Origin of the sequence: Flavobacterium sp. YO64 (genome assembly GCF_004119505.1) — a bacterium.
Lineage (GTDB): Bacteria > Bacteroidota > Bacteroidia > Flavobacteriales > Flavobacteriaceae > Flavobacterium > Flavobacterium oncorhynchi.
Map to the genome: position 1 here is coordinate 115,344 of NZ_NRQV01000002.1, position 57,671 is coordinate 173,014.

50 protein-coding genes (2 of these 50 cut by a window edge) are annotated in these 57,671 nt (G+C 33.2%); 20 read left to right on the forward strand and 30 right to left on the reverse strand.

From position 1 onward, the window contains the following. A protein-coding gene (locus tag BOW57_RS01850; protein WP_129052845.1) for a peptidase domain-containing ABC transporter crosses the window boundary here: on the forward strand, positions 1 to 1,670 show its 3' portion. 523 nt of this gene lie to the left of the window's left edge; the window shows 1,670 of its 2,193 coding nt (coding positions 524–2,193); its start codon lies beyond the left edge, outside the window; its stop codon occupies positions 1,668 to 1,670. A gap of 2 nt (positions 1,671 to 1,672) precedes the next feature. Next, complete coding sequence (locus BOW57_RS01855) at positions 1,673 to 2,968, forward strand: HlyD family secretion protein (protein ID WP_129052846.1); 1,296 nt, start codon at positions 1,673 to 1,675, stop codon at positions 2,966 to 2,968. Here the strand turns inward: BOW57_RS01855 and BOW57_RS01860 are convergent. The 3 genes from BOW57_RS01860 to BOW57_RS01870 all read right to left on the reverse strand — a co-directional run bounded on the left by BOW57_RS01860 (position 2,965) and on the right by BOW57_RS01870 (position 4,856). After that, on the reverse strand, positions 2,965 to 3,672 hold the full coding sequence (locus BOW57_RS01860; RefSeq protein WP_129052847.1) for a tRNA1(Val) (adenine(37)-N6)-methyltransferase: 708 nt from the start codon (positions 3,670 to 3,672) through the stop codon (positions 2,965 to 2,967). The two genes, BOW57_RS01855 and BOW57_RS01860, sit on opposite strands and share 4 nt — an antisense overlap. Before the next feature lie 80 nt (positions 3,673 to 3,752). Next, positions 3,753 to 4,277 (reverse strand): ribosome maturation factor RimM, encoded by a 525-nt coding sequence (gene rimM / locus BOW57_RS01865; protein ID WP_129052848.1) that lies wholly within the window; start codon positions 4,275 to 4,277, stop codon positions 3,753 to 3,755. A 15-nt stretch (positions 4,278 to 4,292) separates the two neighbouring features. Continuing rightward, on the reverse strand, positions 4,293 to 4,856 hold the full coding sequence (locus BOW57_RS01870; RefSeq protein WP_089053745.1) for a 30S ribosomal protein S16: 564 nt from the start codon (positions 4,854 to 4,856) through the stop codon (positions 4,293 to 4,295). Positions 4,857 to 5,054: 198 nt separating this feature from the next. On the opposite strand from BOW57_RS01870, the gene BOW57_RS01875 reads away from it, so the two are divergent. Both BOW57_RS01875 and BOW57_RS01880 read left to right on the forward strand, forming a co-directional pair. Continuing rightward, positions 5,055 to 5,546 (forward strand): DUF6252 family protein, encoded by a 492-nt coding sequence (locus tag BOW57_RS01875; RefSeq protein ID WP_129052849.1) that lies wholly within the window; start codon positions 5,055 to 5,057, stop codon positions 5,544 to 5,546. A gap of 127 nt (positions 5,547 to 5,673) precedes the next feature. Then, positions 5,674 to 6,024, forward strand: coding sequence for an RNA-binding protein (locus BOW57_RS01880; protein WP_089053747.1), 351 nt, complete (start codon positions 5,674 to 5,676; stop codon positions 6,022 to 6,024). A gap of 125 nt (positions 6,025 to 6,149) precedes the next feature. On the opposite strand, the gene leuB is transcribed toward BOW57_RS01880, so the two are convergent. The 5 genes from leuB to leuC all read right to left on the reverse strand — a co-directional run bounded on the left by leuB (position 6,150) and on the right by leuC (position 11,784). Continuing rightward, complete coding sequence (gene leuB / locus BOW57_RS01885) at positions 6,150 to 7,205, reverse strand: 3-isopropylmalate dehydrogenase (RefSeq protein WP_129052850.1); 1,056 nt, start codon at positions 7,203 to 7,205, stop codon at positions 6,150 to 6,152. A 157-nt stretch (positions 7,206 to 7,362) separates the two neighbouring features. After that, complete coding sequence (locus BOW57_RS01890) at positions 7,363 to 8,883, reverse strand: alpha-isopropylmalate synthase regulatory domain-containing protein (RefSeq protein ID WP_129052851.1); 1,521 nt, start codon at positions 8,881 to 8,883, stop codon at positions 7,363 to 7,365. A 44-nt stretch (positions 8,884 to 8,927) separates the two neighbouring features. Continuing rightward, positions 8,928 to 9,500: an O-methyltransferase gene (locus BOW57_RS01895; RefSeq protein ID WP_129052852.1), complete on the reverse strand. Its 573-nt coding sequence runs from the start codon at positions 9,498 to 9,500 to the stop codon at positions 8,928 to 8,930. A gap of 122 nt (positions 9,501 to 9,622) precedes the next feature. Continuing rightward, positions 9,623 to 10,219: a 3-isopropylmalate dehydratase small subunit gene (gene leuD / locus BOW57_RS01900; RefSeq protein ID WP_129052853.1), complete on the reverse strand. Its 597-nt coding sequence runs from the start codon at positions 10,217 to 10,219 to the stop codon at positions 9,623 to 9,625. 170 nt (positions 10,220 to 10,389) lie between these two features. Further along, complete coding sequence (gene leuC, locus BOW57_RS01905; protein ID WP_129022587.1) at positions 10,390 to 11,784, reverse strand: 3-isopropylmalate dehydratase large subunit; 1,395 nt, start codon at positions 11,782 to 11,784, stop codon at positions 10,390 to 10,392. A 602-nt stretch (positions 11,785 to 12,386) separates the two neighbouring features. Between leuC and BOW57_RS01910 the strand changes: the two genes are divergently transcribed. From BOW57_RS01910 to BOW57_RS01920, 3 genes are all read left to right on the forward strand, one after another. Then, positions 12,387 to 12,806 carry a DUF417 family protein gene (locus BOW57_RS01910; RefSeq protein WP_129052854.1) on the forward strand — a complete coding sequence of 140 codons (420 nt, stop codon included), beginning with the start codon at positions 12,387 to 12,389 and terminating at the stop codon, positions 12,804 to 12,806. 165 nt (positions 12,807 to 12,971) lie between these two features. After that, positions 12,972 to 17,501: a DNA polymerase III subunit alpha gene (gene dnaE / locus BOW57_RS01915; protein WP_129052855.1), complete on the forward strand. Its 4,530-nt coding sequence runs from the start codon at positions 12,972 to 12,974 to the stop codon at positions 17,499 to 17,501. A 177-nt stretch (positions 17,502 to 17,678) separates the two neighbouring features. Beyond that, positions 17,679 to 18,608, forward strand: coding sequence for an outer membrane beta-barrel protein (locus BOW57_RS01920; RefSeq protein ID WP_089053755.1), 930 nt, complete (start codon positions 17,679 to 17,681; stop codon positions 18,606 to 18,608). Between the two features lie 209 nt (positions 18,609 to 18,817). Here the strand turns inward: BOW57_RS01920 and BOW57_RS01925 are convergent, their stop codons facing one another. The 4 genes from BOW57_RS01925 to BOW57_RS01940 all read right to left on the reverse strand — a co-directional run bounded on the left by BOW57_RS01925 (position 18,818) and on the right by BOW57_RS01940 (position 25,075). Next, complete coding sequence (locus BOW57_RS01925) at positions 18,818 to 19,813, reverse strand: Gfo/Idh/MocA family protein (protein WP_129052856.1); 996 nt, start codon at positions 19,811 to 19,813, stop codon at positions 18,818 to 18,820. A gap of 286 nt (positions 19,814 to 20,099) precedes the next feature. After that, positions 20,100 to 22,208, reverse strand: a complete 2,109-nt coding sequence (locus tag BOW57_RS01930; RefSeq protein WP_129052857.1) for a prolyl oligopeptidase family protein — start codon at positions 22,206 to 22,208, stop codon at positions 20,100 to 20,102. A gap of 146 nt (positions 22,209 to 22,354) precedes the next feature. Beyond that, the gene (locus BOW57_RS01935; RefSeq protein WP_129052858.1) at positions 22,355 to 24,562 is read right to left on the reverse strand and encodes a TonB-dependent receptor; all 2,208 of its coding nucleotides are present in this window, start codon (positions 24,560 to 24,562) and stop codon (positions 22,355 to 22,357) included. A gap of 159 nt (positions 24,563 to 24,721) precedes the next feature. Further along, positions 24,722 to 25,075 (reverse strand): hypothetical protein, encoded by a 354-nt coding sequence (locus BOW57_RS01940; RefSeq protein WP_164973657.1) that lies wholly within the window; start codon positions 25,073 to 25,075, stop codon positions 24,722 to 24,724. A gap of 221 nt (positions 25,076 to 25,296) precedes the next feature. Between BOW57_RS01940 and BOW57_RS01945 the strand changes: the two genes are divergently transcribed. Next, positions 25,297 to 26,001 carry a porin family protein gene (locus BOW57_RS01945; protein ID WP_129052860.1) on the forward strand — a complete coding sequence of 235 codons (705 nt, stop codon included), beginning with the start codon at positions 25,297 to 25,299 and terminating at the stop codon, positions 25,999 to 26,001. On the opposite strand, the gene BOW57_RS01950 is transcribed toward BOW57_RS01945, so the two are convergent. Then, positions 25,996 to 26,601: a hypothetical protein gene (locus BOW57_RS01950; protein WP_241687362.1), complete on the reverse strand. Its 606-nt coding sequence runs from the start codon at positions 26,599 to 26,601 to the stop codon at positions 25,996 to 25,998. The genes BOW57_RS01945 and BOW57_RS01950 overlap by 6 nt on opposite strands. Before the next feature lie 294 nt (positions 26,602 to 26,895). Between BOW57_RS01950 and BOW57_RS01955 the strand changes: the two genes are divergently transcribed. The 4 genes from BOW57_RS01955 to BOW57_RS01970 all read left to right on the forward strand — a co-directional run bounded on the left by BOW57_RS01955 (position 26,896) and on the right by BOW57_RS01970 (position 31,633). Further along, positions 26,896 to 29,367 carry a bifunctional UDP-N-acetylmuramoyl-tripeptide:D-alanyl-D-alanine ligase/alanine racemase gene (locus tag BOW57_RS01955; protein WP_129052861.1) on the forward strand — a complete coding sequence of 824 codons (2,472 nt, stop codon included), beginning with the start codon at positions 26,896 to 26,898 and terminating at the stop codon, positions 29,365 to 29,367. Positions 29,368 to 29,423: 56 nt separating this feature from the next. Further along, entirely contained in the window at positions 29,424 to 29,837 is a 414-nt protein-coding gene (gene mscL, locus BOW57_RS01960) for a large conductance mechanosensitive channel protein MscL (protein ID WP_089053808.1), read from the forward strand. A gap of 166 nt (positions 29,838 to 30,003) precedes the next feature. After that, positions 30,004 to 30,993, forward strand: a complete 990-nt coding sequence (locus tag BOW57_RS01965) for an aspartate-semialdehyde dehydrogenase (protein WP_089053761.1) — start codon at positions 30,004 to 30,006, stop codon at positions 30,991 to 30,993. Between the two features lie 133 nt (positions 30,994 to 31,126). Further along, positions 31,127 to 31,633 carry an SMI1/KNR4 family protein gene (locus BOW57_RS01970; RefSeq protein ID WP_129052862.1) on the forward strand — a complete coding sequence of 169 codons (507 nt, stop codon included), beginning with the start codon at positions 31,127 to 31,129 and terminating at the stop codon, positions 31,631 to 31,633. Positions 31,634 to 31,703: 70 nt separating this feature from the next. On the opposite strand, the gene BOW57_RS01975 is transcribed toward BOW57_RS01970, so the two are convergent. The 4 genes from BOW57_RS01975 to BOW57_RS01990 all read right to left on the reverse strand — a co-directional run bounded on the left by BOW57_RS01975 (position 31,704) and on the right by BOW57_RS01990 (position 34,243). Beyond that, positions 31,704 to 32,021 carry a 2Fe-2S iron-sulfur cluster-binding protein gene (locus BOW57_RS01975; protein ID WP_026982672.1) on the reverse strand — a complete coding sequence of 106 codons (318 nt, stop codon included), beginning with the start codon at positions 32,019 to 32,021 and terminating at the stop codon, positions 31,704 to 31,706. Positions 32,022 to 32,080: 59 nt separating this feature from the next. Then, complete coding sequence (locus tag BOW57_RS01980) at positions 32,081 to 32,560, reverse strand: hypothetical protein (protein ID WP_129022597.1); 480 nt, start codon at positions 32,558 to 32,560, stop codon at positions 32,081 to 32,083. Positions 32,561 to 32,774: 214 nt separating this feature from the next. Continuing rightward, a complete protein-coding gene (locus BOW57_RS01985; RefSeq protein ID WP_053469915.1) occupies positions 32,775 to 33,014 on the reverse strand; it encodes a NifU family protein in 240 nt (79 codons plus the stop codon). A gap of 98 nt (positions 33,015 to 33,112) precedes the next feature. Continuing rightward, positions 33,113 to 34,243, reverse strand: a complete 1,131-nt coding sequence (locus BOW57_RS01990; protein WP_089059495.1) for an Mrp/NBP35 family ATP-binding protein — start codon at positions 34,241 to 34,243, stop codon at positions 33,113 to 33,115. Positions 34,244 to 34,647: 404 nt separating this feature from the next. Here BOW57_RS01990 and BOW57_RS01995 point away from each other — a divergent pair, with 404 nt between their 5' ends. Next, complete coding sequence (locus BOW57_RS01995) at positions 34,648 to 36,267, forward strand: murein L,D-transpeptidase (protein ID WP_129052863.1); 1,620 nt, start codon at positions 34,648 to 34,650, stop codon at positions 36,265 to 36,267. Between the two features lie 83 nt (positions 36,268 to 36,350). On the opposite strand, the gene BOW57_RS02000 is transcribed toward BOW57_RS01995, so the two are convergent. The 3 genes from BOW57_RS02000 to BOW57_RS02010 all read right to left on the reverse strand — a co-directional run bounded on the left by BOW57_RS02000 (position 36,351) and on the right by BOW57_RS02010 (position 40,972). Then, the gene (locus BOW57_RS02000; RefSeq protein ID WP_129052864.1) at positions 36,351 to 38,777 is read right to left on the reverse strand and encodes an ABC transporter permease; all 2,427 of its coding nucleotides are present in this window, start codon (positions 38,775 to 38,777) and stop codon (positions 36,351 to 36,353) included. A gap of 135 nt (positions 38,778 to 38,912) precedes the next feature. Continuing rightward, complete coding sequence (locus tag BOW57_RS02005) at positions 38,913 to 39,620, reverse strand: ABC transporter ATP-binding protein (protein ID WP_089053767.1); 708 nt, start codon at positions 39,618 to 39,620, stop codon at positions 38,913 to 38,915. A 107-nt stretch (positions 39,621 to 39,727) separates the two neighbouring features. Further along, positions 39,728 to 40,972 carry an efflux RND transporter periplasmic adaptor subunit gene (locus BOW57_RS02010; protein ID WP_129052865.1) on the reverse strand — a complete coding sequence of 415 codons (1,245 nt, stop codon included), beginning with the start codon at positions 40,970 to 40,972 and terminating at the stop codon, positions 39,728 to 39,730. 158 nt (positions 40,973 to 41,130) lie between these two features. Between BOW57_RS02010 and BOW57_RS02015 the strand changes: the two genes are divergently transcribed. Continuing rightward, entirely contained in the window at positions 41,131 to 42,474 is a 1,344-nt protein-coding gene (locus tag BOW57_RS02015; RefSeq protein ID WP_129052866.1) for a sigma-54 dependent transcriptional regulator, read from the forward strand. Between the two features lie 154 nt (positions 42,475 to 42,628). After that, on the forward strand, positions 42,629 to 43,954 hold the full coding sequence (locus BOW57_RS02020; RefSeq protein ID WP_129052867.1) for a PAS domain-containing sensor histidine kinase: 1,326 nt from the start codon (positions 42,629 to 42,631) through the stop codon (positions 43,952 to 43,954). 122 nt (positions 43,955 to 44,076) lie between these two features. Here BOW57_RS02020 and BOW57_RS02025 read toward each other — a convergent pair whose 3' ends face one another. The 5 genes from BOW57_RS02025 to BOW57_RS02045 form a co-directional block, all read right to left on the reverse strand. Next, on the reverse strand, positions 44,077 to 44,406 hold the full coding sequence (locus tag BOW57_RS02025; RefSeq protein ID WP_089053771.1) for an MGMT family protein: 330 nt from the start codon (positions 44,404 to 44,406) through the stop codon (positions 44,077 to 44,079). Between the two features lie 132 nt (positions 44,407 to 44,538). Further along, the gene (locus BOW57_RS02030; RefSeq protein WP_129052868.1) at positions 44,539 to 45,177 is read right to left on the reverse strand and encodes a LysE family transporter; all 639 of its coding nucleotides are present in this window, start codon (positions 45,175 to 45,177) and stop codon (positions 44,539 to 44,541) included. 42 nt (positions 45,178 to 45,219) lie between these two features. Then, positions 45,220 to 45,897 (reverse strand): tRNA (guanosine(46)-N7)-methyltransferase TrmB, encoded by a 678-nt coding sequence (gene trmB / locus BOW57_RS02035; protein ID WP_089053773.1) that lies wholly within the window; start codon positions 45,895 to 45,897, stop codon positions 45,220 to 45,222. A gap of 148 nt (positions 45,898 to 46,045) precedes the next feature. Beyond that, complete coding sequence (locus tag BOW57_RS02040; protein ID WP_129052869.1) at positions 46,046 to 47,428, reverse strand: ammonium transporter; 1,383 nt, start codon at positions 47,426 to 47,428, stop codon at positions 46,046 to 46,048. Between the two features lie 261 nt (positions 47,429 to 47,689). Continuing rightward, positions 47,690 to 48,181, reverse strand: a complete 492-nt coding sequence (locus BOW57_RS02045; RefSeq protein WP_129052870.1) for a nuclear transport factor 2 family protein — start codon at positions 48,179 to 48,181, stop codon at positions 47,690 to 47,692. A 193-nt stretch (positions 48,182 to 48,374) separates the two neighbouring features. Between BOW57_RS02045 and BOW57_RS02050 the strand changes: the two genes are divergently transcribed. Continuing rightward, positions 48,375 to 49,043, forward strand: a complete 669-nt coding sequence (locus BOW57_RS02050; RefSeq protein WP_129052871.1) for a hypothetical protein — start codon at positions 48,375 to 48,377, stop codon at positions 49,041 to 49,043. A gap of 49 nt (positions 49,044 to 49,092) precedes the next feature. Here the strand turns inward: BOW57_RS02050 and wrbA are convergent, their stop codons facing one another. Beyond that, complete coding sequence (gene wrbA / locus BOW57_RS02055; RefSeq protein ID WP_129052872.1) at positions 49,093 to 50,253, reverse strand: NAD(P)H:quinone oxidoreductase; 1,161 nt, start codon at positions 50,251 to 50,253, stop codon at positions 49,093 to 49,095. 194 nt (positions 50,254 to 50,447) lie between these two features. Between wrbA and BOW57_RS02060 the strand changes: the two genes are divergently transcribed. Then, positions 50,448 to 51,101, forward strand: a complete 654-nt coding sequence (locus tag BOW57_RS02060) for an oxidoreductase (RefSeq protein ID WP_129052873.1) — start codon at positions 50,448 to 50,450, stop codon at positions 51,099 to 51,101. Positions 51,102 to 51,346: 245 nt separating this feature from the next. On the opposite strand, the gene BOW57_RS02065 is transcribed toward BOW57_RS02060, so the two are convergent. Then, positions 51,347 to 51,661, reverse strand: coding sequence for an HPF/RaiA family ribosome-associated protein (locus BOW57_RS02065; protein WP_089053778.1), 315 nt, complete (start codon positions 51,659 to 51,661; stop codon positions 51,347 to 51,349). Between the two features lie 212 nt (positions 51,662 to 51,873). On the opposite strand from BOW57_RS02065, the gene BOW57_RS02070 reads away from it, so the two are divergent. Further along, a complete protein-coding gene (locus BOW57_RS02070) occupies positions 51,874 to 52,605 on the forward strand; it encodes a PmeII family type II restriction endonuclease (protein ID WP_129052874.1) in 732 nt (243 codons plus the stop codon). On the opposite strand, the gene dcm is transcribed toward BOW57_RS02070, so the two are convergent. The 3 genes from dcm to BOW57_RS20815 form a co-directional block, all read right to left on the reverse strand. Beyond that, positions 52,578 to 53,825: a DNA (cytosine-5-)-methyltransferase gene (gene dcm, locus BOW57_RS02075; protein WP_206734729.1), complete on the reverse strand. Its 1,248-nt coding sequence runs from the start codon at positions 53,823 to 53,825 to the stop codon at positions 52,578 to 52,580. The two genes, BOW57_RS02070 and dcm, sit on opposite strands and share 28 nt — an antisense overlap. A 184-nt stretch (positions 53,826 to 54,009) precedes the next feature. After that, entirely contained in the window at positions 54,010 to 55,746 is a 1,737-nt protein-coding gene (locus tag BOW57_RS02080) for an AsmA-like C-terminal region-containing protein (RefSeq protein WP_241687364.1), read from the reverse strand. A gap of 173 nt (positions 55,747 to 55,919) precedes the next feature. Further along, positions 55,920 to 56,468 carry an AsmA family protein gene (locus tag BOW57_RS20815; protein WP_241687365.1) on the reverse strand — a complete coding sequence of 183 codons (549 nt, stop codon included), beginning with the start codon at positions 56,466 to 56,468 and terminating at the stop codon, positions 55,920 to 55,922. 246 nt (positions 56,469 to 56,714) lie between these two features. Here BOW57_RS20815 and trxA point away from each other — a divergent pair, with 246 nt between their 5' ends. Together trxA and BOW57_RS02090 are read left to right on the forward strand one after the other, a co-directional pair. Then, positions 56,715 to 57,032 carry a thioredoxin gene (trxA, locus tag BOW57_RS02085; protein WP_012023423.1) on the forward strand — a complete coding sequence of 106 codons (318 nt, stop codon included), beginning with the start codon at positions 56,715 to 56,717 and terminating at the stop codon, positions 57,030 to 57,032. 270 nt (positions 57,033 to 57,302) lie between these two features. Further along, positions 57,303 to 57,671 carry the 5' portion of a M1 family aminopeptidase gene (locus BOW57_RS02090; RefSeq protein WP_129052876.1) on the forward strand. It continues 2,205 nt past the right edge of the window, so the window shows 369 of its 2,574 coding nt (coding positions 1–369); the start codon lies at positions 57,303 to 57,305; its stop codon lies off the right edge, out of view.

Here is a 57,671-nt window from a genome sequence, read left to right on the forward strand (position 1 = left end):
AATTGTCTATAGGTTTATTAGCAAGCAGTTTGCTGCAGCTTATTTTTCCATTCCTAACGCAAAGTATTGTAGATATTGGAATACAGAATCAGAATATTCATTTCGTTTATCTAATTCTTTTTGCGCAGTTATTTCTATTTGCGGGAAGAACAGGTTTAGAGCTTATCAGGAGTTGGATTTTACTGCATCTTTCAACCCGCATCAATATTTCACTCATTTCGGATTTTTTTATTAAACTAATGAATCTGCCCATTTCATTTTTTGATGTGCGAATGACGGGCGATATTATGCAGCGTATAAATGACCATCGCCGAATTGAGAAAATCCTAACCACATCATCATTAAACGTTCTGTTTTCTATAATAAATATGTTTGTGATGGGAGCCGTTTTAGCCTATTTCAATTTAAAGATATTTTTAGTCTTTTTTGTCGGAAGCCTTCTTTACTTTGGATGGATAACATTGTTTTTAAAACGAAGAGAAGTTTTAGATTATAAACGCTTTGCCGAAGTCTCGCAGGAGCAGAGTAAAGTGATGGAGCTTATAAACGGAATGCAGGAAATCAAACTCCACAATGCCGAAAAACAAAAACGCTGGAGCTGGGAATATGTACAGGCCAGATTGTTTAGAGTTTCAATAAAAGGGTTAGTTTTAGAACAAACACAAACAATTGGTTCTTCGGTCATCAACGAATTAAAAAATATCTTCATCATATTTCTATCGGCAAAATTAGTCATCGACGGTTCAATTACATTGGGTATGATGCTGGCCATCAGTTCGATTGTAGGCAGTTTAAATGGGCCGGTAACACAGCTTATTGAATTTGTAAGAGAACTGCAGGATGCCAAAATATCATTGGCGAGATTGTCTGAAATTCATGAGAAAGAAGATGAAACTCAACAAGAAGTTCATCAAACAAATGATGTTCCTTTTGATGCTCCAATCGAAATCAAGAATATTTCATATCGCTATTTGGGCTCTGATATTCCGGTTTTGGATAATTTAAGTCTTGTAATTCCTCCAAATAAAATAACTGCGATAGTGGGCGTCAGCGGAAGCGGTAAAACTACTTTGATGAAGTTGCTGCTTAAGTTTTATGAGCCTGAAAAAGGAGAGATAGCTATTGGAAATTCGCAGCTAAAAAATATTTCTCAAAAAGCATGGCGTTCTAATATTGGTGCAGTGATGCAGGAAGGCTTTATTTTTAGTGATACCATTGCTAATAATATTGCTTTTGGAGTTGATATTATTAATAAAGAACGTTTAGTTTATGCAGCTGATGTGGCCAATATTAAAGAGTATATCAGTGAGCTTCCTCTTGGTTATAATACAAAAATTGGAGCAGAAGGTGTAGGAATGAGTACTGGACAGAAACAAAGATTATTAATTGCAAGAGCTGTTTATAAAGACCCCGAAATTTTATTTTTTGATGAAGCAACATCAGCTTTGGATGCCAATAATGAAAAGGAAATAATGAGAAAACTAGGTCTGTTTTTTGAAAATAAAACAGTAGTCGTAATTGCTCATCGATTAAGTACGGTTATGAATGCAGATCAGATTGTAGTTTTAGATAAAGGAAAAATTATAGAAATAGGATCTCATACTTCTTTGGTAGAACAAAAAGGAAATTATTTTGAATTGGTTAAAAATCAATTGCAGTTAGGAAATTAATTATGGCAGAAGAACATAACACTTTCGAATTAAGAAGCGAAGAAGTTCAAGACATTCTCACCAAAGTACCGCATTGGATGATTCGATGGGGAACGGTTTTGATATTTGTAATTATAGTGCTTCTTTTTTTTGTTTCCTGGTTTATAAAATATCCAGATGTTGTAAATACCGAAATTGTAATTACAACCAATATTCCGCCAGAAAAAATAGTTTCAAAGTCCTCAGGAAGGATTGAAGCTATTTTGGTAAAAGATAAAACAATCGTTTCTAAGAATACAACGCTTGCCATAATTGAAAACACAGCCAATTATAAAGATGTTTTTTTACTAAAAAGCATAATGGACAGCTATAATATTAATGATCCTAAAAAAGAATTTCCATTTACACAATTAAAAAACACACAACTAGGTGAAATTGAAAGTGCTTACGCAGTTTTTCAAAAAGATTATCAAGCTCAGGAATTAAATCATGATTTGCAGCCATTTGCAATTGAAAACAGAGCGCAAGTTTCTGAGAAAATTCAAATAAAAGAACGATTAGATATTCTTCAGCAGCAAAAATTGATTAACGAAAGCGAACTTCAGCTTCAAAAAAATGAAGTTGCCCGTTTCGAAGTCCTTTTTGCAAAAGGTATTATTTCTGCCCAAGAAATGGAAGCAAAGAAATTGAGTTTCCTGCAAGCACAGAAGAGTTATCGAAGCCTTTTAGCTTCGATTTCGCAATTAAAGTCCTCTTTGATTGATAATACAAAATCAAGTCAGAATTCGCAGATAAATAGCACAAAAGAAGAAGTGAATTTAGGACGAAATATGGCGCAGTCATTTTACCAGCTTAAGAAAGTGATTAAGGACTGGGAACTGACTTATACACTAAAATCGTCGATTAGTGGAACGGTTACTTTTTTACAGGTTTGGACAGAAAATCAAACGATAAATGCGGGAGACAATGTTTTTTCGATTATTCCGGATGCTAAAAACGGCTTTATTGGAAAAGTAAAAGCACCGGCATTAAATTCGGGAAAGATAAAAGTTGGACAAAAAGTAAATATACGTTTAGCTAATTTCCCAGATAGAGAATTTGGTGTTCTAAAAGGTAAAATTCGTAATATTTCGTTGGTGCCTGATAAAGATGGAAATATATTGTTAGACGTTGAACTGCCAAACGGATTAGAAACATCCTATAAAAAGCAAATTGTATTTCAGCAGGAAATGAAAGGAAGTGCCGAAATTGTAACCGAAGATCTTCGATTGATAGAAAGGATTTTATATCAGTTCAAAAGTATATTTGAGCAGGTCTAGAATTTCAAATAGAAATCTTTAGTTAATTCAATATATTCTGGAGTATAAACGTGACGATCAATTTCAATTGTTAGTTCATCGATTTCGATTTCTGACATTTCATTTCGGCTAAAAGCTAATAAACTGCGTTTGATTTCAGATTTTGGAGTTCCTTTTACACGCGTTATTTTTAACGGATATAATTCAGATTCTTTGGCTAAGGCGATAAATTTTTCTTCTTCTTTAAAAGGAAGGATTAAAGCAAATATCCCGTTTTCAGATAATAATAAATCGGCTGCTTCAACAAGTTCTTCAAAAGGCATTGCATCTTGAAAACGTGCTAAATCGCGTTGTTCATTTTCGGTTTTATAATCTTCGGCAAAAAAAGGCGGATTTGAAACAATTAAATCATATTCGTCTTCTGGTTCTTCTATAAATTCATCTAAACCAGCATGAAAACAAAATAAACGATCACCCCAAGGAGAATTTTCGAAATTTTCTACCGCTTGTTCATAAGCATCTTCATCAATTTCAAGTGCATCAATTTGTTCCGCATTTGTTCTCTGCGCAATCATTAAAGCAATAATTCCAGTTCCTGCACCAACGTCTAAAACACTAGACGGATTGTGATTTATTGGAGCCCATGCACCAAGTAAAACACCATCTGTGCCAACTTTCATTGCACAACGATCTTGATTAATAGAGAATTGCTTGAACTGAAACATTTTAATTTTTGATTGAAGATTAACGATTTTTGATTTCAGATAGAAAACTGAACACTAAAAACTGTAAACTGAATACTTTTTTAAAGGTACATTTCCACCAATCCTTCTGGAAGGTTCATGATTACTTTTTTATTCTCACGATCAATTTTTACCAAGAAATGATCAATCATTGGAACTAAAATTTCTACATTGCCATTTAAAACTTCAAAAAGCGGCTGTGCAGAAGAATCATTAATAGAAGTAATTTTTCCAAAAACACCTAAACGTTGGTCTTCGATTTCAAAACCAATTACTTCGTGAAAATAGAATTTGTTGCCAGAAAGTTTAGGCAGCATAGTTAATGGAAGATAGACAGCATTGCTAACTAAAGCATCTGCATTTTCTTCGGTATTTACATCTTCAAAACGAACTCTAAGAAAGTCGTTTTTGTGTAAAGAACTTGTTTCAATAAAAAAAGGAACCAAGTGTTTGTTATGTTCAACAAACACTGATTCCAGATTTTCGTATAACTCAGGTTCGTCTGTGTCTAAATAGATCAGAACTTCACCTTTGAAACTAAATTTTTTAGCGATTTTACCTAAATAAAAACATTCTTCTTTACGCATTATCGCTAGGTAAAATTATGCTTCAGTTGTTTCGTTATTCTCTTCAGCAGCAGGAGCTTCTTCAGTAGATGCTTCTACTTCAGCAACTTCTTCAACTGCAGGAGTTGCAGCAGCGATAGCGTCAGCTTCAGCCTGAGCCGCAGCAGCTAAACGTTTAGCGTTAACTTCTTTTTCAGCTTTTAAAGCTTTAGCTTTAACATCAGCTTGAGCTTTTGTTAAACCGTCTTTTTTAGCATCAACTTTTCCAGCTTTAGCCTCTAACCAAGCAGCTAATTTAGCATCAGCTTGTTCTTGAGTTAAAGCACCTTTACGAATACCTCCATCAAGGTGGTGTTTCAATAAAGCACCTTTGTAAGAAAGAATTGCTCTAGCAGTATCAGTTGGTTGTGCACCATTGTGTAACCATTTAACTGCACTATCAAGGTTTAAGTCGATAGTTGCTGGGTTAGTGTTTGGATTGTAAGTACCGATTTTCTCTAAGTATTTACCATCTCTTTTTGAGCGTGCATCTGCAGCTACAACCCAGTAAAAAGGTTTTCCTTTTTTACCGTGTCTTTGTAATCTAATTTTTACTGACATAATCTTATTGATTAAATTTTGAGGTACTCGACCTCTGTTAATTAAGGGCGCAAAGATATAATTTTTTTATCAATAATACGTTTCAAAAAGTATTAAATGCATTTCCAATCCAATTTTATTGATTTTTTGCCTTTTTCGATCTTATTATTGAGGCAATTATCTCTTAATGCGGTATTTTTGCACCAAATTGACTTAGATATGAAAAAATACTTTTATTTTTTATCGCTTTTTTTTATTGTCGCAGCTTGTACAGAAGATGTAAAATTTAATAATCCTGCTTTTCAAAGCTTAAAAGAAAATGTTTTTTGGAGAGCTCAAAGTTATAAGGCACATTTAGGTGAAAACGGCAGTATAGTGGTAGAAGGTTCTTTAGGGTATGAAAAGGTTATTTTGCAAATGGCTTCGACTGCAGAGCAAACTTTTACTTTAGGTAATGATGAACTTTCTAAGGCATCATACGAAAACAAACTGTCGACAGAATTGTCAGCATTTTCAACAGGTACGGATAAAGGCAGCGGACAAATTGTTATTACTGATTATGATAATGTGAACCATACGATTTCTGGAACGTTTAAATTTACTGCAGAAAACAATGATGAAACTAATACTGAAAAGCCTAAGATTAACTTTAAAGAGGGAGTCTTTTATAAAGTGCCAATTGAAGTGAGTGCTATAGAAAATAAGTTGTAGTTTTTTTCTCAGACATAGATTCTATAGAGGAATTATTAAAATCAAAATAAAAACATAAATAAACTAATATATAGTAGATTACAGAAAAATAAGACTACATTTGCTACATTATTATAAATAAGTACATATGAACATTTTTGTTGGAAGCCTTCCATTCAGTATTGAGGAAGCAGATTTAAGAGAGTCTTTCGAGGCTTACGGAGCAGTAGATTCAGTTAAAATTATCACTGATAAATTTACTGGAAGAAGCAAAGGTTTTGGTTTTGTTGAGATGCCAAACGATGCTGAAGCTCAAAAAGCAATTGATGAGTTGAACGGAGCTACTGTTCAAGGTCGTACAATTGTTGTAAATAAATCTGAACCAAAACCTGAAGGTGAAAGAAGAAGCTTCAATAACAACCGTGGAGGTGATTCTCGCGGAGGTTACGGAAACAACCGTGGTGGAAATGACCGTGGTGGTAACAGAGGAGGATATTAATATTTTTTTCTAAATATATAAAAGGGATCAACGAAAGTTGATCCCTTTTTTTGTGTTTAAAAATTGTTTCAAGTGTCAGGTTTCAAGTTTCAGCAACGTGAAACCTGAAACCAAAAATTAACTAATTATACATTCGCGGCTAACCAGTCACCAACTTCTTTAGTGCCGTATGCTTTGCCTCCATCAGCTAAATCTTCAGTAACTATTCCTGCTTCTAAAGCTTTGTTTACAGCATCTCTCATTGCTTTTCCTTCTTCCATCAATCCGAAGTTTTCGAACATCATAGCAGCAGATAAAATAGTTGCCATTGGGTTAGCGATGTTCAATCCAGTTGCTTGCGGATAAGACCCGTGAATTGGTTCAAACAAAGATACTTCAGCTCCCATAGAAGCAGAAGGCATTAATCCCATTGAACCAGAAATTACAGAAGCTTCGTCTGTTAAGATATCTCCAAATAAGTTTTCTGTAATTAATACGTCGTAAGAGTTTGGCCATTGTACCAAACGCATAGCTACAGCATCAACAAATTCGTAGCTAACTTCAACTTCTGGATACTCTTTTTCCATTGCCTGAACTGTTTCTCTCCATAAGCGTGAAGTTTCTAAAACGTTTGCTTTGTCAACGCAGCATAATTTTTTAGAACGTGTCATTGCTAATTCGAAACCTTTTTTAGCTAAACGTTGTACTTCCGCTCTTGTGTAAACACAATTGTCGTAAGCAGTATCTCCATTGTCTTTTCTTCCTTTTTCTCCAAAATAGATTCCACCAGTTAATTCTCTTAAGAAAACTAAGTCAGTTCCTTCGATTCTTTCTCTTTTTAATGGAGATTTATCCAATAATGAAGGGAACGTAAAAGTAGGTCTTACATTTGCAAACAAACCTAATGCTTTACGCATTTTTAGTAAACCTTGTTCTGGGCGTACTGGTGCAGAAGGATCGTTATCGTATTTAGGGTGGCCAATCGCTCCAAAAAGAACGGCATCAGCATTTTTACAAACTTCGTGTGTTGAATCTGGATAAGGTTCGCCTACTGCATCAATTGCAGCTGCGCCAGTTAAAGCTGGTTTCCAAGTTATTTCGTGATTGAATTTTTTTGCAATAGCATCAGATACTTTTACAGCTTCATTTATTACTTCTGGTCCGATTCCGTCTCCGGCTAAAAGGGCTATGTTTAATTTCATTTTTATTTTTTAAAAAGGTTCTAAGATTCTAAGTTGCTAAGGTTCTAAGTTTTTCTTCTTAGTGGCTTAATTTTGTTTTTTTAAGATTCTGAGTTACTAAGATTTTAAGTTCAAAGAAAAAAATCTTAGTAACTTAGAATCTTAGCATCTTAGAACCTTAGGCTATTACATTTAACATTTTCTGTGTTGCAATAATCGCTGCAACGGTTTGATCTGAGTCTAATCCGCGGGTTTTAAATTCTTTTTCGTTGTTTGTCCAAGTAATAATGGTTTCGCACAACGCATCAGAACTACTTCCTGGCGGGATTCTAACTGCGTAATCAATTAATTTTGGAAGCGTTAATTTTTTGCTTTTGTAAATTTTTGAAAGTGCATTCATAAAAGCATCAAACTGACCGTCGCCTTGTGCATTTTCTTCGATGATTTCATCGCCAAATTTCAGACACAAAGTTGTAGACGGACGCATTCCTTTTGAGTGTACTAATATATAGGACTCAATTTTTATTTTTTCTTCGTAAGTATGACTGTCCAAAACATCTGAAATAATGTATGGAAGATCTTCTTTGGTAACGGTTTCTTTTTTGTCGCCCAATTCGATAATTCTTTGAGTAACCAATTTCAAATCTTCGTTGTTTAGTTTTAAACCTAATTCCTGAAGATTTTTTTCGATATTGGCTTTTCCTGAAGTTTTTCCGAGAGCATATTTTCTTTTTCTTCCAAAACGTTCCGGAAGCAAATCATTAAAATATAAATTGTTTTTGTTGTCACCATCAGCATGGATTCCTGCAGTTTGTGTAAAAACATTATCTCCAACAATTGGCTTGTTGGCAGGAATTCTATATCCGGTAAAAGTTTCCACCAATTTGCTTACAGAATACAAAGATGTTTCTTTGATGTTGATGCTAACTTCTGGAAGATAATCATTTATAACAGCCACAGTACTTTCAAGCGGAGCATTTCCGGCGCGTTCTCCCATTCCGTTTACCGTTACGTGAAGTCCGTTTATGCCGGCTTTTATAGCTTCCATAACATTCGCAACGCTTAAATCGTAGTCGTTGTGTGCATGGAAATCAAAATGTATATTTGGATATTTTGCTCTAATTTTTGAGATGAATTCAAAAGTTAAAGACGGAATTAAAACGCCTAAAGTATCAGGAAGTAAAATTCTTTTAACGGGTTGCGTAGATAAGAAATCTAAAAACTGAAAAACATATTCAGGAGAATTTCGCATTCCGTTGCTCCAGTCTTCGAGATAAACATTAGTTTCAATATTATTTTCTTTTGCTAAAGCGATAATTTGTGCAATTTCAGAAAAATGCTGTTCCGGAGTTTTTTTTAATTGATGAGTTAAGTGATTCATGGAGCCTTTAGTCAATAAATTTTGCACTTTGGCACCAGCTTTTTTCATCCATTCTATTGAAACTCCTCCGTCAACAAATGTCAGAACTTCGATTCTGTCAATATAGCCGCGTTCTTCGGCCCATGTGGTAATGCCTTTTACGGCTTGAAATTCTCCTTCGCTCACGCGTGCTGAAGCAATTTCGATTCTATCAATATTTAATTCCTCCAACAATAATTGCGCAATGGTTAGTTTTTCTGCAGCAGAAAAAGATACTCCTGAGGTTTGTTCACCATCACGGAGTGTTGTATCCATTATTTCAATTTTTCTTTTTTCCATTATTATATTGTTAGCTTTTTAATGATAAGCTGATAGGTTGTGTTTTATTTTTTTGTTATCAGAATTAAACCTGTTGACCAGCACATTTTTGTAAGTTGAATGTCATTTCTTTTTTCTAAATCCCGAATAAGAATTTCAACATTTTTATTATGATTTTTTGGCCAGTTTTTTTGTGGTAACATATCATCAATTAAATAAATTCCTCCCGGTTTCAATAGTTGTAAAGTTTCTTCTAGAACTACATATTTGCCGGGCCAGGCATCAGCAAAAATTAAATCAAACTTTTCTCCGTTATAATTTAAAATCCATTTTTCGGCGTCATCGCAAACAAATGAAACATTTGGTTTTTGAAAATACTTTTTGGCAACATTTTGATATTCGGCTAAATTGTCAATGGAAATCAAGTTTGAATTCTCGTTCATTCCTTCAACCATCCACGCAAGTGATAATCCGGTTCCTGTTCCTAATTCTAAAAAATGACCATCTGTTTTTGTTGCGATTAATGTTCTTAGAAAACTCCCTGTTTGTAGATCGGATGGCATTGAAAACGAAATTTTTTCAGAATCAATTTTGATTTCCGAGTATGATTTTGGTAATACAATACTATTGTCGTTCATTTTTAGAAAGTTATAAATTAGGTTACATATCGCTATTTAATATCAGTTTTAAAATATAAAGCAGTTACGAAACTCAACTATAAAGTTGAAGTTTACGTAACTGCATTTTTATAGGTTGATGGTTAGTAAGGAAGTTTATCAGCAAAAGCCTGAATATCTTCTTTAATATTTTGCAAATAATCAATGTCATCAAAACCATTGATCATATTGTTCTTTTTGTATCCGTTAATCGCAAAAGATTCTGATTGGCCAGTTGCCAATAGAGTAATCGTTTGGTTTGGTAAGTTGATTTCTAATTCTGTTTTTGGATCAGCTTCAATGGCGCTGAAAATAGTTTCAGCAAATTCAGGGCTGACCTGAACAGGTAAAACACCAATATTTAAACAGTTTCCTTTAAAGATATCTGCAAAGAAACTAGAAACTACAGCTCTGAAACCGTAATCATAAACTGCCCACGCAGCGTGCTCTCTTGAAGATCCAGAACCGAAGTTTTTTCCTCCAACTAAGATTTTTCCAGAATAAGTTGAATCGTTTAAAACGAAATCAGCTTTTGGAGAATCATCTCCGTTGTATCTCCAGTCTCTAAAAAGATTGTCTCCAAAACCTTCACGCTTTGTAGCTTTTAAGAAACGAGCCGGAATGATTTGATCTGTATCTACGTTCTCAATTGGCAGCGGCACTGCACTGCTGGTAAGTATATTAAATTTATCGTATGCCATTTTGATTTTTGATTTTAGATTAACGATTTCTGATTTTAGATTTGTTGTTGTATCTTAAAATTGTAATCGTTAATGTTTTTTGTAAAATGTAAATTGAAATTTTAGAAGATTTTTTAATGAAGCGTATCGAAATCTGAAATCAAAAATCGTTAACCTTCATTTCTAAATCTTTAAAAAAGCTCTCTCGGATCTGTTAGTTTTCCTGTAACAGCAGCTGCGGCAGCCATAATTGGACTTGCTAAAAGCGTTCTTGAACCAGGACCTTGACGACCTTCAAAGTTTCTGTTTGAAGTACTTACCGCATATTTCCCTGCAGGAACTTTATCGTCGTTCATGGCTAAACAAGCAGAACAACCCGGCTGACGTAATACGAAACCAGCTTCAGTCAAAATATCTAAGATACCTTCTTCTTTAATCTGAGCTTCAACAACATGAGAACCCGGAACTAACCAAGCGGTAACATTATCAGCTTTTTTTCTTCCTTTTACAATTTCGGCGAAAGCTCTAAAATCTTCAATACGTCCGTTTGTACAACTTCCTAAGAAAACATAATCAATAGGTTTTCCAATCATCACATCGTCTTCGTGGAAGCCCATATAAGCTAAAGATTTTTTGTAAGTTTCCTCGCCGCCTTCAACTTCTTTTGCACTTGGGATATGTTTTGAGATACCAATTCCCATTCCTGGATTAGTACCGTAAGTAATCATTGGTTCAATGTCTGAAGCCTTGATGTTTAATTCAGCATCAAAAACGGCATCAGCATCAGTTTTTAAAGTTTTCCAATATTCAACAGCTTTTGTCCAAGCTTCTCCTTTTGGAGCGTATAATCTTCCCTCAAGGAAATCGAAAGTAGTTTGATCAGGAGCGATCATTCCTCCACGAGCACCCATTTCGATACTTAAATTACAAACTGTCATACGACCTTCCATAGTCATGTTTTCAAAAACATCACCAGCATATTCAACAAAATATCCTGTACCTCCAGAAGTAGTTAATTGCGCAATAATATAAAGTGCAACGTCTTTTGGACCAACACCTTTGCTTAATTGACCGTTTACGTTAATACGCATTTTCTTTGGTTTAGGCTGCATAATACATTGTGTAGAAAGCACCATCTCCACCTCAGATGTTCCAATACCAAAAGCGATAGCTCCAAAAGCACCGTGAGTAGACGTATGCGAATCTCCACATACAATAGTAGCACCTGGCAAAGTAATTCCGTTTTCAGGACCAACTACGTGTACAATTCCATTTTTTTGGTGACCTAATCCCCAGTGCGAAATTCCGTATTCGTTTGCATTGTCTTCAAGAGCTTGAAGCTGGTTTGCAGATAAAGGATCTTGAACTGGTAAATGTTGGTTTATGGTTGGTGTATTGTGATCTGCAGTTGCAAAAGTACGTTGTGGGTATAAAACGTTAACGCCTCTTGATTTTAATCCTAAAAAAGCAACAGGACTCGTAACTTCATGAATGAAATGGCGGTCAATAAAAAACACATCTGGTCCATCTTCAATTTTACGCACTACATGTGAATCCCATACTTTGTCAAATAATGTCTTACTCATTTTTATTTTTTTTAAATGTAATTTCTATAACTACAGCATTTTCCTGTTCATTATAATAGCAAAACAAAAGTAAAAAAAGATACAAAGGCGTCAATTTCAATATTTCATTATATACGATACCCAAACTAAAATACAAATTGCGAAATGGCTTTTTTTGTCTTCAATTTTTGTATAAAAATGAATAAGGAATTGATTTTATTTTTCTTTTTTTGCTTAAATCCTGCTTAATTGTTTTTTGTTTTGATAGTTTGCAAATTTATTTCAAAATAGCTGTAAAAAAGAGCGTTTTGTTTGAAAATATGTAACAAATTGAGTAAAAATAGTAATAATTAGTAGTTTTGGTTTCTTTTTTTTGTTTTTGAAATCAGGCGTTTACGCACTTTTAAAAGCATTTAGAATTAGATTTTAGAAACATTTTTCATGTCTTTTTTTAGATAAAATAATACGACATCCAAGAAGTGTATTTTTTTGTTTTTTAGAATGAAATTAAATGAAAACTAAAATATCATACTTGGTAAATTGATTGATTATGACAACTAGCTGACAATTACTTTTAAAAAGAACTTCTAATATTGAAACCTCTAATTTTAAATAAATATACCATGAATTTAAATCAATTCGCTTACAGATTGGGAGTTTTAGGAACAGTAATTATTTTAATCTGGGTAGGTCTTTTCAAATTTACTATCGTCGAAGCCGAAGCAATAAAAGGCTTGGTCGAGAATCATTTTGCAATGAGCTGGATGTATAAAGTTATGTCAGTACAGCAGGTTTCTAATTTTATCGGAATTTTTGAAGTTCTTACTGGGCTGGGATTGCTTGCTTCTTTATTTCTTAAGAGAATCGGTCTTTATGCTGGCTGCGCTTCTGCTATTATATTTGTTACAACATTAAGTTTTTTAATCACAACTCCAGGTGTTTTTAAAAGTGTAGAAGGTTTTCCCGTAACTGATTTTTTTATTTTAAAGGATATTCCATATTTGGCAATTTCGTTAATGGTTTGTGTAAAAGGGAAGGAATAAAATAAGTGCTTTTCTTAACAAATTCACTAGCTGAATTGTTTAAAAAAAGACTAAATTTGAATTTCCTCTATTCTATAGTTTACTATTTTGTACAGCGCATTAAATCAGTGTTTTATGTGTTGTAAAATTTGGATTTTGGAACTTTAATTTTGCCTTTTTAAACTTATGTATTTAATATTCGATACCGAAACTACTGGATTACCAAAACGCTGGGATGCTCCAATAACTGATTCTGATAACTGGCCTCGCTGTATTCAGATCGCATGGCAGCTTCATGACGAAATGGGACAGCTTATTGAACATCAGGATTATTTGGTAAAACCAGATGGATTTAATATTCCGTATGATGCAGAACGTATTCACGGTATTTCGACTGAATTAGCAGAAGCGGATGGAATCTCGCTGGCAGAAGTTTTAGAGAAATTCAATATTGCTTTAAGTAAAACTAAATTTATTGTCGGTCAGAATTTAGGTTTCGATGTTAATATTATGGGAGCTGAATTCCATAGAATGGGTGTAGATTCGCCAATGAGCACAATGCCTGTTCTGGATACCTGTACAGAAGTTACGGCTTCGTTATTACAGCTTCCAGGAGGTCGTGGAGGAAGATTTAAATTGCCGACACTAACAGAGTTACACAGTTATTTATTTGATAAACCTTTTGCAGAAGCGCACAACGCAACTGCCGACGTTGAGGCAACGACTCGTTGTTTCTTGGAGTTAATTAGAAGAGAGGTTTTTACCAAAGAAGAACTTGATGTTCCGAAAGAGTATTTTAAAGAATTTCAGGCAAGAAATCCGCAGGAATTTCCTTTAATTGGTTTAAAACACATCAATTTAAAAGCGGCTTCTGATAAAATCAGAGAGCAGCTAAAAGCTTTAGAATCTGTTGGTAAAGAACCTGCAGTTTCGCATTCTGACAGAGAAGATTTTAAAGCAGCAAAATATTCGCATTTACACAATCATACACAGTTTTCGGTTCTTCAATCGACGATCGGAATTGGGAATATTGTTGCAGCTACTGCTAAAAACGGAATGCCTGCTGTTGCCATGACCGATACCGGAAACATGATGGGAGCATTTCACTTTGTGAGCGCCGTTATGAATCACAATAAAGCGGCTTCCGGAAAAAATAAAGCTTTGGTAGAAGCTGGTGAAGAACCAACAGAAACCGAAATAAAACCAATTGTCGGCTGCGAATTTAATGTTTGTGAAAACCATTTAGATAAAAGTAAAAAAGACAACGGAAACCAGATTGTATTGTTAGCCAAAAACAAAAATGGATATCACAATTTGGCTAAAATGTCTTCCATCGCTTTTACCAACGGATTTTACTATGTTCCTAGAATTGATCGTGCGATTATCGAAAAATACAAGGAAGATATTATGGTTTTGTCTGGAAATTTATATGGAGAAATTCCGAGTAAGATTCTGAACATTGGTGAAAACCAAGCCGAAGAAGCGTTAATTTGGTGGAAGGAACAATTTGGTGATGATTTTTACCTAGAATTGATGCGCCATAATCAGGAAGATGAAAATCGCGTAAACAAAACTCTGATTGAATTTTCGCAAAAGCATAATGTAAAGCTAATTGCAACCAATAATACCTATTATTTAAATAAAGAAGATGCCAATGCGCACGATATTTTACTTTGTGTAAAAGACGGTGAGAAGCAGGCAACGCCAATTGGTCGTGGTCGTGGTTATCGCTACGGACTTCCAAATCAGGAATATTATTACAAGTCCGAAGAAGAGATGAAAAAACTCTTTGCTGATTTGCCGGAAGCCATTATTAATATTCAGGAAATTGTCGATAAAGTAGAAGGATATTCACTTTATAGAGATGTATTGCTTCCTAAATTTGATATCCCGCAAGAATTTGTTGTTGAAGAAGATGAAGCTGATGGAGGTGTTCGTGGTGAAAATAAATACCTGCGACACCTTACAATGGAAGGAGCTAAAAGGAGATACGGAGAAATTACAGAATCAATTCAAGAACGTCTCGATTTTGAGTTGTTAACGATTTCGAATTCAGGATATCCGGGTTATTTCTTAATTGTACAGGATTTTATTGCCGAAGCTAGAAACATGGACGTTTCGGTTGGGCCTGGTCGTGGATCTGCAGCGGGTTCTGCCGTTGCTTACTGCCTCGGGATTACTAATATTGACCCAATTAAATACGATTTGCTTTTTGAGCGTTTCCTAAATCCTGACCGTGTATCGATGCCCGATATTGATATAGACTTTGATGATGAGGGTCGTGGACGTGTAATGGAATATGTAATCAACAAATACGGTCAAAAACAGGTTGCGCAAATTATTACTTATGGTAAAATGGCAACCAAATCGGCTATTCGTGATACGGCTCGTGTACTGGATTTACCATTATTTGAAGCCGATAGAATTGCAAAACTGATTCCGGGAATGATGCCGTCAAAATGGAATTTGGCGCGTTTTATTTCGGAGAGTGAAGAAGAGGTTAAAAAAGCACTTCGTTCAGACGAATTTGATAATGTAAAAGAATTAATCGCGATTGCCAATGAAGATGATTTGGCAGGAGAAACCATTCAGCAGGCAAAAATCCTTGAAGGATCGATGCGAAATACGGGAATTCACGCGTGTGGAGTTATCATTACACCGTCAGATATTACGAATTATGTTCCTGTAACGACAGCAAAAGATTCTGATTTATACGTAACACAGTTTGATAACTCGGTTGCAGAAAGTGCGGGATTGTTGAAAATGGACTTCTTGGGTCTGAAGACCCTTACGCTGATAAAAGATACAGTAAAACTGGTAAAATATAGAACAGGAATTGAATTGGATCCAGATACCTTTCCAATCGATGACGAAGAAACGTATGCGCTTTTCCAAAGAGGTGAAACTGTTGGAATCTTCCAATATGAGTCACCCGGAATGCAGAAATACATGAAAGATCTAAAGCCGACGGTTTTTGGAGATTTAATTGCCATGAATGCACTTTATCGTCCAGGACCTTTGGAATATATTCCATCTTTCGTTCGAAGAAAAAACGGCGATGAGGAAATCAAATACGATTTAGATGCCTGTGCGGAATATTTGTCTGAAACCTATGGAATTACAGTTTACCAAGAGCAGGTAATGCTTTTGTCTCAGTCTTTGGCAGGATTTACAAAGGGTGAGGCCGACGTTTTGCGTAAAGCGATGGGTAAGAAGCAAAAGGATGTACTAGATAAAATGAAGCCAAAGTTTGTGGAACAAGCGGCGCAAAAAGGTCACGATGCTAAAGTTTTGGAGAAAATTTGGAAAGACTGGGAAGCTTTTGCGAGTTACGCCTTCAACAAATCGCACTCGACTTGTTATGCTTGGATTGCCTATCAAACGGCTTATTTGAAAGCGCATTATCCTGCGGAATATATGGCAGCGGTGCTTTCGAATAACATGAATGATATTAAACAGGTTTCCTTTTTCATGGAAGAATGTAAACGTATGGGATTACAAGTTTTGGGGCCAGACGTAAATGAATCGTATTATAAATTTACAGTAAATGATGATTACGCAGTTCGTTTCGGAATGGGAGCGATTAAGGGTGTTGGTTCTGGAGCGGTTGAAACGATTGTAGAAAACAGAAAAGACGGAAGATATAAATCGATTTTTGATTTGGCGCAGCGAATAGATTTGCGTGCAGCCAATAAAAAAGCGATTGAAAACTTAGTACTTGCTGGTGGTTTCGACTCTTTTGAAGGAACAACCAGAGCACAATATTTTCATGATGATGGCGATGGAATTACATTTTATGAAAAAGCAATTCGGTATGGATCAAAGTTTCAAGAAAATGAAAATTCATCACAAGTAAGTTTGTTTGGAGAAGCAAGCGAAGTGCAGATTGCAGAGCCAATTATTCCTGCATGTGAAGATTGGAGTACAATGGAAAAACTGGCCAAAGAAAAAGAAGTTGTCGGGATTTATATTTCCGGACATCCGCTTGATGATTTTAGATTTGAAATGAAGTATTTCTGTAATTCTCGACTAGAATCATTGAAAAGCATGAATGAATTTGTGGGTAAAAATTTAAACTTTGCCGGAATTATTAATAATGTACAGCACCGTGTGGCAAAAAACGGAAAAGGCTGGGCAGTGTTTAACTTAGAAGGGTATGATGAAAGTTATGAGTTTAAGATTTTTGGAGAAGAATATCTTAAATTCCGACATTTCCTGATACAGAATAATTTTGCCTTTCTAAAAATACTAATAAAAGATGGTTGGGTAAACCATGATACGGGTAAGAAATCAGATCCAAGAATGCAGTTTGTCGAAATCAGACAATTGCAGGATATTATGGAGGCTTTTGCTAAAAAATTGATTGTTTTACTAAACATTCAAGATCTTCAAACCGAATTTATTCATAGATTAAGTCATTTATTTAATGAAAATAAAGGCGAAAATTCGGTGACTTTTGAGATTATGGAATTGGAAAAAATTAAACGACTTGTTGAGGTAGAAACTCCTACTGATTTTGAAGAAAGTGATGATGCTGTTTTTGAAGATGAAAATGAAGATGCGGCGCAAGAAACCAAAATTCAAGAAGTAAACGAAATTGAAGAAATAAAAGTTGTTACCAAATTAACAATGCCAAGCCGAAGATTAAAGATTAGGATTTCTGCTGAGCTGCTTCAGGAATTAGAGAAATTACAGGTAAATTTTAAGCTGAACTAAATTTTAACAGTTAAAATTTAGAATAATGCATTTTTTTAGTGTTAAAATTATGCATGCATAATAGTTTTTTAGTAATATTGCTCCAAATTACAACGATTTCGTTCCAAGTCTAACAATGCAAACGATAAGGATATGTTAAAAAATTCTATGTTTGTATAAATTAATTAAATCAGAATTATGAAAAAGAACCTATTTTTATTAGGATTATTAGTTTGTTCTATGGCCACAATTGCGCAAACTGAAAAAGCAGACAAACCAGAAAGCTGGTATTTCAAATTGGGTGGATCATATTTCAACCAAACTGCTTCAACTGAGTTTCCAACAGTTGGAGGACATGATGCAATGAATAGAACTTATGTAGGAGGAAAATTAGTTTCTGAAAAAAGTATTACAGGTTCTTTTGGTCAAGGATTTAGAACTGGTATTACTGCTGGATATAGATTTAATACTCGTTTAGGAGTTGAGTTAGGGGCAAATTATTACACTAGTAATGATAAAACAATGGCGCAAACTACATCAGATATGCCAATTACACCAAGCGGTGTATATAACTTTAAATCAGTAGGTCAAATTACTGCATTTGATATTGCTCCAGCTTTAGTGTTGTTTTTAGGAGAGCACAAAGGATTTGAGCCGTATACTAAAGTAGGTGTTTTAGTTCCAGTTCATGGAGATTTAGAAATTACTACAGATGCACGTGCTCCAATCGCTTTTAATCCAACTACAGGAGCTCCAGTTGCTTTTGGAGATGTTCATAGTGTTGATAAAGTAAAACCAAATCCAACTATTGGATTTACAGCAGCTTTAGGAACTTCATACAAATTAGGAAAACATATTTCTGCTTTTGCTGAATTAGAATATAGAAACTTTACTGTACACGGTAAAACAAAAGAAACAACTGAATTTACAGTGAATGGTAATGATGCTTTAGCTACTAGATCAACAGCTCAAATTCATACAAATTATAGAGATGGTTTAGATGTTAATTCTAACAATGCTGCAACAAATCCAAACGGAGTTAATAAAGATAAACCAATGGATGAGTTAAGCTCTTATGTTGGAATCTCAGGTTTAGGTTTGACTTTAGGTCTTAAATACAGCCTATAATTTATAGAAGTTTTTAGTTTTTAGAAAAAAGGATATTCGTTATGAATATCCTTTTTTTTGGTTTTTTTTTCTAAAGTTGCCTCCTGCTAAAGCAGGAGGTATTGATGATTTGATAGGAAAAAGGCTTTAGCCGAACTACTAGTTTGGCTAAAGCCTTATTTTTTTGAAATTATTCCTCCAGCTAAAGCAGGAGGCAATTTAATTAAGTACTATTTTGAAGCTTCTCTAAACTCTCTCAAAACTTCATCAATAACCCAAGTCGTTCTCGATGCCGAAATTCCTTTTGATGGCGAAGATCCTTCTTTACCTAAAAGTTCAGCAATTACTGTTTCTATAAGCGGCTGTTGAATATGAAGCGGATTTTCGATTGTAATACTTTCTTTTTCTCCATTTGCATATTGAATATGAATTGGGTCATTTCCAAAAGTCGAAAACGAGATTTTTCCTTTATCACCAACAATTTCGGTATTATCGTAACGTTCAAAACTGGCAAAATTCCATAAACCCGTTCCGTGAATACCATTTTCAAATAAAAATGACATCGAAACAGAGTCTTCTGCTGGATATGCTTTTAATTGTGAAGACGCATGTCCGCGAACTGATTTTATAGGACCTAAAACATAATCTAGAAAATCTAAAGTATGACAAGCTAAATCAACAAAAATTCCTCCGCCAGAAATATGAGGTAAAACCGTCCACGGAAGATTGATTTCATCATCATAACGTGCTTCAAAAGGATGATATAAAACACAGTTTACATGTCTTATAGTTCCTATTTTTCCTTTGTCAATTAATTCTTTTATTTTTAAAAATCGAGGTAAACTTCTTCTGTAATAAGCAACAAACAAAGGCACGTTATGTTCTTTGCAAACGCTGATCATTTCATTACACTCTTCAAAAGTCAAAGCCATAGGTTTTTCAACATAGACAGGTTTTCCAGCTTTGGCGCATAAAATAGTATATTCTTTATGAGATGATGGAGGAGTGGCAATATAAACCGCATCAACTTCGGGATCATTTATTAAATCGGCAGCATTCGAGTACCATTTTGGTACATTATGGCGTTTGGCATAATCTTCTGCAAGTGCAGCGTCTCTTCGCATTACGGCAACTAAAGCAGAATTTGGAGCTTTCTGAAAAGCGGGACCGCTTTTTACTTCTGTTACATTACCGCAGCCTATAATTCCCCATTTTATAATTTTCATCTTTGGATATTTTGGTTTCTCAAATTTAAAAAAGGTTTGCCACGAATTGCACGAATTTCCTCGAATTATTTCTTTTTTATTTGCCACAGATTAAAAAGATTTTCACAGATTAAAAGTAAATACATTTGTAAAAAAATCATTTTAATCCTTTTAATCTGTGGCTAAAACAACTAGGATGTAATTTTTCAACAATTTAAATTAGTGGAATTAGCGGCAAAAAAATAAAGCCACAAATTCACAAAATTAATTCGTGAATTCGTGGCTAAAAAATTAAGTTTTTAAAGTCTTACTTCTTAGGCAAAGCTTTAAAGCCCATATTATAAAGTGTGAAAGCCTGGATATCTACATTCTCTTGAATTGTAGCCGCAACAGATTTTCCTGCTCCGTGTCCTGCTTTTACATCAATTCTAATTAAAACTGGATTGTTTCCTGTTTGTTTGTCTTGCAGTTCAGCAGCAAATTTAAAACTGTGAGCAGGAACCACACGGTCATCATGATCACCTGTTGTTACCATAGTTGCAGGATATTGAACTCCTTTTTTAACGCTTTGAACTGGAGAATATCCTTTAAGGTATTCAAACATTTCTTTACTGTCTTGAGCTGTTCCATAATCATATGCCCAACCTGCTCCAGCAGTAAAAGTATGGTAACGTAACATATCCATTACACCAACTGCAGGTAAAGCTACTTTCATTAAATCAGGACGTTGAGTCATAGTTGCTCCAACTAATAATCCACCATTAGATCCTCCGCGAATAGCTAAATAATCTGATGAAGTATATTTTTGAGCAATTAGATATTCAGCAGCAGCGATAAAATCATCAAATACATTTTGCTTTTGAAGTTTAGTTCCTGCATCGTGCCATTTTTTACCATATTCGCCTCCTCCTCTTAAGTTAGCCACTGCATAAACACCTCCGTTTTCCATCCAAACAGCATTTGCAATACTGAAACTTGGAGTTAAACTAATGTTGAATCCGCCGTAACCATAAAGAATTGTTGGGTTTTTACCGTCTAATTTTGTTCCCTTTTTATACGTAATAATCATCGGGATTTTTGTACCGTCTTTTGAAGTATAAAATACTTGTTTAGACTCATAATCTTCACTTTTGAAATCAACTTTTGGTTTTTGATAAATTTCTGATTTACCAGATTTTGGTTCAAAAGAAAAAATACTTCCTGGAGTTGTATAATTTGTAAAGCTGTAGTATAAAATTTTCTCTTCCTTTTTTGCGCCAAATCCGCCGGCAGTTCCAACCGCAGGAAGTTTGATTTCGCGAATTAATTTACCATTGTAATCGTATTGTAAAACTAACGAAACGGCATCTTTTGTATAATTAGCAAAAAAGTATCCGCCTCCTGTAGATGGCGATAAAACATTTTCTGTTTCTTTGATAAAGTCTTTCCAGTTTTCAGGTTTTGGATTACTAAAATCTACAGTAACAACACGTCCGTTTGGAGCTTTAAAATCAGTGTGAATAAATAATTTACTTCCTTCATTTTCGATAATATTATTATCAGTGTTGAAGTTGTCTACAATGGTTACAATTGGACTGTTTGGCGTTTTTAAATCTTTAATATAAAGTTCGTTTCCATAAGTAGAATTTGCAGCTGTAATTACTAAAAAACGATTGTCTTCAGTAACGTAACCTCCAACATATCTTCTTTTTTGATCTGCACCAAAAATTACTTTATCCTCTTTTTGAGAAGTTCCTAATTTGTGGAAATACAATTTATGTTGATCTGTTTTTGCAGACAATTCACTTCCTTTTGGTTTGTCATAACTTGAATAATAGAAACCTTCGTTTCCAAGCCATGAAATACCGCTAAATTTTACATCAACCAAAGTATCTTCAAGAACTTTTTTTGATACAGCATCAATAATAATAACTTTTCTCCAGTCACTTCCACCTTCAGAAATTGAATAAGCAGTTTTGCTTCCATCTTTAGAGAAATCTAATCCGCCAAGCGAAGTTGTACCGTCTTTTGAAAATGTATTTGGATCTAAGAAAACTTCCTCTTTACCATTCTGATCTTTTCTGTAAACTACAGATTGATTTTGAAGACCATTATTTTTTGAATAATAAGTAAACTTTCCTTCTTTGTATGGAGCACCGATTTTTTCGTAATTCCAAAGTTTTTCCATTCGTTTTTTAAGTTCGTCACGAAACGGAATTTTATCTAGATAAGCATAAGTAACTTCGTTTTGAGCTTTAACCCAAGCGCCTGTTTCAGCAGATTTATCATCTTCAAGCCAACGATATGGATCGCTTACTTTTGTGTCAAAATAGACATCAACAGTTTCTCCTTTTTTGGTTTCTGGATATTGAATTTTATTTTGAGCAAATGAAATTCCTGCAGTTGTGATTGCCATCAATAAAAATGTTTTTTTCATAGTTAGTTTTTATCTGTTGTAACAAAAATAGCACTTTTTGTTGTGAAAAATGAATGCAAAAAGTTAAACCATATTAGTCATTTAAGTTCATTTTAATTAAGTGCTTAGCTTATATTTACTTATATGACTAATATGGTTTAAAAATGTTACAGATTAAAGTTAATGCCTAGAACAATGTTTCTTCCAATGTTTGGAATGCCGTCTGTTTTTAGTCTTGAAAGATGTGCAATATATTTTTTGTCAAATAAATTGTTTCCGTTTAAGTTCACATCAAAGGCAGTTTTTCCAAGTTTAACAGTTCCTCCAAAACCTAAATTTACCAGAGTATAACCTTTTGAAGCAGTTTCAAAACCGCTTACATTATCCTGATTAAAAGTCGAAGAAACATTCAAAGAAGCAAAACCTTCGCTCAGCCAATTTTTAATTTTAAATTCAGTTCTAAGCGTATTGTTCCAGTTATTGGCAGGAATTAAAGGCAGATAATCGTTATTATCTTTTTTTCCCATTACAGTTTCAAAACTTGTTTCGAAATGTAACCAATCTAATGGATGCGGATGAAAATGAAGTCCAGCCTCACCACCGTATAATTTTGCATTATCCTGAACATAAGCAAAAACATCATTGTTATCACGAATTTCTCCCGTTGGAGACGTATAAATATAGTTGTTTACGTGATTGTAAAAACCATTTACAAAAAATTCAAAATGTGTGTTTTTATATTCTAAATTCAAATCAGTTTGAATATTTTGTTCCGTTTTTAAATCAGCATTTCCAATTTCATAACGATTTGTTCCTTCGTGAACACCATTTGAAGTTAATTCCGCTAAGTTTGGCGCTCTAAATCCGCTGGCAACATTTAATCTCAATGTTAATGGTTCAGCTAATTTTGTTTTATATCCCAACGAAGCATTAAAGCTGTCGAAAGAGCGATCTAAAGCTTGAAAATAACCTTCTTCGCCTTCTTCACCGTGCGCAATAGAAGTAATATTTCTATTGTCAAAACGCAGACCAGCTTGTAAAACGCTGTTTTTCCATTCGTAATTTGCAGTTCCAAAAACTCCAAAATCATTCGTCGTTGCATCAGGAATTAAATATTCCTCACCAGAATTTTTATTTGTTTGGTGCATTCCCTGAACCCCCAAAATAGTTTCGATTTTTCCGAATTTTGGAAAATGATATTTGGCGTTGTAATTAAAAGTATTCAATTTCATATGAAGAGAAGCATCGTTGCTATCTTCAAATTCACTTCGGTCATTGGCAATGTAGCCCAAATCAACATCTAGCTTTGAGTTTTCAAAAAAGATAACATTGTTCAAACTCAATAAATGATTAAAAATTCCTTGTCTAGGAAATTGGGTGTCTTTACTTGAAGATTGTTCTGCGATTCCATCTTCTGGAATTCCAATGTCAAGTTTATTGTAATTGTATCTTAAAACACTTGAGAAAGTCGAATTACTGTAACCGATTCCCGTTTTAAAATCAGTTTCGTTATATCGAGAATTCGTTACGCGATCACCACCTGAAATTTTATAATCAGAATGGGTGTTGTAGCTTCCACGTGCTAGAAATTTCCAATTGTCAGTAGATGTTTTCAATCCAATAGAAGAATTGCTTCCTTGTGTATTGGTGAAATATTTTTGACTGAAATTAGCTTTAAAATCACCGGCATCAGCAAATTTTTCAGGATTAAAATATAAAACACCTCCCAAAGCATCAGAACCATAAAGCAAAGAAGCAGGTCCTTTGATAACTTCGACACTTTCGATTCCTGCATCATTTAAACCTAAACCATGTTCGTCGCCAAATTGCTGATTTTCGATACGAACACCTTGCGAATAAACTAAAACACGATTACCGCTTAATCCTCGAATTACTGGTTTTCCAATAGAAGTTCCAGTCGAAATTTGAGAAACTCCCGGAATTGTTGCTAAACCTTCTATTAAAGTTGAGGTTCCTTTTTGCTGTAAAGTTTTGATGCTTTCGTGCTCAATTTTCATTACGTTTTGCGATTGCAGTTTGTTAAAAGGAGTAGAAACTACAACTTCATCCATTTCTAAGATAGATTCTGCAAGGTTTACATCTAATGTATTTTGTTTTACTAATTTAGTAATTGTTTTATTTTGAGTAGCAAATCCAACAAACGAAAAAGCAAGGCGTAAACCTCCGTTTGGCAGATTGTTTAATTCGTATTTTCCATTTGCATCAGTGGTTGTTCCTTTATGTAATTCTGGTGCGTAAACAGAAACGCCCGGCATAGGCTGATTTTGAGTATCAGTAACAATACCTGAAACTGAATTTTGGGCAGACAGCAAGCCCGAAAACCCTAAAATAAGGGCAATTATTATTTTTTTCATTTGAAATTATGCTATAGTTAATTGTTTTTTCTTTTAAATAAAAACTAAAACTACAATGGAGTATTCTGATCCTAATTAATAAAATAGGATTAGGAAACTCAATGTTATTTTGAATCTAGATTTAAAAAAAATGTAAAGATTATTTCGAGTATTCGAAATTTAAGAAACTATAAAAGCAGGAGGTCCTCGTAATAAATACGAAGGTTTTGAAATTGAAAAAATCTTTTCAGTAAGAGGAAAGAAATAAGGTGTTTCAGTGCCAAAAGTGTGAAACTGAAAAGAAATACTTTCGGGAACGATATAACTTCCAAAAGCAAAATTACAAACAAAACAAAGATCATAATTATGATGCTGATGTGTTATTTCGCCGTTTGGATCATTGTAATCGTGATGACATTGTTTTTCTGAAAGCTGTTTTACGATATGCTCATAACTGTGCACAGACTGAAACAATATCGAAAACAATATTGTGACAGCAAACGCGAAACTTAATATGAGCTGCTTTCTTTTCATGCAAGACAAAGGTATAAAAGACCAGTGAAAAAATGATTTATTTTTTTGATTCTGCTCTTGATTTGTTGAAAATACTGCAAAGAATGAGTTTATTCGTCGTGAAAAAGAGAATTATTACTTTCAAATCGCATCATGAAGTGGCATTGTGTTATATTTGTAAGTGAAATAAATGCAGCTTTTTGAACGTTTATTTAAGAACCCTTTTAAAACCACAATACAATATGCGATTACTTTTTAGCTGTTTGTTTTTAACTTCATTTTTCAGTGTTTTTGCTCAAAATGAAGTGAAGCCGGAAGTAAAACCCGAAGTTAAAATTGATTCATTGTATCGTGAAGATCAGTTTTATTTTTCGGTAACGTATAATATGTTTACTGATATACCTCAGAGATTCAAGCAAAATAAATTTTCTTTAGGACTTTCTGGAGGTTTTTTGCGTGATATGCCCATTAATAAATCAAGAACATTTGCAATTGCAGCTGGTTTAGGATTTAGTTATCAAAACTATTATCAAAATTTAGGTATTTCTAGAGACGGATCTGGAGCTATTGTTTATAACGTTACTGATTATGGCGAAATAGTGTCAAATCGATATAAGCAATATTCTGTAGATCTTCCTATTGAATTTAGATGGCGTAATTCTACTTTTGAAAGCACCAAGTTTTGGCGAATTTATACAGGGATAAAATTAAGTTATGTGTTTTCAAATACTTCAAACTTAAATGCGGGAGAGGAAACGTATAAAATAAATAATAACGCTTCAATTAATAAATTTCAATACGGACCATATATTTCGGCAGGTTATAATACCTGGAACCTTTATGTGTACTATGGATTAAGCCCTTTATTTAATTCAGTTACAACACTTACAGGAGAGAAAGTTAATTTAAAAACCCTGAATGCCGGGCTGATTTTTTATATTTTATAACCACAGAAATAAAAATAGCACTTGTGGCAAAACGCCTATAAGCAATCCAGTAAGAAGTTCTTTTGGAGTATGAGCATTCATCTCTAATCGTGAAGAAGCAACAATTCCTGTCATTAAAATTAAAAAAGCACTCCAATACGGATTTTGCGTCTGCAGATGAATGTTTAATCCCATAGCAAAAATCGTGAAACCACTTATTGCCGCTACGTGAAGACTTGGTTTAAATTTAAAAAGCGAACAAACCAGTGCTAAAATGGTTGTAAATAAGGCACCCAGAAAAAAGAAATGAAGCTCAGGATAGCGAGTAATAACAATACTTCTTTTAACCAATAAAATATACAAAAAGGACTGTAAAACAAGTGGAACAAGTCTTTGAGAGGTTTCTGGAAGCATTAATGATTTTACATGTCCTGTTGAGCGCAGCAACAAGAAAAATAAAACAGGGACAATAATTGTAATCACCAAAATTTGAAATAATACAAAGTACTTTTCTTGAGTTGTAAAAACATCATCTTTGCAAAACAGATACAACAATGTAGTGTACATTGGAATAAATATAGGATGAAGTATGTAAGAGAATAGTGGAAGTACTTTTTTCAAAACGCTTTATTTTCTGGTGTTGAACAAATATAATGAAATAATGTTTTTTGCCACGAATATTTAGTTTTTCGAGCTACGACTCGAGCGATAGCGAACAGGCGAAGCAATTACACAAATTTTCAGTAATTATTTATTTGCAAAATGTTTAAATAATAGCCATAGATCAATAGATTCACACAGATTAAATCATGTAAATCCTTTTAATCTGTGGCAAAAAATCAAACAATAATTCGCGGAAATTTGTGTGATTCGTGGCAAACCTTTTTTTAAATTTGACAAAAAGAAATTTTCTAAATGAGCATAAATTTAAAAAGCCTTATTTCGGTTTTTAACGCCGAGTGGACAGGTTCAGATATTGATATTTTTGTTGATCATATTTCGATCGACAGCCGTTCTCTGCAAAATGGTGCAAAAACATTGTTTTTTGCTCTTTCTGGAGCTAATAATGATGCTCATCTTTATATTTCGGAACTTATTGAAAAAGGAGTTCAGAATTTTGTTGTGCAGTATATTCCAGAAAATGTAAAAGGGAAAGCCAATTTTTTAGTAGTAAGAAATACGCTCAAAGCATTTCATGAATTTGCCGCTTATTATAGAAATTTATTCGATTTTCCTGTAATCGGATTAACAGGCAGCAATGGCAAAACGATTGTCAAGGAATGGCTTAATTTTTTGCTGAGTCCTGATTTTAATATTATTCGAAGCCCTAAAAGTTACAATTCTCAAGTAGGAGTTCCGTTGTCTGTTATTGCAATAAACGAAAAGCATAATTTAGGCATTTTTGAAGCCGGAATTTCTACTGTAAAAGAAATGGCCAATTTAGAACAAATTATTAAGCCCAATATTGGTGTTTTAACCAATATAGGATCTGCCCATGATGAAGGCTTTCAAAATACAGAGCAAAAAATCAATGAGAAATTAGTACTGTTTAAAAATACACCAGTAATTATTTATCAAAAAAATCAATTGGTAGACAAATGTTTAACTGCATTTTCTGCTGAAAATCCTTTAAAAGATAGAAAGCTTTTCTCTTGGAGTTTTACAGATAAAAGTGCAGCTGTTTTTATTCTAAAAAAAGAAACAAAAAACGATACGACAACCATTCAATATCTATACAATAATGAGAGTTTTAATCTCGAAATTCCATTTAGTGATTCCGCTTCTGTCGAAAATGCGATTTCTTGTTTACTAGTAATGTTGTACTTTAAGTACGATTTTGCCGTTATTCAAAATCGTGTGCAAATGCTGTATCCAGTTCAAATGCGTTTAGAAGTAAAAAACGGAATTAATAACTGCAGTATTATTGATGATAGTTACAGTTCAGATTTTCAGTCGCTTAAAATTGCTTTAGACTTTTTAGAAAGCCAGAAAAAAAAGAACGCCTCTAAAACCGTTATTTTGTCTGATATTTTTCAAAGCGGATTTTCAAATGAAGAATTATATTCAAAAGTAGCGCAGCTTATTGCTGATAATAAAATAAACCGCGTTATAGGTATTGGACCAACGATTTCTTCTTTTGCAGCTAAGTTTCCAAACAGCAGTATGTTTTTAAATACGGCAGCATTTATGGAAGCAGTAGAAGAGTTAAATTTTAATAATGAAACCATTTTAATAAAAGGAGCAAGATCATTTCAATTTGAAGAAATTGTTTCCCTTCTAGAAGAAAAGACACACGAAACGGTTCTCGAAATAAACTTAGATTCGATAAGTCATAACCTAAATTACTATAAATCTAAATTGGCCAATGATGTAAAAATTATGGTCATGGTAAAAGCATTTGGTTATGGAAACGGCGGTTTAGAAATTGCAAAATTATTAGAACATCACAATACAGATTATTTAGGAGTGGCTTTCGCCGATGAAGGAATTTCGTTGAAAAATGGCGGAATAAAATTGCCAATTATGGTTTTAAACCCAGAATCGACCAGTTTTCCTTCGATAATTCAATATCAATTAGAACCAGAAATTTATAGTATAAAAGGACTAAATGCCTTTTTGAAAATAGCTAGAGAAAAGAATCTAAAAGATTATCCTATTCATATAAAATTGGATACAGGAATGCATCGTTTAGGTTTTGAGGATAATACAATCGAAGAGCTAATTTCGACTTTACAAGGAAATTCAACAGTTCGTGTTCAAAGTATTTTATCGCATTTAGCAACAAGTGATGATCCAAGCCACTTTGAATTTGTAAAAGAACAAATAAGTTTGTTCGAGAAATTATCTTCAAAATTAATGTCTGAATTAAATATAAGTCCAATTCGTCATATTTTGAACACTTCTGGAATTAGTAATTTTCCAAATGCACAATATAATATGGTGCGTTTAGGAATCGGATTATACGGTGTTTCCAATGATCCTACGGAACAGAAATATCTAGAAAATGTTGGAACACTAAAATCGATTATATCGCAGGTTCGTACCATTCCAAGCGGAGACAGCGTAGGTTACGGCCGTCGATTTATGGCAAAAAAAGAAACAAAAATTGCCACAATACCAATTGGTTATGCTGATGGAATTTCGAGATTATGGGGAAATCAAGTTGGTTTTGTAACCATTAAAAATCAAAAAGCATATATCGTAGGAAGCGTTTGCATGGATATGCTAATGGTCGATGTAAGTCATATTGAGTGTAAAGAAGGAGATTCAGTTATTATTTTCGGCGAAAGCCCTACCGTTGTTGAAATGGCAGAAGCATTAAAAACGATTCCTTACGAAATTATGACAAGTATTTCTCAGCGTGTAAAAAGAGTATTTTTCAGGTAGAATATTTGTTAAAATTATTATATTTGATATTGAGTTTAATTTTAAAAACAAATACTATGGGATTTTTCGCAGATTTTAAGGCTTCTTTATTGAAAGGTGATGTGCTTAGTTTAGCTACTGCAGTAGTTATTGGTGGAGCATTTGGTAAAATTGTCGGCTCTGCTGTAGACGATATTATTATGCCTATAGTTGGTTTACTGACTGGAGGAATCGATTTCACTCAAAAATTTATTACACTTGATGGTAATAGTTATACAAATTTAGCTGCGGCAAAAGCGGCTGGTGCTGCTGTAATTACCTATGGTAATTTAGTTCAGGCAATCATTAATTTTGTAATTATTTCATTCTTTGTATTTGTTGTTTTAAGAGCTGCTGATAAAGTTAAGAAAAAAGAAGAAGTTGCGGCTGCACCTGCAGGACCAACTCAAGAAGAGTTACTTACGCAAATTAGAGATTTGCTTAAAAAATAATTCCGCTGCACTATGTCTAACTAAACCGCTCCTTAATTGGGGCGGTTTTTTTATTAAATGTTTGTTTTGTAACATTTTGTTATTTTTTGTGAAGCACATTGTTTTCGTTTTTATTATAACTATTTTTGCAGAGTAAATTTGATTAATTGATATTAAAAATATAAAAATGAGAATAGCGGTTGTAGGTGCTACCGGAATGGTTGGCGAAGTAATGCTTAAAGTTTTAGCAGAGAGAAATTTTCCTGTTACAGAATTAATTCCTGTTGCTTCTGAAAGATCAGTAGGAAAAGAAATTGATTATAAAGGAACAAAATATAAAGTTGTAGGAATGCAGACTGCTGTCGATATGAAAGCAGATATTGCTGTTTTTTCTGCAGGTGGAGATACATCTTTAGAATGGGCTCCAAAATTTGCTGCTGCTGGAACTACGGTAATCGACAACTCATCAGCATGGAGAATGGATCCTACTAAAAAATTAGTAGTTCCAGAAATCAATGCTTCTACATTAACGAAAGAAGATAAAATTATTGCAAATCCAAACTGTTCGACTATTCAAATGGTATTAGCATTGGCGCCTTTGCATAAAAAATACAATATTAAAAGAGTTATCGTTTCTACTTACCAATCAATCACTGGAACTGGTGTAAAAGCGGTAAAACAATTAGAAAACGAATACGCAGGAATTCAAGGTGATATGGCTTACAAATATCCAATTCACAGAAATGCAATTCCACATTGCGATAGTTTTGAAGAAAACGGATACACTAAAGAAGAAATGAAATTAGTTCGCGAAACTCAAAAAATTCTTGGTGACAATACTATCAGAGTTACAGCTACTGCAGTTCGTGTGCCAGTTGTAGGCGGACATAGTGAAGCGGTAAATGTTGAGTTTACAAATGATTTTGATGTAAACGAAGTTCGTGAAATTTTACATAATACAGACGGAGTAACAGTACAAGATAATTTAGATACATTTACTTATCCAATGCCATTATATGCAGAAGGTAAAAATGATGTATTTGTTGGAAGAATCCGTCGTGACGAAAGCCAGCCAAACACCTTAAATATGTGGATTGTTGCTGATAACTTAAGAAAAGGTGCTGCAACAAACACGATTCAAATTGCTGAATATTTAATTCAAGCAGGTTTGGTTTAATTAGAGATTAAATAAAATTGTTATAAAGAGAAAGCCGTAATTGCAGTAGTGTAATTACGGTTTTTTTGTATCAATAAATTCAATTCCGAAGCAAAAAAAATATACTTTTAAGCTCTTAATAAATGCAATAAAAATGAATTTCGATAACTATAAGATTATTCCAAATTATAAGACCAATAAAACAGATTTGTTTCTAGCTTCTGAAGAAGAAATTTTGGCCTGTGAAAAAACATTAAACATTGCTTTTGATGAAGATTATAAAGAGTATGTATTAGTTTACGGAAGCGGAATTCTTGGCGGAACATACGTGCGAATATTTCTTCCAGAGACAATAATATTGACCTTAGAAGATTGGAGAAATCGTATAACAGAATATTGGTTTTGGGATGAAGGTAAAGAGGTGCTGACAAAAGATCAAGTTTTAAATTCAATTAGAATTGGAGATACTTTTGATGGTGATGAAATTATTCTTTATGAAGGCGAATATTTTGTTTTACCACGTTACAGCGAAATGATTTATAAAGCCGGAAATACACTTAAAGAAACAATTACTTGGTTGTGTTCGTCAGGAATTTTGACAGAAGCATTTTCTGAAAGAGAGTTTGAACCTTTTGATCCAAGTGATTTAGAAAACAATTAAAAAAAATCCAAATTCACAAAGGGCTTAACCTTTTGGAATTTGGATTTTTAAAATATTTGGATTTTATTTTTTAGTATTCTGGAGCTAATTCTAACTCTAAACCTTCTAATTCTGTAGTAATTGGAATCTGACAACCTAAACGGCTGTTAGATTTAACATAAAATGCTTCCGAAAGCATGGCTTCTTCTTCATCTCCCATTTCTGGTAATGCAACATCATTTAGAACATAACATTGGCAGGAAGCACACATTGCCATTCCTCCGCAAGTTCCTTCAACAGGAAGTTCATATGCTTTGCATAACTCCATTATATTCATCGCCATATCAGTTGGAGCTTGTAATTCGTGTATAACTCCTTCTCGATCTTTAATCTTTATTAATACATCCATTTTAATTGTTTGGAATTTTATGTTAGGATTTTATAACGTGAAAAAATCCTCTGTTTAAATTAACTTGTTGGTTTTGTACTAAAAGCATACTCTTTTCGAGAACCTTCCTTAAGGCGCATTTTTACACCTAAAATGTTATCGTTTTTTTCAAGAATGCTAACAATTGCAATCACAGAATAATAATCTTTATCAGATTGAAAGATTAATGTTCCTTCATAAGTTGAGTTTAAAACACCTTGTTTATCAGTTACAGCCGAGATTTTTCTTGGATGTGAAAATGATGCTGAACTATAAGTTGTTTTACTCGAAAATTTGCCTTTACCATCTACAAAATCATACAAAAAATCAAAATTACCAACTCGTAAACTTCCAGGCTCCTCATTTGGATTGATAGAGAATACAATTTGTCCGGCATAGTTGAAATCCGACCACTCTTCTGCTTCATTTACCCAAGCTTTGTCTGCGACAACAGTTTTGTTTTGAGCATAATTTGCAGAAACAAAAAACAACAACGCTAATAGAATGTAAAATTTTCTCATAAGTTTAAGATTTAGGGTTATGTCACAAATTTAAGTTAAAAATGTAACAATTACTTAACTAAAACTCTTAAAACTTTACATTGTTTTTTGTTAAATCATTAAAAAACGTATGTGTTTTTGCTGTTTTGTTGGTGTTTTGCTATTTTAATGGCTTACAATGTTATTATTCTTGTTAATTTTAATTGTTCAAAAAGTACGATTGTTAACACTATGGTTACATTATATTTACTACAGTTTCAATCTGCGGAGCATATTTTTTGATCGTAGTTTCCACACCCGCTTTTAGGGTCATTTGATTTACACTGCAGCTTATGCAGGCACCTTCAAGACGAACTTTAACATGTTTATCATCATCAATAGAGATAAGCGAAATATCTCCGCCATCAGATTTTAAAAATGGCCTGATTTCGTCTAAAGCCAATAAAACATTATTTGTTAATTCTTCTGTTGTCATAATTTTATCAATTAGAAAATGTGTCAATTAGAAAATTAGAAAATTTGCAGATCGCATAATGATTATCTAATTATCCAACTATCTCAATTATCTTATTATTAATTTTTCTTTACTGCAGAACAACCTGCCATTGTTGTAATTTTAATTGCTTCAGTAGCGGGAAGACTTTCGTTTCTGTTTACTACCTCTTGTACAACATTTCGAGTTATTTCTTCAAAAATAGTTTCAATTGGCGATGCAGTTTGTAATGCAGCTGGGCGTCCAAAATCTCCTGCTTCACGAATAGATTGTACAATTGGAACTTCGCCTAAGAATGGAACATTTAAATCTTCAGCAAGATTTTTTGCTCCTTCCTGACCAAAAATATAGTATTTGTTATTAGGTAATTCTTCAGGTGTAAAATAAGCCATGTTTTCAATAATTCCTAAAACAGGTACATTTATGTTGTCCTGCATGAACATCGAAACTCCTTTTTTAGCATCTGCAAGAGCAACAGCTTGCGGCGTACTTACTACAACAGCTCCAGTGATTGGTAAAGACTGCATGATTGAAAGGTGAATATCTCCAGTTCCCGGAGGTAAATCTAGAAGCATAAAATCTAATTCTCCCCAATCAGCATCAAAAATCATTTGATTTAAAGCTTTTGCTGCCATTGGGCCTCTCCAAATTACAGCTTGACTTGGCGCAGTAAAAAATCCAATAGAAAGCATTTTGATTTCATAGCTTTCAATTGGTTTCATTTTTGATTTTCCGTCAACCGTTATCGAAATAGGTTTTTCATTTTCAACATCAAACATAATTGGCATCGAAGGACCGTAAACATCGGCATCTAAAACACCAACTTTAAAACCCATTTTTGCAAGTGTAACAGCAAGATTTGCAGTTACAGTCGATTTTCCAACTCCTCCTTTTCCAGAAGCAACGGCAATAATATTTTTAATTCCCGGAATAGCACGACCTTTAATTTCGACTTTCTCAGGAGTTTCTACTTTAATATTTACTTTAATTTTTGCATCAGCAGATATCAATTCGTGAATTGTTTTTTTAATATCGTCTTCAGCTCTTTTCTTGATATGCATCGCAGGCGTGTGCAATACTAAATCTACAACAACTTCATCGCCAAAAGTTAGTACGTTTGAAACGGCACCGCTTTCAACCATATTTTTTCCTTCTCCAGCTATAGTGATTGTTTCTAATGCTTTAAGAATTTCTTTTCTATCTAATTTCATTTTAATGTGCTATTTTGTATGGAAAGAAATCGATTTCAAATTTCTATATTTATGTAAACTGATTTCAGACTGCAAAGATAACAGATTATGTTCGGATTCAAACCCTTTTAAATTGTATTTATTGATATTGAGATTGGTCAAAATGATCAAAAATATATTTTCTAGGGCATTAAAATTCTAGAATGCTATTTATAAACTCTATTTTTTAAGGATAATGACGTCTGTAAATTCGTATAAAAATTCCTCTATATAATCGATGAATTGTCAATAATCTTAATTAAATTTGGGTACCCAAAATCGCAGACTTCCAAATTTAACAAAAATGCAGGAAAACTTACTTTCGAGTATTTCTGAGTTTTTGATGTTTTTTAAAATAGATTTTATAAAATTTAAAATTTAAACAGATGCGAAACTTTACTCTCTTTTCCGCAATTATCACTTTTAGTTTTTTTGTGTTTTCCATCGATTCTGCAGATGCTAAGACGAATGTGGCAAATGAAAAATCACCATTTGAAAATGTCTTTAAAATTAGTAAAGACAATAATTCAGGAACAATAAACGCTGAATCTATAAGTGGTTTTTTTAAGAAATATCCTAAACTGAAAAAGTATCAAAAAGATGTTGAAGATCTCTATAAAAAAAGAGACTACAAGATGATCTGGCATGATGATAAAAGCGTGAGCGAATTTGGAGCTTTATTGTACAATAAAGTAAAACTTTTAAGTGAACAGGGTGTAAAAGCGACTATGCCGTATATGCCATTAATCGACGACGTTTTTAATGAAAATGTTACCGAAGATCTTTCGCCTACAGATACAGATCTTTTATTATCTAATATGTATGTTTTTTATGCCAGCAATGTTTACTCTGGCGTTGATCCGCAGACTTTAAAAAAAATAGGCTGGTATCTGCCTGCAAAATCCATTTCTTATGATAGAATTTTAGATTCTTTAATGGGGGATCCTGACCGCTTGAATAAAGATGAAAATCTTTTATTTAGTCAATATTACAAACTTCAAAGCGTTTTGAAAAGATATCGAAACATTGAAAAAAATAATCTTTGGAAAAAAATTGATATCGATGCAGCGACTTACAAAGATTTAAAACCTTTTGACAGCGGTACAGTTGTTAAACAAATTAGAGAACGTTTGTTTGTAGTTGGCGATTTGGCCCGAGATTCAAAAAGCAGTTTGTATGATGAAGAAATGATGGCGGGTGTTTTAAAATATAAAAAGAGATATGGCTTAAAATTGAATTATGCTTTTACAAAAGATCATATCGATCAAATGAATGAGCCAATTGCGAACCGAATCAGAACGATTATGCTGAACATGGAAAGATGCAGATGGATTCCGACTGATTTAGCAAAAGCAAGTGAATATGTAATGGTGAACATTCCGTCGTTTAGATTGATTTATGTAAAAAACGGAAAATATGATTTAGTTTCAGATGTTTTTGTTGGTACACGAATGACCGAAACGGTAATTTTTAGCGGTAATATTGATAGAATCGTATTTAGTCCCTATTGGTATGTGCCGGCAAGCATCATAAAAAATGAGTTGAAACTAAAAATGGCGGAAGATAAAAATTATCTCGCGGATCATAATATGGAATGGAATGGTGGTAATGTGAGACAAAAACCGGGTCCTAAAAACTCGCTGGGGTTAGTTAAGTTTATGTTTCCAAATCCAAATGATATTTACCTTCATGATACGCCGGCAAAAAGCTTGTTTGAGTTTGAAAAACGTATTTTCAGCCACGGATGTATTAATGTAAAAGAAGCCAAAGAACTTGCTTTGCATATGCTGAAAGATGATCCTGACTGGCCTGTTGATAAAATCAATAGTGCAATGAGCGGTGAAAAAGAAACGCCTTGTATGCTGAAAAAGAAAATTCCAATTTATATAGGTTATTTTACCGCGTGGGTAACGGATGACGGCGAAATTGGTTTTTATCCAGATGTGTACGATAGAGATAAGAGTTTGGATAAGTTACTATATTCTAATGATGCCGTTTTACAGTAAAAAATGTATTCCCAAATATTATAAAAAAACACCCTTCAGATCTCTACATCTGAAGGGTGTTTTAAAAAAAATGGTCTACAAGATTATTCGTATTTTAAATATTTCAAAACATCTATTTTGGTTACCTGATAGGCTTTTGCCAAAACAATTGTTAATGTCAGCGTAAGCAATGAAACAAGTGCAATGCTAAACGGAATAGGAGAGATATTGATTCTAAAGGCAAAATTTTCAAGCCATTTTTGCAGTAAAATGTAAGCTGGAATAATCCCGATTACAAATCCCATTAAACAATAAATAAAATATTGTTTTGACAGCTCTTTCAATAAAACATCAGTTTCTGCACCAAGCGTTTTTCTAATTGCAATTTCTTTCAATCTTCTCTCCATCGAAAATGATGCCAAAGCAAACAATCCGAAGATGGCAATTATAATTACAACAAGATTTAGGATAAAAAATAGATCTTTTTGTTTAACTTGTTCTTCATACGTTTTAGCAAATCCTTTGTTTACAAATTCATAATCAAATGGATAGTCGGGATTTATATTTGCCTCCCAATAAGTTTTTAATTTATCCAATGTTTCGCTTAAATTATTTGGAGAAACTTTTACATAGACATTTTGAAAGTTATTCCACTTTAAAGTTTTTGTGTTTAAAAAAATCATTGGAGGTACCTTGTCTTGTAATCCTGTAATATGAAAATCTTTTACAACACCAACGATCTTAAACTTTAGAGTTCCTTTTCCATTCGACCAGCCTGAGGTAATAATAGTATTTATAGGATTCTTAAGTCCTAAGTCTTTTACCAAGGTTTCATTAACAAGCCAGTTGTCGATCGTGTCTGAAGCAAATTTTGGAGATAAATTTCGCCCTTGAACAATTTTAATCTTCATCATTTCTAAAAAGCCAAAATCCATTTCAACATTTCGAGGCTGTACAAAAATACCATTGTGGGTAAAACCAGAACTCGAATTAGTGCTGTTTCCAAAAGTACCTGCAAAAGTAGAAACTTCTTGAACTCCTGATAGTTTAAGTATTTCTTGCTTTGTAGTGGCATATTTCTGGCCTTTTGTTTCATAATTTTGATAATTGAAAGGAATTCGAATTACCTGATTACCTGTAAAACCAAGGTCTTTATTCATCATAAAGTCAACTTGAGAATTTACAATTAAAGCACCGATAATAAAAAACGTTGCAATGCCAAATTGAAAAATAAGCATCGAATTTCGAATCCAGATTCCGTTTTTACTTCTTGAAAAATTACCTTTCAGCACTTTTAAAGTTTCAAAATTTGAGATATAAACAGCAGGAAAAATACCAGCAAGAATGAGTACTAATCCAAAAATAAAAAGAAGCTGCAGGTAAAATTCACCGCCATTCATAGTCAAATTTTTTCTTAAAAAAGAGTTGTAATACGGAAGAGATAGTTCTACAATTGCCAAGGCAAATAAAATAGAAAGTGTTACAATTATTGCTGTTTCAAATATAAACTGTGCAATAATCTGTTTTTTTGAAGCTCCCACAATTTTGCGAACACCAACTTCTTTAGCGCGTTTTATGGCAGATGCTGTTGCCAGATTTATATAATTTACCAATGATAAAACCAATATTAAAATCGACAAACCAGCCATAATATAAATAAGCTGTAAGTTTCCTTTTCCTTCAGGAGAAGCATCTCCTGATGTTTTTGTGCCATGTAAGCGCAAAGTTTTAAGCTGATCAAGAAAATTCGTTATCTCGCCATTTTCTTTAATAAATTGCTCAGGAGTTTGACCTACTTTTTTTGCCTCTTTTAAAATTACATTTACATAATTTACATTACGCATTTTCTTTAAAACGACATTAATATCAACATTCTTTTTGGTCTTAATCATTAAACCATAGCTGAAATTTCCCCAGCTGTTAAGGTCATATTCACGAACAATACCGCTAAAAACATAGTTTGGTTCAATAGAAGACGGAGTTACGATGCGATAAACAGATTTTACGATATAAGCTTGGTCATTGTATGTAATAGGTTTTCCGATAGGATCTTCATCTTTAAAAAGAAGTTTAGCTTGTCCTTCAGAAATAGCAACACTGTTTTTTTCTTTTAGAATATTTTTTTTAGCACCTTTTACGATTGGAAAAGGGAAAAAATCGAAAAAATTATTATCAGATACCGTTATTTTTTTATCAATTATTTTTTTATTCTGATATTTTAAAACAGCTTCGTCATACCAGTCGTTTAAGAAGCAAATTTGTTCAATTTCAGGAATTGTTGCCTTACAGGTTTGTCCAAAAGGAATTGTATTTGTTCCCCAGATATCACCAGTTGATCCTATTTTATTTAGAACTTTATATACATTTTCTTTTTCAGGATTCCATTGATCGTATGCGTGCTCATTATTCCAATATAAAATGGCAAAAATTACGCTGGCAATTCCGATGCTCAATCCTAAAACATTTAAAAACGAAAACAGCTTGTTTTGTTTTAAATGATAAATAAATATTTTAAACCAATTAAAAATCATGGTATCTATTTTATAGTTATGTTAGTTATTTTTTGGTAAAAGGCCGAATCAGCCTTTTAAAGAAGTGTAAAAATTTTGCATACAAATCCCACCAGGACTACGATTGCGGTTATAACAAAGTTTATCATCTTGAATTTATTTAGCGTCCATAAAAACATCAACATTTCTCTGATTTAACTTTTCAGAGAATATAACACCATCTTTCATATGAATTGTTCTTTGCGAAAAAGAAGCATCATAATCAGAGTGGGTAACCATCAAAATTGTAGCACCTTTAGCATGCAGATCAGTTAAAAGTTCCATAACCTCATTACCATTTTTACTGTCCAGATTTCCTGTAGGCTCATCCGCCAAAATAATTTTTGGATCATTTACTAAAGCTCTTGCAACTGCAACTCTTTGCTGTTGTCCGCCCGAAAGCTGCTGCGGAAAATGTTTTAAACGATGAGAGATATTTAATTTTTCTGCAATAGCCTCAATTTTTTGTTTTCTATCAGCTGCTTTTACGTTGTTGTAAAGCAACGGCAGTTCAATATTATCATAAACAGAAAGTTCATCGATTAAGTTGAAATTTTGAAAAATGAATCCAATATTTTCCTTACGAACTTGTGCTCTTCCTTTTTCTTTTAAACCAATCATTTCCTGATCTAACAATTTATAACTGCCGCCGTCAGCACTGTCTAGAAGTCCGATAATATTTAACAAAGTCGATTTTCCACAGCCCGAAGGTCCCATAATGGTTAAAAAATCTCCTTTTTTAATTTCTACATTTATACCGCTCAAAGCAGCAGTTTCAACGTCTTCGGTTCTAAATACTTTGGTTAAATTTTGTATTGTTATCATATTTTTTTGGTGTTAAATGTTTTTAAAAATGTTTTTTGATTGATGATTGAAACTTCTATAATTATTTTAATTGTAAGTGATTAATAGCAAAAATGGCAAGATTGAGTTTACTTTGATTGAATCGATAATTCCTCAATATCCTTATAATCTGTATACGATGATGTAATCACAGATTCGCCTTCGTTTAGTCCGCTCAAGACTTCATAATAAGAAGGATTTTCTCGGCCTAGTTTTATATTTCTTCTTTCCGCTTTATTTCCTTTTACGACAAAGATCCATTTGCCAGCAGTTTCCTGATTAAAAGCTCCTTTTGGAATTACCATTGTCTTATTTTTTTCAGACAAAATCAGTTTTACGCCAAAGCTTAAACCATCTTGCAACGTAATATTTTCTTTAGATGTAAAAGCCAGTTCAGCACTAAAATGCCCGCTTTTTACTTCTGGAATTACTTTAGTTACTACGACTTCAAGAGTTTTTCCTTTAAATTCGACCTGACCTTTTAAACCTTCTCTAATTTTTTCAAGATAAAACTCGTCAATTTCAGCCGTCAGTTTATAGCCTTTTTTTGAGTCAATTTTTCCAATGCTTGCTCCGGCCTGAAATGTTTTTCCTAAAACAGGTTCAAACGAAGTCAATCGACCAGTTTCTGGAGCAGTAATCAAGAAATTCTTTTTATTGTTTCTTAAAATATCCAAACTTTTTTCCATCGTTTGAATCGAGCGGTTAATTTGAGAAATCTGCAATTGATTAGATTGCTTTTCTTTTTGAATACTCTGCTGAATTGTTTTTTTCCTTTCTTGTTGAAAACGTAAGCTTTCTTTAAAAGTATTCCAATCATTTTTAGAAATAACTTCTTTTTCAAACAACTTAGAATTCATGTCATACAATCTTTTTGCATCATTGTAATCATGTTCGATCAAGACTAAATCTTTAGTCAAATTCAATTCCTGATTTCTAATGTTCAATTTTCCCGTATTCAAATTATTAATCTGCTCAATAATTGCAGTTTCCTGCGTTAAGTAATTAAGTTCAGTATTTGGGTTGTATAAACGAGCCAGCGATTGTCCTTTTGTAACCATTGCGCCATTCTCGACAAAAATCTCTTTTACAGATCCGCCTTCAGTAACATTTACAAGCATTACATTTAAAGGTTCAACCTTTGCCTGAAAAACAACAAAATCTTCAAAAAAAGCTTTTTCAACTTTTTGAATCGAAAGTTCTTCTGCTTTTACATTTAAACTTCTTTTTGAATTGAAAGAAAAAAAGACAATTGTGCCCAAAGCTAAAAAAACTGCAATTGCTATTGTCAGATGTCTAAATTTTCTATTTTTACGAGGAATTACCGTGTCCATTTTTTAAATAATTTACTGATAATCAATAGGTAAATACTGTGCCACAAAATTTATTATTTGTAAAGCATTGATTTTAAAGAAGCTTAAAAAAGTCATCCCAAAAGCGAGTGTTCGATAATGAACAGTTGACCGTTCAAAATCGGACAAAAAAATACAGCATGAGAAAAAAGCAAGCCCAAATATTAATTGTTGACGATCAGGAGGAAATTCTTTTTTCGGCCAAAATGATTCTGAAAAAACATTTTGAAACGATTTTTACAACAAATAGTCCAAAAAAAATCTTTTCGATTTTGAACGAAAATGAAATTAATGTTGTTTTGCTCGACATGAATTATAGAATTGGTTTTGAAGATGGCCGTGAAGGAATTCACTGGCTTAAAGAAATCAAAACATTTTCGCCGCAAACAGTTGTGATTTTAATGACTGCTTTTGGTAAAATTGATACAGCAGTTGAAGGCATTAAAATTGGTGCTTTTGATTATGTTTTAAAACCTTGGCATAACGAAAAACTGCTGGAAATTATTGATAAAGCGGTTTCAGAGAGCAGAAAAAACAGCAAAAAGCCACTCGTAGAAAAAACCGAAAAACGTTATTTTATTGGTACTTCTCAAAAAATAAAACAAGCCTATTCTATTGCCGAAAAAGTAGCCAGAACAGATGTAAATGTCTTGATTTTGGGCGAAAACGGAACAGGGAAATATGTTTTTGCCGAGTATATTCATCAAAATTCAGAACGTAAAAAAGAAACCTTTGTTCATGTTGATTTAGGTTCTTTGAGCGATAATTTGTTCGAAAGTGAACTTTTCGGATACGCAAAAGGTGCTTTTACAGATGCAAAAACGGATACCGCAGGTAGATTTGAAATGGCACAAAACGGTACTATTTTTTTAGATGAAATAGGAAATATTCCGCTTCATCTGCAGTCAAAACTTTTGCATGTGCTTCAGACCAAAACCGTTACTCGTTTAGGTGAAAGTAAAGCGAGACCTTTAAATGTGAGAATTATTTCGGCTACAAACAATGATATTAAAGCCGAAGTAAAAAATAAAACCTTTAGAGAAGATTTACTGTATCGTATTAATACTATGGAAATAAATCTGCCGTCTCTCCGTGAGCGCAAAGAAGATATTGTTCCAATGGCGCATTTTGTTTTAGATCAAATTGCGGCAAAATACAATCAGGAAAACTGGCATTTTGAGGAAAATGCAGCTGTATACTTAGAGAAATATCCATGGAAAGGAAATGTTCGTGAAATGGAAAATAAAATTGAGCGCGCTTTAATTTTAGCCGATAACAATACTATTTCGGTACATGATCTGGATATTTTAGATTTTGAAGAAACTCCAGAAAATGATGAAAATCCGTTGTCTGAAATGGAGAAAACGGCAATCGAAAAAGCTCTTTTTAAACATCACGGAAATATAAGTAAAACAGCCGAAGAACTTGGATTGTCAAGAGCTGCATTGTATAGAAGAATTGAAAAATATGATTTAAAGAATTAGGGACAAAAGAAAATGAGTAGCGTCCAGCTTTGCTGGATGTGAATTTAATAAGATAATATTCGAGGCTTTAGCCAAAATGTTTATGTTTGGCTAAAGCCCCTTTGTAAATAATTTTATTTCTCCAGCTAAAGCTGGAGGCAATTCAAACAAAATAATGAAGAACTGGAAATTTCATAATGCCTTTTTTATACGAGTTTTGTTCGTAATGATCCTCTTTTTCTTTTGTTTTTTTCTAATCTATAAAATGTTTTATTTCAATGCGATTTTAGTTGGTTCTTTTGCTTTGATAATGCTTGCCGAAATGTATTTTTATGTAAAAAGTAAATTGCAGTTTTATGACAGAACACTGCAGTCGATTTTGCAAGATGATTTTTCTACAAACTTTCCTGAAGAGAATAAAAAGGACAATTTTAAAAGTTTGTATGCTTTGTATGAAGCTCTAAAATCAAGGCATCAGGAACAAACTTCAAAAGAACTTATTTATCAGTCCTTATTAAATAATATTGATACTGCCGCTGTAATTCTCGAAAAAGAAGATGAGGATTGGAAGATTTTTTTAATGAATGACTGTTTTTCTCGTTTATTTAAAGTTCCAAAAGTCAGTCATTGGAAATATCTTAAAAATTATCTGCCATCGCTTTGTTACGAAATTGAGAAAAAAGAATTCAGCGAATTAAAATTGGCTATTTCAATTAAAATTGAAGATCAGGATTTGCAGACTTTTATACTGCAGACTTCGAGAACTCAAACGTATAAAAAAGAGTATTTTATCATTTTATTAGATAGTATTCAACGTGTTATCGAGAAAAAAGAAAAAGAAGCGTGGATTAATTTGATGAAAATTATTTCGCATGAATTAATGAATTCTTTGACGCCTATTCGTGCACTTTCGCAAAATTTACTTCAAATTGTAGATCAGGAAAAACTGGAAGAAGATGATTTTGAAGATATAAAAAGCAGCATTTCGACCATTATAAACAGAAGTGATCATTTGCAGGATTTTGTCGAAAGTTACCGTAAACTAGCCATGCTGCCAACTCCGGTGAAAGAAATGACGCAGATTAATGCTCTTTTTGACGATTGTCTGCGGGTAATGAATCCTATTTTGAAAAGCGAAAAAATTCAGCTGATAAATGAAATTAATAGTTCACGTTCTATTTTGATTGATAAAAACCAGATGGAACAGGTAATCATAAATTTGATAACTAATAGTATTTATGCCCTGAAAGGAAAAAGAGAAAAGCAATTATTTTTGTCGAGTTACACTGAAAACAATCGCTTTTTTATCATAATTTCAGATAACGGAAAAGGAATTGATCCAGAAATTCAAGACAAAATATTTCTTCCTTTTTTCACCACTAGAAAAGACGGCGCAGGAATTGGGTTAACACTTTCAAAAAATATCATTGAAGCTCACGGAGGTTATTTAAGCTATCAGACAGACGAAGATAAAACAAGCTTTGTGATTTGTTTGATTTGAGAAGAATGAACCATATAAGTGATGTAATTTCATTTAAAAAAGTATGTGATTTCCTGTCATTAACCAATTTTGGCAAAGCTTATCATATAATATTGAGCCCAGTTTAAATAAACTTACATCACTTATATGGTAGAAATTTCCGGAGTCCAAAAATGTTTTTCGAAATCTACAATTTGATTGTTCACCACTTTTATTCCTTCGTTTTCTAAAAGCTGCTGCATTAAATTTGTTCCGTCGAAATGATGTTTTCCAGTCAAAAGTCCTTTTTGGTTAACGACTCTGTGTGCAGGAACATCATCCATATTATGACAGGCGTTCATTGCCCAGCCAACCATTCGCGCAGAGCGAGCAGTTCCTAAAGCTTTTGCAATTGCACCATATGAAGTTACTTTTCCAAACGGAATTTGTCTGGCGATTACATAAACTCTTTCGAAAAAATTTTCCTCAGCCATAAATTAAGTTTTTTTGCCACTGATTAAAAGGATTAAATAGATTTATCTGTCTGATCTGCAAAATCTGGGAGAAAAATATTTAATCACAAAGTAAAAAAATCATTTTAATGCTTATAATCTGTCGCCGTAAAATTATCCGAAATAATAGTTCAATATATTAAAAAGTGTTGCAATGGCAACTAAACCAGTTATACTTCCAATAATCGTGTTCATGTTTCGCATTAGGTAATCAGTTTTCTTTTCAATTCTTCCAAAGAATGCAATGTAGCTGTACAAAACAGCAAAAGAACCTAAAACAGAACCTAGAACAAAAGTAAAAATGGTGTTGTTTTCGAATGCAAAAAGATGATAAGAAGCCAGCGTTACACTTACCAAAACATAATATGGAATAGGGAAGAAGTTTAAGCCAGAAAGAAGCATTCCGAGAAAGAAACGACTTTTTTTACTGCTTTTTTTAATCTTTGATTTCTTTTTGCTTTGAGGTTCTTTGGCAATAAATAGAAAATAAATGGTTAAGATTGAAAAAATAACAAAACCAACTTCACGCAGCAAGGTCACAACATCTGGGCGATTGTCGATAACGCGGGCAAATAAAACAGCAACGTAAACCTGAAAAAAAATAACTAAAACAGCACCAATTACAAACCATAAGGCGTTCTTTTTCCCTTCTTTCAAGTTTATCTTAGCAGCCGTCATATTGATTAAACCCGGCGGAATAATCCCAATTGCAGCGGCAATAAAACCTGAAAGTAATGGAGTGAATAATGCCATTCAGTTGTTTTAGTAGGTTAAAAAAGAGGTTTTAAAATTAAATTAGTCTTTAATTTTGAAACGAATATACGTAATTGCCTTGTTAATTTCTAAATATTGTTTTTCATAAAAAGTCTGAAAAGCAGTAACTTCTTCAGGACTTCCCTCATTTTTGTACACATTATGATTTGCATACAAAACTTCGTGTCCTTCACCATGAAGTAATCCAAGTGTATAACCGTGCATAAATTCGCTGTCGGTTTTAAGATTCACGACACCGTCTTTTTTAAGGATTTTTTTGTACAATTTCAAGAACTCAGAATTCGTCATTCTGTGTTTTGTTCTTTTGTATTTGATTTGTGGATCTGGAAAAGTAATCCAGATTTCATCAACTTCGTTTTCTGCAAAAATATGATTGATTAATTCGATTTGAGTTCGAATAAATGCTACATTATGAAGGCCAGTTTCAACAGCAGTTTTTGCACCACGCCAGAAACGAGCGCCTTTAATGTCGATACCAATAAAATTTTTGTTAGGATATTTTTCAGCTAATCCAACAGAGTATTCACCTTTCCCGCATCCCAATTCTAAAACTAAAGGATTATCATTTTTAAAGAAATCAGAATTCCATTTTCCTCTTAAAGGCATTAAGTTACCTACAACTTCTTCTCTAGTTGGTTGAAAAACGTTTTGAAATGTTTCGTTTTCTCTGAATCTTTTTAGTTTATTTTTACTTCCCACTTTACAAAAATTTTCCGCAAAATTAAGGAATATAAACGAATGGACGAGATGTAATTATGGTTTAAATTTTTTTAGCCACAGATTTCACAGATTTTTTGGATTTCTTTTTTTTAATCTGTGAGAATGTGTGAAATCTGTGGCACATATTTTACCCATAATGTGGTTCAGTAATTGGCTGTGCTTTCGGATCAAGTGATTCATCGTGTTGTGATAAATCTAATCCCATATGTTCTGATTCCTCAGAAACTCTTAACGGAATAATGAAATTGGTTACTTTAAACAAGAAATAAGCTCCAAAGAAAGTAAATATAGAAACCAAAACTAGTGCCATCATATGGTGTGCAAATACATTCCAGCCTCCGTGCAGCAAGCTTGCATCTTTACCGTGTGCAAAAATTGCAGTTAAAATCATTCCCATAATTCCGCCAACACCGTGACAAGCGAAAACATCAAGTGTATCATCGAATTTTTTCGAAAAACGGCAATTTACAGCAGAGTTTGAAACTAAAGCAGTCACAAATCCAAAAAACATACTTTCTGGAACCGATACAAATCCTGCGGCAGGCGTTATGGCAACAAGACCTACAACTGCACCAATACAGGCGCCAAGTGCCGAAACCTTTCTTCCGTTCATTCGGTCAAAGAAAATCCAAGTTAACATCGCAGCAGCAGATGAAGTAGTTGTGGTTGCAAAAGCCATAGCGGCAGTTCCGTTTGCAGCAAGTGCAGAACCAGCGTTGAAACCAAACCATCCAAACCATAACATTCCAGTTCCTAGCAATACAAACGGAATATTAGTTGGTATATGCTGACTGTTTTTTCTTTTTCCTAAAACAATAACACCAGCAAGTGCAGCAAAACCAGAACTCATATGAACGACAGTTCCTCCAGCGAAATCTTTTACACCAAAATAACTTCCTAAAATACCTGTTGGATACCAAACAGAGTGGCATAAAGGCGCGTAAATAAAAATAGTAAATAAGCTGATGAAAAGTAAATACGAGATAAAACGAACACGCTCTGCAAATGAACCTGTAATAATAGCCGGAGCAATAATAGCAAATTTCATTTGAAACAAGGCAAAAAGCATAAACGGAATTGTATTGGCTAATTGTTTATGAGGCAAAACGCCCACATAATCCATAAAAGCAAAAGTAGTCGGGTTGCCAAAGAAACTGTAAAAATGATCTCCAGAACTAAAGCCAACAGGATCTCCAAAAGCTAAACTAAATGCGACAACAACCCATAAAAGTGTTACAACTCCTAGGCAGATAAAACTTTGAAGCATGGTCGAAATGACATTTTTCTTGCCTACCATTCCGCCATAAAAAAAAGATAATCCTGGTGTCATGATTAAAACCAAACAACAAGAGGTAAGCATCCAGGCAACATCGGCAGGTACAATATGTTCTGTTGTGCCAAATTCAGATAAAACATAACTGTTTTCAGTAACAGTTGGCCAAAATGCACCTGTAATGCAAATAATACTTATAATAATAAAGGAAATGATCCAGCGTTTCTCTATTTTCATTTTTCAAATACTTTATTGAACCCTATTTTTTTTGGGGTCAAAGTTAAAAAAAATAAATATTTAGATTTTGAGGGCTGTTAAAATAGCGGTTGTGTTTTAATTTTAGTTGATTTTGTAAAATTTGAGTTCTTTTTTTAAGACTACTTTATTTTGACGTTCTAAATTATACCCTAAATTGTCAATTGTATTATAATTAATTTGATTTAGGAAGCTGTAAAGCGCTATAAAAGTTATGTTTATAAGAATAAAGTCGAAAAATGTTTATTTTTTTTGAAGCTTTGCGATCAAAGCATCTTCAATTGGCGCTTTTATTTTAATTACTGTATTAACTTCATCGTTGGGAATTGTCATTGACAAAACATAATGTTGAATTTTCCATTCTTTTCCTACTTTAACCAAAACACCAGAACCGCGGCAGATTTTCATTTGCGTATTCAGTAATTCGTCAAACCAAGCAGTTTTCCCAGTTTTATCAAAAAAGACATGACGTTCTAAGGCCGTAAAATTCCAAGTTTTTCCTTTGTCAAAATAAGGTTTTGCCCAAACTTTAAAATCCTTTTTAGTCCAGTTTTCAGTCGCATCAGTTCCAATAAAAATTGCATCATCAGCCATTAAGTTAAAATAAGCGTCAAATTTTACATCGCCGGCAGCTTTGTGCCAAGCATCTATTGTTTGATTGATTTTATCTTTGTCTGAAGTTTGAGCATTTGTAAAAGCTGCAACGAATAAAAGTAATAAGAATGTTTTTTTCATGTGAGATAGTATTTAAGTTTAAAGGTATTAATTTTTTTGACCATATTGAACAATATAAAAACTTTGCGGTTTTGTGTCTTTGCGAAATTAATTCACACAGAAACTTCAAGTAAAACTTAAATGATCTTACATTTTTTATAGGATTTAATCTTAAAAAAACGATTATATTTGAGTGCTTTAAAATCGATACATCATGAATTCAAAAATACTTATCAGCTCTATATTTATTACATCCTTAGTTTTTACTTCTTGTAAAAAAGAATTAGAACCGCAGGAGAGCACACCAACTTCTGAATTAGTAAAATTAGGTTTGGCAAAAGATACTGCAAAAACGAAGTCAGTGGTAGAGCAACAGCAAATGCCTGCTGCAAACCCAAATACAGTTTTAAGCGAGACAAAAGGATTGAATCCTGCTCACGGAAAACCAGGGCATCGTTGTGATATTGCAGTTGGAGCTCCTCTAAATTCTGCTCCTACACAACAGGCTCAAACAACGCAGACTGCTCAAACGGTACAAGTAAATCCGAATCAAAAAAATGTAGTTACAACTACAGTTGCAGCACCCGCAAAAGTGGCTAAAGGAATGAATCCGCCACACGGACAACCAGGTCATAGATGCGATATCGCAGTAGGAGCACCTTTAAATTCGCCAGTTGCAAAAACTACTACCGCTGCAGCTTCAACTCCGCAAAGTGGAACAGCGACACAAAATTTTACGGTAACGCCGCCGGCTGCAAACCCAGTTCCAGCTTTGTTAAGTACAGAAACGCCTCAAAAGGTAGCCGAAGGAATGAATCCGGCACACGGACAACCAGGACATCGCTGTGATGTTGCAGTGGGAGCACCTTTACCAAAATCATAAAAAAGCGGAATACAATTGTATTCCGCTTTTTTGTTTTAAATGATATGTGCTATTCAATTTCAAAAATCGCCTGAATTTCTACAACCGAATTTATAGGAAGTGAAACTGCGCCAATTGTAGCTCTGGCATGTTTTCCTTTTTCTCCAAAAACCAAAGCGGTTAAATTTGAAGCCGAATTCATAATTCCAGCGTGTTGTGTATATTCAGGAGTAGTATTAAAAAATCCTGTTAACTGCACACATTGTTTTACTTTGTTTAAATCACCTCCGCAAGCTTCTTTTAAAACTGCAATTACATTCAGCATTGTTTGATACGTTGCTTCTTTTGCTTGCTCATCAGTAACATTTGCGCCAACTTTACCCGGATTTAAAATTTTCCCGTCTTTTAAGGCAACTTGATTAATATATACTTTATGATTTGAAATTGTATACGGAACATAATTCCCAACTGGTTTAGGAGCTTCAGGAAGCACAATATTGTTGTCTTTTAATGTTTTGTTGATGTCGCTTTTAATTTCTGTAGAAGTTGTTTTTACCGTTTTGATATTTTCGGTGTTTTTCAATCCAGATGCTGCTCTTGCTAAAGCTTTTCCTTGTTCTTTCGCTAAATTTAATTCGCTTTGAGAAGGTCGTGTTCCAGTTGATCCTGCTAATGAAGTGGCTCCAAATGGCATATTTCCTTGCGGTACTGATTTGTCTAAACCAGCTGTTCCCATAATTCCAGTAGGAACAATTATCATTCCGTGAGAAGCAAGAATATTCCAGAAAGATAAAATTGCAGCTTCTTTTCCTGCGCCAGATCCTGCAGACATAAATACAGTTGCAGGTTTTCCTTCTAAAGTTCTTGAAGTCCAAAGCGGAATACTTTGATTGAAAAAAGAATTCATATCGGCACTGATATTGGCAAAATGAACAGGACTTCCAAATGCGATTCCATCATAATTAGCCAATTCATCAATAACGGCAATTGGCAGTTTTTCTACATCAGAATTTAGTTTTTCTTTTGGATTTATAGAGGGAACTCTTTTTATAATTGCTTTTGTATTTGGATATTCCTGAATTCCTTCGGCAATCGCTTTAGCCATTTTATAAGTGCCTCCGTTTTGCGAATAAATTAAAACCAGAATATTTGTTTCGGGGGTTTTTACTTGTGCATTTGCACCAAAGCTTATAAAAACTGCGATTAATAATGCGAGTAATTGCTTTTTCATGAATGTGTTTTTTAAATTATGCTATAAAATCCCAATTATGCGTTTGTTTTCAAGTTTCATTTTTGGGACTGCAAATTTACTTCTTACAATATCGAAAAACGTTATTATTATCTTAATAAATAACATAGCACAAAAGGTTGTTCATGAAGTAAGCTGATAATTTTCTAACTTCGGGAAAATAAATTTTCTATTTTATGAAAAAAGCAATTGTATATGGCGCGAGCGGACTAGTTGGATCGTACATTCTAGAAAACTTATTGAATAATGATGCTTATGAACAAGTTGTAATTGTTGTTCGAAAAGATTTAAATATGCAGCATCCCAAATTAAAAACGCTTATAGGTGATTTTAATTCATTAGCCAATGTGGTGCAGGGTATTAAAATAGATGAAGTTTTTATTTCGCTTGGCACAACGCAAAAGAAAACACCAGATAAAAAAGTGTATTATCAAATCGATCATGATTATCCAGTTTTGGCAGCAAAACTCGCTAAAGAAAACGGAGCAAAATCAGTCTTCTTGGTTTCTGCAGTTGGAGCAAATGTAAATTCATCTGTTTTTTATGTGAAAACAAAAGGCGAGGCAGAACAAGATATTATTAATTTAAATTTTGAGCATACTTATATTTTTCGTCCTTCGATGATTTTAGGTGATCGAAGAGAAAATCGACCACTGGAAAAAGTTTTTAAAGCGGTTTTTAAAGTCATCAATCCGCTATTTGTTGGAAAATTAAGCGCTTATAAAGGAATTGAAGCGAGAGATATTGCAAAAGCAATGGTTAAAAGCGCTGCGAAACCTAATGAGCCAGTCAAAATACTGCAGTGGAAAGAAATGAATGCTTTATTGTAGCTTATTAGTGCAATTTGTTTAACACATAGAAACATAGTTTTTGTAGTCAAAATTAGGCGTTTCACTTATTTAGACACACCTAAACAGCTATGCGAAAGAAACATGTTTCTTTTTGTCTCCTTTTCGAATCATAAAATCTATGTTTCTATGTGTTTAATGTTTTTATTTTACGCAACAGGTTTACGATAAAAAAAATGGCATTATCTTGATTAGAGATAATGCCATTTTTGTATGTGATGTTTATATTAATGTGCCTTCAATTTTTCGAAAGTAGTAGTCAATGATTTTTTTACTTTAGTTAAAGCGCCGCTAAAAGCTTTTTCGAGAGTATCGGCATGTTCTGTTACGGTAATAGGCTGTAATTTTACAGGACGAACTTCGATTACACATTTTTTATCGTTTACACTAAATTTTTCTCCATTTTCATCTCCAAAGTGTACTTCGATACGAGTAATTTTATCTTCAAAACGTGCTAAACCTTTTTCTAATTCACCAGAAAAATAGGCTTCTAATCTTTCATGTCCTTCAATGTGTTTGTCTGTGTTGATCTGAATTTTCATAATGGTTTGTATTTTATGATTGTTTCTCAAATCTATCTTTTTTAGCGCAAAAAGCCAAAGAGATTAATAAAATATTATGAAAAATTGTTGAGTCTTTTTCGAATGAAAGTTACTTGTTTTTCATGAAATTGTTTTTTAATTTAAGTGTAAAGAATTGCTTTTTCTATAAATTAAAAACCTTATTTTAGCAGTCTAAAATTTTGATAAAAAACATGGAGCAAATAACGGAGGAGGAAAAAATTAAAGAAGTTGTAGAATATTTCAAAACATATATCTTTGAAAACCATATCACTGCTTCAATTAATACACATTCTAAGCTTAAAAATTACAATATAAATCCAATCGTTGTAAAGTATTTATCTAAAGTCTTAGAAAATGATTATACTCCAATTGGAGTTGCAAAAGCATTATATTATCCAAGAGTTCTAGGAACTTCAATAAATACTTCATTTGGAACAAGAATACAAAATATGTTTGTAGACTTAAAAATTGCTGAGGGCTCCTTAATAAAAGGAATGGATATTGAGTTTGTTGATAAAATTGATAATCGTAAAAAGTGGTGCCAGCTAAAATCTGGGCCTAATACTATCAATTCTGAGGATGTAAAGCCTTTAATTAATAAATTTACCGATACAATTAATCTTGCCCGTACAAATAAAGCATTTAAAAATATTAATAATACTGATTTTATAGTTGGTGTTCTTTATGGTGAACAATCTGACTTGAGTATTCATTACAAAGTTATCGACAAAACGCATCCCGTAATAATAGGTAAAGAATTTTGGCATCGGGTTACGGGGTTTCCTGATTTCTATGAAGGACTAGTGGAAAACCTTCAAATATTAATTGAGAATATTGATACTCAAGATTTAATAAATAAAGGTGTTGAAGAATTAGCTAAAGAAATAGAAATTTCTCAGCTTTTTAAATTTAGAGAATCGTAATATTGATTCAAAAATTTAACAATCGAATATCCAACTTCCTTTCCTAAATTCACTGGAACGGCATTGCCAATTTGTTTATATTGCTGAGCAATTGAACCTGAAAATTGCCAATCATCTGGAAATGTTTGAATTCTTGCATATTCACGAACAGTAAACGGTCTTGTTTCTTCAGGATGACATCTTTCTGTTTGTTTTTGTGCTGGGCTACAAGTTAAAGTTAGACAAGGTTCATCCCAACCAATTCTTCTTGCGATTCCTGTTTTTCCTCCACCAAGATAAAAACTTCCTCCCATAAATTCTTTTTGAATATCTATAGGTAAATCTCTCCAATATCCTTTTTGAGGAACTAGTTTTAAAACATCAACTTTACTTTGTGGGTATTTTGAACCTCCTGAATGTGGAACATCACAATCAAACAAATCGCTCTTTTTTAAAGCATCTTTTAAATTGTAGATCTTTTTATATGGTTTTGGATATTCATATTTCAAGTCAATATCTTTTCTAATACCAACTAAAATTAATCTCTCTCTTTTTTGAGGAACGTTAAAATTAATGGCTTTTAAGACTTGGATAGGCACCACGTTGTAGCCAATTTCATCTAAAATAGAAATCATCCCTTGGATTGTTTTGCCGTTGTCATGGTTTAATAAACCACGAACATTTTCTCCAATACAAATTGGAGGATTAACTTCTTTCACAGCTCTAGCAAATTCATAAAACAATGTTCCTCGAGCATCAGCTAAACCAAGTTTTTTTCCAGCATAACTAAAGGCCTGACAGGGAAAACCACCAGTGACAACATCTACTTTATTATGATATTCTGAAAAATTAAACTTTTTTATGTCTCCTTCTAGAACATTCCAATTTGGTCTATTGGTTCTTAATGTTTCACATGCCCATTTGTCGATTTCATTAAGGGCAACACATTTCAATCCAGCCTTTTCCATTCCAATAGCTAGTCCGCCTGCCCCAGCAAAAAGTTCTAAAACAGTATAAGTATGTTCTGGTTCTGCATAATTGGAAAGAGTTTCTTGTATTTCATCATCTACAAAACTTGAAAAAAGAGAGTTTATTTCTGATTTTTTGTACATTCTATAATTACTCATAGGTTCGCGTACAGCATTCAATTTACCTTCATTATCCCAGCGTCTTAAAGTTTCTTTACTCTTTCCTAACAATTCTGATGCTTCAGACAATGAAATATAATCACTCATAACCAAGTTGTTTAACATTATACAATGGTTACAAAAGTAATTCAAAAAAAGCCATAATTAAAAGTGTTTTTTGTTATAAATTGGAACAAAATATATTTGATTTTTTACTTTACTAAAGATCATTTAGATATGAGAAAATTAATTCAGTACATTTTTTAGTTTCTTTTCAAAACATTCCATTTCAATAAAGTCACTTATCCTTCTTCCCCCACTTAATCTTCATTTTTCCATTATCATCAAGAGCAATTAAATGCAGGACAATTCCGCGGTCGCGAACAGCATCACGCTCTGCTTTGCTGGCGAGTTTAGCGTCGTTTTTAGAGTTTCTAAGCGGGATTGTTAAAGCGAGATTGGTTCCTCGGCCAAAAGAGTAAATTCCGTCAACATCAATGTTTAGTACGCTGGAACTTATTGTTAAATTATTTACGTCTACTTGTTCGCCGCGCATATTAAGATGACCAGACAAATCGCTGAAAGTGATATTCTCGACATCACGAAAAGGAAAAGCAAACTTGCCTATTTTTACAATTGGCTGAAAATTTACCAAAGCACCTTGATTAACATTAAAATCGAGTTTGCCGTGCACCGAATTGGTGATTAATTCTCCGTGACTATTAATAAAACCGTTTACATTGGCAGTGCTTGTAAGACGGCCTTTAATATTGTTTGGACTGAAAGATGTGATTCCAAAATTGTTAAACGATTTTAAAAAACTTGCAATATCAACTCGGTTAACCTGTGCGTTTGAGCTAAAAGCATAGTTGTTTCCGCTGGGTTTAACTTCGCTGTTAAAAGTAATATTGCCACCCGAAGTTTGCAGAGAACCATTTTTTATAAGAAGTCTCGAATCGATCATTTGTATGCGTGCCGTTGTGTTTGTAGCGGTCAATTTATTGTAATTTATTTTGTCTGCTTTAATGTCAATAACAACAGCACATTTTTCGATTACAGTTCGTAAGTGATTTGAGATCGTTGTTTTTTTGTTTTTAACCACAGTTTTGCTTTTTTGAGATGAGGTCAAAATACCCAAGAATTGTTTAAGATCAATATTCGGGCAGTAAATATTCCAGTTTACAACCATTTTTTCAGGCGCATCATAGTACAGATTCAAGAAATTATCGATTTTTCCATCGATAATAATAGAATTTTTATTGTGTTTGTAAGTGATTTTTTTAATGAGTAAAGCCTGTTCGGTAAAGTCGAGCTGCACGTTTACTTTTTCGGCATGAATTTTTTTCGGAATAAAATCAAACGAAGTGTTTTCGACGTTTACACTGCCAATAAATTTAGGTTTGTTGATGTATAAATCGACAATGTCAAACTGAAAGTTCAAATTAGCTTTTGCATGACCTTCAGAAAAATGAATCCATTTGTCATTGCTTACTTCATTTAATTTTTCGACATCAAAATCAGAATTTACAGTTCCAGTTGCAATAGGTTTTTCAAGATTATTGATGGATAACTGCGGAATTGAAAGCGGAATATTTTGATATTCTCCAGAAAATCGAGTTAAAATTACAGCTGAATTTGGGTCATTAAACCCTTCCTTCGGCTTGAAATTATTGGTAAAAATTCCCTTAAAATTACATTTCTTAATTTGTCCATCAGGAATCGTAAGCTCATTGTTTTTACACATTGCCTGCACCACTATTTTAGGATCGTCATGAACATTTAAATCTCCTTTAAGATCGCAGTTTACGGCAATTGGCTCTTTCAGATTAAATCGGTTAAGCTTAGAACTAATATTTGCCGATAATAAATTTGATGCATTGCTCCATAAAATATGAGTGTCGATATTGATTCCAAAAAGCGAATTGCTTTTTCCGATATTAAAATACGCCACAATATCAAACGAATCGGTACCTATTTTTAAGCCTTTGGTTACAATGTCAATTTTTTGTTTGTCTGCAGAGTACGATACATTCAAGGTCCCTTTTAGTTCCTTTTGCTTAGCAAAACTTCCGTGAACGGTATTAAAAGCAAGACTGTTTATTTGAGTGTCTAGAAATAAATCAGTACTCCAATCGTCTCCATCGTAATTTACTTTAGAATTTAAATTGTGAACATCAAAATCAAATAATTTATTTCCGAGTTGGTTATTTATGGTAACCCTAACATTGCTGAGGTCGATTTGGTCAATTGTAGTTTCAGTTTCTGATTTCTTTTGCGGATCTTTTTTCTTTTTGGTTTAAAAATGTCTGAATTTGTATATCCGTCTTTCGTTTTATAAATGTAAATATCAGCGTCGTTAATAAGGATTTTATGAATATTGACTTCATGATGCAATAAACTCCAAATATTGAGTCGGGCTTCAATTTCTTTGGCTTTTAATAAAGTATGATGATGCGTGTTCCATTTTTTGTCTTTGAGCTCGATATCATTTAAGGCTAAAGTGAAATTGGGAAAACCAGTTAAAAACTTATAGTGAAAGTCGCCAATATGAAAGTCACCATTTATATTTTCATTGATTTTGGCGTTTACTTTGGCAATAATTTCGGTTTTATTTCTGTTGAAATAAATCGATAATCCTCCGCAGGCAATTAAAAGTAACGCAATGAGTCCCAAGATAAAATAACCAAAGCGTTTAGCGTATTTTTTAAAACCAACCGACTGAAAAAAGTTTTTTATTTGTTGTAAAGTTTCTCTCATCTGGATAAATTTTTCTGGATCATTAAAGGTAAGCTAAAAAAGAATGTTATTCTTAAAAAGATTACAGCAAGTCAATTGCAAGTTTAAACTGATAAAATAGAGCTTTAATTACTGATATAATTAAAGACAATACATTTATAATGAAAACTAATTTACTAATGACGTTTCATTTGTTTTAAATTTTTAAATTTGTACTCTAGTTTGAAACATAACAATTCAGACGATAATTTTAAAAGATAAGAAATTATGGCATTAGCAATAACAGATGCTACTTTTGATGAAGTAGTTTTAAAATCAGATAAACCAGTAATGGTAGATTTTTGGGCAGCATGGTGTGGTCCTTGTAGAATGGTTGGTCCAATCATTGACCAATTAAGCGATGAGTACGCAGGAAAAGTAGTTGTTGGTAAAGTAGATGTAGATGCAAACCAAGAATTCGCTGCAAAATATGGTGTGCGTAACATACCAACCGTTTTGGTGTTTCATAACGGTGAAGTAGTAGGAAAACAAGTAGGAGTGGCTCCGAAACAAACCTACGCAGATAGTTTAGACGCTTTGTTGTAATCGTAAGATTATGATTTATATAAAAGAGGTTTGGCGAAAGTCAAACCTTTTTTATTTGTTTTTTTGCCACAGATTAAAGGATTAGAATGATTTATTTTACGCAGATTTTATTTAGATATTAGATATGAAAATCTGCGTATATTTTTTAAAATCTGCGTGAAAATTATTGAATCTGTGGCAAAAAAAACAGGTTTAAATTTTAATAGGTAGAAACTAGTGAATTCGTGGCAAACATTTTTTATTTTTAACGAATCTTATATTCCTTAAAAAATGAAAAATCTATACACCTTTCTTTGCTTTGTTATGTTGATTCCAAGTTGTTTTTCGCAATCAAAAGAAAAAGAAAGTGCAATTTTAGAAAGTGGTGTTTCAGAGCAATTGGCACAATTTCGTAAAAAACAAATTTCAGATGTTCAATATAATTTGTCTTTTGAGATTCCCAATCAAAAAGAAGAAAATATAAATGCTCATTTGATTGTAAATCTAAATTTGACTGATCTAAGTCAGCCCTTGCTTTTAGATTTTAAAGAAAAAACGTTGAACATAAAATCAGTTGCCGTAAACGGAAAAAGCATGGCAATTGTTCATGAAAAAGGACATATTGTAATTTCTCCCTTAGCTTTAATTATGGGAAAAAAT

Bases quoted from the DNA above. Each gene is read 5' to 3' on its own strand.
- BOW57_RS01855 (WP_129052846.1), top strand. From the start codon at position 1,673: ATGGCAGAAGAACATAACACTTTCGAATTAAGAAGCGAAGAAGTTCAA.
- BOW57_RS01860 (WP_129052847.1), bottom strand. From the start codon at position 3,672: ATGTTTCAGTTCAAGCAATTCTCTATTAATCAAGATCGTTGTGCAATG.
- rimM (WP_129052848.1), bottom strand. From the start codon at position 4,277: ATGCGTAAAGAAGAATGTTTTTATTTAGGTAAAATCGCTAAAAAATTT.
- BOW57_RS01870 (WP_089053745.1), bottom strand. From the start codon at position 4,856: ATGTCAGTAAAAATTAGATTACAAAGACACGGTAAAAAAGGAAAACCT.
- BOW57_RS01875 (WP_129052849.1), top strand. From the start codon at position 5,055: ATGAAAAAATACTTTTATTTTTTATCGCTTTTTTTTATTGTCGCAGCT.
- BOW57_RS01880 (WP_089053747.1), top strand. From the start codon at position 5,674: ATGAACATTTTTGTTGGAAGCCTTCCATTCAGTATTGAGGAAGCAGAT.
- leuB (WP_129052850.1), bottom strand. From the start codon at position 7,205: ATGAAATTAAACATAGCCCTTTTAGCCGGAGACGGAATCGGACCAGAA.
- BOW57_RS01890 (WP_129052851.1), bottom strand. From the start codon at position 8,883: ATGGAAAAAAGAAAAATTGAAATAATGGATACAACACTCCGTGATGGT.
- BOW57_RS01895 (WP_129052852.1), bottom strand. From the start codon at position 9,500: ATGAACGACAATAGTATTGTATTACCAAAATCATACTCGGAAATCAAA.
- leuD (WP_129052853.1), bottom strand. From the start codon at position 10,219: ATGGCATACGATAAATTTAATATACTTACCAGCAGTGCAGTGCCGCTG.
- leuC (WP_129022587.1), bottom strand. From the start codon at position 11,784: ATGAGTAAGACATTATTTGACAAAGTATGGGATTCACATGTAGTGCGT.
- BOW57_RS01910 (WP_129052854.1), top strand. From the start codon at position 12,387: ATGAATTTAAATCAATTCGCTTACAGATTGGGAGTTTTAGGAACAGTA.
- dnaE (WP_129052855.1), top strand. From the start codon at position 12,972: ATGTATTTAATATTCGATACCGAAACTACTGGATTACCAAAACGCTGG.
- BOW57_RS01920 (WP_089053755.1), top strand. From the start codon at position 17,679: ATGAAAAAGAACCTATTTTTATTAGGATTATTAGTTTGTTCTATGGCC.
- BOW57_RS01925 (WP_129052856.1), bottom strand. From the start codon at position 19,813: ATGAAAATTATAAAATGGGGAATTATAGGCTGCGGTAATGTAACAGAA.
- BOW57_RS01930 (WP_129052857.1), bottom strand. From the start codon at position 22,208: ATGAAAAAAACATTTTTATTGATGGCAATCACAACTGCAGGAATTTCA.
- BOW57_RS01935 (WP_129052858.1), bottom strand. From the start codon at position 24,562: ATGAAAAAAATAATAATTGCCCTTATTTTAGGGTTTTCGGGCTTGCTG.
- BOW57_RS01940 (WP_164973657.1), bottom strand. From the start codon at position 25,075: ATGAAAAGAAAGCAGCTCATATTAAGTTTCGCGTTTGCTGTCACAATA.
- BOW57_RS01945 (WP_129052860.1), top strand. From the start codon at position 25,297: ATGCGATTACTTTTTAGCTGTTTGTTTTTAACTTCATTTTTCAGTGTT.
- BOW57_RS01955 (WP_129052861.1), top strand. From the start codon at position 26,896: ATGAGCATAAATTTAAAAAGCCTTATTTCGGTTTTTAACGCCGAGTGG.
- mscL (WP_089053808.1), top strand. From the start codon at position 29,424: ATGGGATTTTTCGCAGATTTTAAGGCTTCTTTATTGAAAGGTGATGTG.
- BOW57_RS01965 (WP_089053761.1), top strand. From the start codon at position 30,004: ATGAGAATAGCGGTTGTAGGTGCTACCGGAATGGTTGGCGAAGTAATG.
- BOW57_RS01970 (WP_129052862.1), top strand. From the start codon at position 31,127: ATGAATTTCGATAACTATAAGATTATTCCAAATTATAAGACCAATAAA.
- BOW57_RS01975 (WP_026982672.1), bottom strand. From the start codon at position 32,021: ATGGATGTATTAATAAAGATTAAAGATCGAGAAGGAGTTATACACGAA.
- BOW57_RS01980 (WP_129022597.1), bottom strand. From the start codon at position 32,560: ATGAGAAAATTTTACATTCTATTAGCGTTGTTGTTTTTTGTTTCTGCA.
- BOW57_RS01985 (WP_053469915.1), bottom strand. From the start codon at position 33,014: ATGACAACAGAAGAATTAACAAATAATGTTTTATTGGCTTTAGACGAA.
- BOW57_RS01990 (WP_089059495.1), bottom strand. From the start codon at position 34,243: ATGAAATTAGATAGAAAAGAAATTCTTAAAGCATTAGAAACAATCACT.
- BOW57_RS01995 (WP_129052863.1), top strand. From the start codon at position 34,648: ATGCGAAACTTTACTCTCTTTTCCGCAATTATCACTTTTAGTTTTTTT.
- BOW57_RS02000 (WP_129052864.1), bottom strand. From the start codon at position 38,777: ATGATTTTTAATTGGTTTAAAATATTTATTTATCATTTAAAACAAAAC.
- BOW57_RS02005 (WP_089053767.1), bottom strand. From the start codon at position 39,620: ATGATAACAATACAAAATTTAACCAAAGTATTTAGAACCGAAGACGTT.
- BOW57_RS02010 (WP_129052865.1), bottom strand. From the start codon at position 40,972: ATGGACACGGTAATTCCTCGTAAAAATAGAAAATTTAGACATCTGACA.
- BOW57_RS02015 (WP_129052866.1), top strand. From the start codon at position 41,131: ATGAGAAAAAAGCAAGCCCAAATATTAATTGTTGACGATCAGGAGGAA.
- BOW57_RS02020 (WP_129052867.1), top strand. From the start codon at position 42,629: ATGAAGAACTGGAAATTTCATAATGCCTTTTTTATACGAGTTTTGTTC.
- BOW57_RS02025 (WP_089053771.1), bottom strand. From the start codon at position 44,406: ATGGCTGAGGAAAATTTTTTCGAAAGAGTTTATGTAATCGCCAGACAA.
- BOW57_RS02030 (WP_129052868.1), bottom strand. From the start codon at position 45,177: ATGGCATTATTCACTCCATTACTTTCAGGTTTTATTGCCGCTGCAATT.
- BOW57_RS02040 (WP_129052869.1), bottom strand. From the start codon at position 47,428: ATGAAAATAGAGAAACGCTGGATCATTTCCTTTATTATTATAAGTATT.
- BOW57_RS02045 (WP_129052870.1), bottom strand. From the start codon at position 48,181: ATGAAAAAAACATTCTTATTACTTTTATTCGTTGCAGCTTTTACAAAT.
- BOW57_RS02050 (WP_129052871.1), top strand. From the start codon at position 48,375: ATGAATTCAAAAATACTTATCAGCTCTATATTTATTACATCCTTAGTT.
- wrbA (WP_129052872.1), bottom strand. From the start codon at position 50,253: ATGAAAAAGCAATTACTCGCATTATTAATCGCAGTTTTTATAAGCTTT.
- BOW57_RS02060 (WP_129052873.1), top strand. From the start codon at position 50,448: ATGAAAAAAGCAATTGTATATGGCGCGAGCGGACTAGTTGGATCGTAC.
- BOW57_RS02065 (WP_089053778.1), bottom strand. From the start codon at position 51,661: ATGAAAATTCAGATCAACACAGACAAACACATTGAAGGACATGAAAGA.
- BOW57_RS02070 (WP_129052874.1), top strand. From the start codon at position 51,874: ATGGAGCAAATAACGGAGGAGGAAAAAATTAAAGAAGTTGTAGAATAT.
- BOW57_RS20815 (WP_241687365.1), bottom strand. From the start codon at position 56,468: ATGAGAGAAACTTTACAACAAATAAAAAACTTTTTTCAGTCGGTTGGT.
- trxA (WP_012023423.1), top strand. From the start codon at position 56,715: ATGGCATTAGCAATAACAGATGCTACTTTTGATGAAGTAGTTTTAAAA.